Annotated in this window: 40 protein-coding genes, 1 other RNA gene and 1 pseudogene (1 of these 42 running past the window's edge); 18 read left to right on the top strand and 24 right to left on the bottom strand. The window is 68.1% G+C overall.

From position 1 onward, the window contains the following. Nucleotides 1-1,424 (top strand): annotated as a pseudogene (locus tag Q0326_RS14460) (acyl-CoA dehydrogenase C-terminal domain-containing protein); the annotation flags it as partial. 291 nt (nucleotides 1,425-1,715) lie between these two features. On the opposite strand, the gene Q0326_RS14455 reads toward Q0326_RS14460, so the two are convergent. The 5 genes from Q0326_RS14455 to hpnI are packed head-to-tail and all read right to left on the bottom strand — an operon-like array spanning nucleotide 1,716 to nucleotide 7,141. Then, entirely contained in the window at nucleotides 1,716-2,693 is a 978-nt protein-coding gene (locus Q0326_RS14455; RefSeq protein ID WP_298691705.1) for a lysylphosphatidylglycerol synthase domain-containing protein, read from the bottom strand. Further along, nucleotides 2,690-3,595 (bottom strand): ferritin-like domain-containing protein, encoded by a 906-nt coding sequence (locus Q0326_RS14450; RefSeq protein WP_298691703.1) that lies wholly within the window; start codon nucleotides 3,593-3,595, stop codon nucleotides 2,690-2,692. Before Q0326_RS14450 ends, Q0326_RS14455 begins: the two co-directional genes overlap by 4 nt. After that, nucleotides 3,592-4,443, bottom strand: coding sequence for a hopanoid biosynthesis-associated protein HpnK (hpnK, locus tag Q0326_RS14445; RefSeq protein ID WP_298691701.1), 852 nt, complete (start codon nucleotides 4,441-4,443; stop codon nucleotides 3,592-3,594). The genes Q0326_RS14450 and hpnK overlap by 4 nt, the downstream gene beginning before the upstream one ends. A 34-nt stretch (nucleotides 4,444-4,477) precedes the next feature. Beyond that, nucleotides 4,478-5,926: a hopanoid biosynthesis associated radical SAM protein HpnJ gene (hpnJ, locus tag Q0326_RS14440; RefSeq protein ID WP_298691699.1), complete on the bottom strand. Its 1,449-nt coding sequence runs from the start codon at nucleotides 5,924-5,926 to the stop codon at nucleotides 4,478-4,480. Continuing rightward, entirely contained in the window at nucleotides 5,927-7,141 is a 1,215-nt protein-coding gene (gene hpnI, locus Q0326_RS14435) for a bacteriohopanetetrol glucosamine biosynthesis glycosyltransferase HpnI (protein ID WP_298691697.1), read from the bottom strand. It abuts the gene before it with no gap. A gap of 78 nt (nucleotides 7,142-7,219) precedes the next feature. On the opposite strand from hpnI, the gene hpnA reads away from it, so the two are divergent. From hpnA to Q0326_RS14400, 7 genes are all read left to right on the top strand, one after another. Next, nucleotides 7,220-8,218 (top strand): hopanoid-associated sugar epimerase, encoded by a 999-nt coding sequence (gene hpnA, locus Q0326_RS14430; RefSeq protein ID WP_298691695.1) that lies wholly within the window; start codon nucleotides 7,220-7,222, stop codon nucleotides 8,216-8,218. After that, entirely contained in the window at nucleotides 8,215-9,345 is a 1,131-nt protein-coding gene (locus Q0326_RS14425) for a glycosyltransferase (protein WP_298691693.1), read from the top strand. The genes hpnA and Q0326_RS14425 overlap by 4 nt, the downstream gene beginning before the upstream one ends. Then, nucleotides 9,342-10,196, top strand: a complete 855-nt coding sequence (gene hpnC / locus Q0326_RS14420; RefSeq protein WP_298691691.1) for a squalene synthase HpnC — start codon at nucleotides 9,342-9,344, stop codon at nucleotides 10,194-10,196. The genes Q0326_RS14425 and hpnC overlap by 4 nt, the downstream gene beginning before the upstream one ends. After that, nucleotides 10,193-11,008 (top strand): presqualene diphosphate synthase HpnD, encoded by an 816-nt coding sequence (gene hpnD, locus Q0326_RS14415; RefSeq protein ID WP_298691689.1) that lies wholly within the window; start codon nucleotides 10,193-10,195, stop codon nucleotides 11,006-11,008. The genes hpnC and hpnD overlap by 4 nt, the downstream gene beginning before the upstream one ends. Continuing rightward, nucleotides 11,005-12,273 carry a hydroxysqualene dehydroxylase HpnE gene (hpnE, locus tag Q0326_RS14410; protein WP_298691687.1) on the top strand — a complete coding sequence of 423 codons (1,269 nt, stop codon included), beginning with the start codon at nucleotides 11,005-11,007 and terminating at the stop codon, nucleotides 12,271-12,273. Before hpnD ends, hpnE begins: the two co-directional genes overlap by 4 nt. Beyond that, on the top strand, nucleotides 12,263-14,212 hold the full coding sequence (gene shc / locus Q0326_RS14405) for a squalene--hopene cyclase (RefSeq protein ID WP_298691709.1): 1,950 nt from the start codon (nucleotides 12,263-12,265) through the stop codon (nucleotides 14,210-14,212). Before hpnE ends, shc begins: the two co-directional genes overlap by 11 nt. Nucleotides 14,213-14,330: 118 nt before the next feature. Then, nucleotides 14,331-15,086 (top strand): phosphorylase, encoded by a 756-nt coding sequence (locus tag Q0326_RS14400; protein WP_298691685.1) that lies wholly within the window; start codon nucleotides 14,331-14,333, stop codon nucleotides 15,084-15,086. Here the strand turns inward: Q0326_RS14400 and hpnH are convergent. Together hpnH and ispH are read right to left on the bottom strand one after the other, a co-directional pair. Beyond that, nucleotides 15,006-16,151 carry an adenosyl-hopene transferase HpnH gene (gene hpnH / locus Q0326_RS14395; protein WP_298691683.1) on the bottom strand — a complete coding sequence of 382 codons (1,146 nt, stop codon included), beginning with the start codon at nucleotides 16,149-16,151 and terminating at the stop codon, nucleotides 15,006-15,008. The genes Q0326_RS14400 and hpnH overlap by 81 nt on opposite strands. Before the next feature lie 10 nt (nucleotides 16,152-16,161). Continuing rightward, nucleotides 16,162-17,112 carry a 4-hydroxy-3-methylbut-2-enyl diphosphate reductase gene (gene ispH, locus Q0326_RS14390; protein WP_298691681.1) on the bottom strand — a complete coding sequence of 317 codons (951 nt, stop codon included), beginning with the start codon at nucleotides 17,110-17,112 and terminating at the stop codon, nucleotides 16,162-16,164. 143 nt (nucleotides 17,113-17,255) lie between these two features. Here ispH and Q0326_RS14385 point away from each other — a divergent pair, with 143 nt between their 5' ends. After that, nucleotides 17,256-17,834 carry an ABC transporter substrate-binding protein gene (locus tag Q0326_RS14385; protein ID WP_298691679.1) on the top strand — a complete coding sequence of 193 codons (579 nt, stop codon included), beginning with the start codon at nucleotides 17,256-17,258 and terminating at the stop codon, nucleotides 17,832-17,834. Nucleotides 17,835-17,846: 12 nt separating this feature from the next. On the opposite strand, the gene Q0326_RS14380 is transcribed toward Q0326_RS14385, so the two are convergent. The 3 genes from Q0326_RS14380 to Q0326_RS14370 all read right to left on the bottom strand — a co-directional run bounded on the left by Q0326_RS14380 (nucleotide 17,847) and on the right by Q0326_RS14370 (nucleotide 21,706). Further along, on the bottom strand, nucleotides 17,847-20,441 hold the full coding sequence (locus tag Q0326_RS14380) for an MMPL family transporter (protein ID WP_298691677.1): 2,595 nt from the start codon (nucleotides 20,439-20,441) through the stop codon (nucleotides 17,847-17,849). A gap of 11 nt (nucleotides 20,442-20,452) precedes the next feature. Further along, entirely contained in the window at nucleotides 20,453-20,893 is a 441-nt protein-coding gene (locus Q0326_RS14375; RefSeq protein ID WP_298691675.1) for a DUF2141 domain-containing protein, read from the bottom strand. Between the two features lie 108 nt (nucleotides 20,894-21,001). After that, a complete protein-coding gene (locus tag Q0326_RS14370) occupies nucleotides 21,002-21,706 on the bottom strand; it encodes a response regulator (protein ID WP_298691673.1) in 705 nt (234 codons plus the stop codon). Nucleotides 21,707-21,869: 163 nt separating this feature from the next. On the opposite strand from Q0326_RS14370, the gene Q0326_RS14365 reads away from it, so the two are divergent. The 3 genes from Q0326_RS14365 (at nucleotide 21,870) to Q0326_RS14355 (ending at nucleotide 25,458) form a co-directional block, all read left to right on the top strand. Continuing rightward, nucleotides 21,870-22,517 carry a response regulator transcription factor gene (locus Q0326_RS14365; RefSeq protein ID WP_298691671.1) on the top strand — a complete coding sequence of 216 codons (648 nt, stop codon included), beginning with the start codon at nucleotides 21,870-21,872 and terminating at the stop codon, nucleotides 22,515-22,517. 65 nt (nucleotides 22,518-22,582) lie between these two features. Further along, nucleotides 22,583-25,042: an ATP-binding protein gene (locus Q0326_RS14360; RefSeq protein WP_298691669.1), complete on the top strand. Its 2,460-nt coding sequence runs from the start codon at nucleotides 22,583-22,585 to the stop codon at nucleotides 25,040-25,042. Then, a complete protein-coding gene (locus Q0326_RS14355) occupies nucleotides 25,039-25,458 on the top strand; it encodes a response regulator (protein ID WP_298691667.1) in 420 nt (139 codons plus the stop codon). The genes Q0326_RS14360 and Q0326_RS14355 overlap by 4 nt, the downstream gene beginning before the upstream one ends. Here the strand turns inward: Q0326_RS14355 and Q0326_RS14350 are convergent. Further along, a complete protein-coding gene (locus tag Q0326_RS14350) occupies nucleotides 25,455-25,736 on the bottom strand; it encodes a chorismate mutase (protein ID WP_298691707.1) in 282 nt (93 codons plus the stop codon). The two genes, Q0326_RS14355 and Q0326_RS14350, sit on opposite strands and share 4 nt — an antisense overlap. Before the next feature lie 98 nt (nucleotides 25,737-25,834). On the opposite strand from Q0326_RS14350, the gene Q0326_RS14345 reads away from it, so the two are divergent. From Q0326_RS14345 to Q0326_RS14335, 3 genes are all read left to right on the top strand, one after another. Beyond that, on the top strand, nucleotides 25,835-26,860 hold the full coding sequence (locus tag Q0326_RS14345; protein ID WP_298691665.1) for a polyprenyl synthetase family protein: 1,026 nt from the start codon (nucleotides 25,835-25,837) through the stop codon (nucleotides 26,858-26,860). 156 nt (nucleotides 26,861-27,016) lie between these two features. Beyond that, a complete protein-coding gene (gene hrpB, locus Q0326_RS14340; RefSeq protein WP_298691664.1) occupies nucleotides 27,017-29,536 on the top strand; it encodes an ATP-dependent helicase HrpB in 2,520 nt (839 codons plus the stop codon). Between the two features lie 92 nt (nucleotides 29,537-29,628). After that, the gene (locus Q0326_RS14335) at nucleotides 29,629-29,934 is read left to right on the top strand and encodes an ETC complex I subunit (RefSeq protein WP_298691662.1); all 306 of its coding nucleotides are present in this window, start codon (nucleotides 29,629-29,631) and stop codon (nucleotides 29,932-29,934) included. 70 nt (nucleotides 29,935-30,004) lie between these two features. Here the strand turns inward: Q0326_RS14335 and Q0326_RS14330 are convergent, their stop codons facing one another. The 4 genes from Q0326_RS14330 to Q0326_RS14315 are packed head-to-tail and all read right to left on the bottom strand — an operon-like array spanning nucleotide 30,005 to nucleotide 32,733. Then, a complete protein-coding gene (locus Q0326_RS14330) occupies nucleotides 30,005-30,541 on the bottom strand; it encodes an NUDIX hydrolase (RefSeq protein WP_298691660.1) in 537 nt (178 codons plus the stop codon). Then, a complete protein-coding gene (locus Q0326_RS14325) occupies nucleotides 30,538-31,203 on the bottom strand; it encodes a hypothetical protein (protein WP_298691658.1) in 666 nt (221 codons plus the stop codon). The genes Q0326_RS14330 and Q0326_RS14325 overlap by 4 nt, the downstream gene beginning before the upstream one ends. A gap of 1 nt (nucleotide 31,204) precedes the next feature. Then, a complete protein-coding gene (locus Q0326_RS14320) occupies nucleotides 31,205-32,131 on the bottom strand; it encodes a TPM domain-containing protein (RefSeq protein WP_298691656.1) in 927 nt (308 codons plus the stop codon). A gap of 14 nt (nucleotides 32,132-32,145) precedes the next feature. After that, a complete protein-coding gene (locus tag Q0326_RS14315; protein ID WP_298691654.1) occupies nucleotides 32,146-32,733 on the bottom strand; it encodes a LemA family protein in 588 nt (195 codons plus the stop codon). Between the two features lie 124 nt (nucleotides 32,734-32,857). Between Q0326_RS14315 and mscL the strand changes: the two genes are divergently transcribed. The 3 genes from mscL (at nucleotide 32,858) to Q0326_RS14300 (ending at nucleotide 34,108) form a co-directional block, all read left to right on the top strand. Next, on the top strand, nucleotides 32,858-33,310 hold the full coding sequence (mscL, locus tag Q0326_RS14310) for a large conductance mechanosensitive channel protein MscL (protein ID WP_298691652.1): 453 nt from the start codon (nucleotides 32,858-32,860) through the stop codon (nucleotides 33,308-33,310). A gap of 11 nt (nucleotides 33,311-33,321) precedes the next feature. Beyond that, nucleotides 33,322-33,676, top strand: a transfer-messenger RNA (tmRNA) gene (gene ssrA, locus Q0326_RS14305). A 129-nt stretch (nucleotides 33,677-33,805) separates the two neighbouring features. After that, nucleotides 33,806-34,108, top strand: coding sequence for a hypothetical protein (locus Q0326_RS14300; RefSeq protein WP_298691650.1), 303 nt, complete (start codon nucleotides 33,806-33,808; stop codon nucleotides 34,106-34,108). Nucleotides 34,109-34,229: 121 nt separating this feature from the next. Here the strand turns inward: Q0326_RS14300 and pnp are convergent, their stop codons facing one another. The 9 genes from pnp to infB form a co-directional block, all read right to left on the bottom strand. Continuing rightward, nucleotides 34,230-36,575 carry a polyribonucleotide nucleotidyltransferase gene (pnp, locus tag Q0326_RS14295; protein ID WP_298691648.1) on the bottom strand — a complete coding sequence of 782 codons (2,346 nt, stop codon included), beginning with the start codon at nucleotides 36,573-36,575 and terminating at the stop codon, nucleotides 34,230-34,232. Between the two features lie 240 nt (nucleotides 36,576-36,815). Next, a complete protein-coding gene (rpsO, locus tag Q0326_RS14290) occupies nucleotides 36,816-37,085 on the bottom strand; it encodes a 30S ribosomal protein S15 (protein ID WP_298691646.1) in 270 nt (89 codons plus the stop codon). 16 nt (nucleotides 37,086-37,101) lie between these two features. Continuing rightward, entirely contained in the window at nucleotides 37,102-38,100 is a 999-nt protein-coding gene (gene truB / locus Q0326_RS14285) for a tRNA pseudouridine(55) synthase TruB (protein WP_298691644.1), read from the bottom strand. 39 nt (nucleotides 38,101-38,139) lie between these two features. Next, nucleotides 38,140-38,691 carry a GNAT family protein gene (locus Q0326_RS14280; protein ID WP_298691642.1) on the bottom strand — a complete coding sequence of 184 codons (552 nt, stop codon included), beginning with the start codon at nucleotides 38,689-38,691 and terminating at the stop codon, nucleotides 38,140-38,142. Further along, the gene (locus Q0326_RS14275; protein WP_298691640.1) at nucleotides 38,688-39,266 is read right to left on the bottom strand and encodes a thymidine kinase; all 579 of its coding nucleotides are present in this window, start codon (nucleotides 39,264-39,266) and stop codon (nucleotides 38,688-38,690) included. The genes Q0326_RS14280 and Q0326_RS14275 overlap by 4 nt, the downstream gene beginning before the upstream one ends. Beyond that, a complete protein-coding gene (locus tag Q0326_RS14270) occupies nucleotides 39,266-39,655 on the bottom strand; it encodes a type II toxin-antitoxin system VapC family toxin (protein WP_298691638.1) in 390 nt (129 codons plus the stop codon). The genes Q0326_RS14275 and Q0326_RS14270 overlap by 1 nt, the downstream gene beginning before the upstream one ends. Then, nucleotides 39,636-39,929, bottom strand: coding sequence for an AbrB/MazE/SpoVT family DNA-binding domain-containing protein (locus Q0326_RS14265; RefSeq protein WP_298691636.1), 294 nt, complete (start codon nucleotides 39,927-39,929; stop codon nucleotides 39,636-39,638). The genes Q0326_RS14270 and Q0326_RS14265 overlap by 20 nt, the downstream gene beginning before the upstream one ends. A gap of 31 nt (nucleotides 39,930-39,960) precedes the next feature. Further along, complete coding sequence (rbfA, locus tag Q0326_RS14260; protein ID WP_298691634.1) at nucleotides 39,961-40,353, bottom strand: 30S ribosome-binding factor RbfA; 393 nt, start codon at nucleotides 40,351-40,353, stop codon at nucleotides 39,961-39,963. A gap of 168 nt (nucleotides 40,354-40,521) precedes the next feature. Continuing rightward, nucleotides 40,522-41,226 carry part of the coding region annotated (gene infB, locus Q0326_RS14255) for a translation initiation factor IF-2 (protein ID WP_298691632.1) on the bottom strand (this coding region is incomplete at its 5' end). The annotated region continues 1,696 nt past the right edge of the window, so 705 of the 2,401 annotated nt are shown.

Here is a 41,226-nt window from a genome sequence, read left to right as displayed (position 1 = left end):
ATCCCGGCCTCACCCACGGCGCGACCACCGCGATCGAGGGTCATGCCTAGGACGAGCTGAAGCAGGCCTATCTGCCCAAGATGGCGTCGGGCGAATGGTCGGGGACGATGTGCCTCACCGAATCGCATTGCGGCACCGATCTCGGGCTGCTGCGCACTAAGGCCGATCCGCAGGCCGACGGCAGCTTCAAGCTCACCGGCTCGAAGATCTTCATCTCCGCCGGCGACCATGACCTCACCGACAATGTCGTCCACCTCGTGCTCGCGCGGATCGCCGATGCGCCGGCGGGGGTGAAGGGCATTAGCCTGTTCCTCGTCCCCAAATTCCTGCCCCATGACGACGGCAGCGTCGGCGCGCGCAATGGCGTCTCGGTCGCGGGCATCGAGCACAAAATGGGGCTCAAGGCCTCGGCGACCTGCCAGATCAATTTCGACGACGCCACCGGCTGGCTGGTCGGCCAGCCGCACAAGGGCATGGCCGCGATGTTCACGATGATGAACACCGAGCGCGTCTCGGTCGGCGTCCAGGGGCTCGGGATCAACGAGATCGCCTATCAGTCGGCGGTCGCCTATGCGAAGGAGCGGCTGCAGGGGCGCTCGCTGTCGGGCGCCAAGCGGCCCGATCTCGCCGCCGACCCGATCATCGTCCACCCCGACGTGCGCCGCATGCTGATGACGATGCGCGCCTATGCCGAGGGCTGCCGTGCGCTCGGCCAGTGGTGCGCGCGCGCGCTCGACGCCGAGAAGCATAGCGACGACCCCGAGGTGAAGCAGCGCGCGACCGACTTCGTCGCGCTGATGACGCCTGTCGTGAAGGCGCTGTTCACCGATCTCGGCTTCGATGCCGCCAATCTCGCGGTCCAGACCTATGGCGGGCACGGTTATATCCGCGAGCATGGCGTCGAGCAGTTCGCGCGCGATGCGCGGATCGCGATGATCTACGAGGGCACCAACGGGGTGCAGGCGCTCGACTTGGTCGGCCGCAAGCTGCCCGCCAACATGGGCCGCAACCTGCGCCCCTTCTTCCACGCGGTCTCGAACCTGCTCGAGGAGATGGCGGGCGTCGAGGACAAGGCGCTGAAGGCCTATGTCGGCGGGATGCAGCAGGCGTTCGGCGCGCTCCAGCTGTCGACCGCGACGATCGCGCAGAAGGGCATGAAGGACCCCGAGGAAGCGGGGGCCGCGGCGACCGATTACCTCCGCCTGATGGGGTTGGTCGGGATCGGCTATTGCTTCCTCAAGGCGTCGAAGATCGCTTATGCCAAGCTGGCCGAAGGCGCGGGCGACGACGAGGGCTTCTACAAGGCCAAGATCCTCACCGCCGGCTTCTTCTTCGACCGCATCCTGCCGCAGGCGACCGCGATGTTCCTCGCGATCAAGTCGGGCAAGCGCTCGCTGATGGCGCTCGACGAGGCGGCGTTCTGATTGACGGCCGTTCGGGCGCCCATCCCCGTTCGGCCTGAGCGCAGTCGAAGGCTACGCGCGGCGGTGGCTGCGCTTCGACTGCGCTCAGCGCGAACGGAATGGGACGGTAGCGGGCTTCACCCCCGGCAGCGCCGCGTCGCCCAGATGAGCACGCTGGCGCAGAAGCGCGAATAGCTGGGTGCGCCCAAGCGCGGCAGCCGATGTGGCGCGTTCGACATGATCATTTCCCCCCTGCGCGGTCCCCCGACCGCGTCCGCGGCCTATCGCGCAATCATGACGGGACGGTGAACATCAAACGGTTACGCGCCGTATACCAAGCTCGCGTGCCTGCCAGACCAGCAGCGCGGGCAGCCCGATCGCGACATCGCGCGCGCGCTTGATCAGCGACAGCGCGACGGCGGCCTCGGGGTCGAGCCCGATCAAGGGCCCGAGCAGCACATAGCCCGCCTCCTGCACGCCGATCGCCCCGGGGATCACGAACGCCGCGCCGCGCAGCGCGAAGATGAGGCTCTCGAGCGCGGCGATCCGCCACAGCGCAATCGGCGATCCGATCATCGCCAGCACCATCGCGGCCAAGGCTGCGGCATAGAGCCAGCCCGCAAGATTGAGCGCAAAGGACAAGGCGACCGCGCCCTTGCGCGCATAGATTCCGGCGAGTTCGGCATGCAGTCGGTCCATCGACAGCGCGCTGTCGGGCAGCAGCTTGGTGGCGAGCGTCCCCGCCAGTCGCAGCATCGGCCGCTGGAGCAGGATGAACGCCGCGGTCACCGCGATCGACACGCCGACCCCGATCCACGCCAGCGGGGCGACGCCATGCCGTCCTCCGTCGACGAGCAGCGATCCCAACGTCGCCACGCCGAACAGCGTGAACGCGACCTGCGAGGCCATTTCGGTGGTGAGATCGACCACCATCGCGGCATAGACGCGCGGCGCCGCCAGCCCCGCTGCGGTCAGCGTGCGGCCACCGACGACGAGCCCGCCGATCTGGCTGAACGGGAGCAGGTCGTTCGCGCCCTCGCGCACCATGCGCGCCCAGCCGAACAGCGGGAGCAGGCGCAGCGGCTCGCCAGGCATCGAGGCCCACCAGGCCGCGCCGAGGATCGCGGAGAGGAGTACGCTCGCCGCGCAGAAGGCGAGAAATCCGCCCACGCCAATGTGCAACGCAGCATCGGCGAGCGCGGAAAATCCCACCGATCCCATCGCCCACACCGCCGCTCCCAGGCCGAGCAGCGTAGCCAGCGCGATCGGCCAGCGCAGGCGGGCGGTCATGTCGCGACCGGCTCCGTCGACCGGGGCGGCTTGCCCGCGAAGCGCAGCGCCAGGCGAATCATCCCGGGCACGAAGCGCGGGCGCAGCAGCCGTTGATCGTAAGGCGCGAGCCGTCGGTCATTCTCGACGAGGCAGATGCGGGCGAGCTGCGGGAATGTCACTTCGACGCCCAGTTCCTTGGATCCGTTGAGCGTGAAGTTGTTCTCCTGCGCCTTGCTGCTGTCGCCCATTCCCTTGGCCATGTCGATCCGCTCCCAGACGAGCGCGCACCATACCGCAATCACCTTGGCCTCGAACAGCGGGCGCCGCCACCAGGGCATCGTCCGCCGCCACCAGGCGACCCAGTTGACGAAGAACAGGATGTGCCGCCCCTCCTCGCGCATCACCGGCTCGAACGTGTCGATCAGCGCAGGCGGGAAGAAACCGGTGTCCTTGGCAAGCTTGAACAGCCCGAATCCGAAGAAACTGTCGATACATTCCGAATAGCCCGCGCGCATGAACGCCCATTCGGCGTCCCGGGGGCGTCGGATCGCGGGCTCGGGCGCGAGCGCGATGTCATAGGCGGCGACGAGATCGGACAGCACGACCTTGTGCCGGCTCTCCTCGAACGCGTCCATCTCGACCGCGGCCTTGAGCAGCGGATCGGCGACGGTCTCGCCGAACAGGCGGACATAGAGGCCCGTGCGGCCCTCGGCGGCGACCGCCATGTCCCATACCGGCAGCGACACGATCCGCCGGCGGGTCTTCTCGTCGAGCGTGGGCCATTGGATCAGCGCGGGACGATAGGGATCGTGCGTGTCGAGCAGCATCCGGCAGAACAGCCGCAGATGCGCCTCGCTACCGTGCTTGATCGCCTCGCCGGGCGGAGGCGCGGGCGCCTCGATCTTCTCCATCATGCTCATGCCGCCACCTCCTTCGCGCCAAGATCCGCAAAATTTACTAAGCGGATACCGCGTTGCAAGATGTTGTCTTTGATGGATTCATCGGTCAGCGCCGCGAGTTCGGCGCGATAGGCGTAACCCGGCGCCGAGCCCGGATAGGCGTCCTCGGTGGCGGGATGGCAATAGAGTTCGGTGACGCCGTCGGGCAGGTGCGCGATCAGGCCGGCGACCCGCGCTCGGGTCATGTGGCCGCTCCAGGCGAGGCCGAGCACGCGATCGGGAACGACGAGCCCGGCCTCGCGGAAACGACGCGCAACCGCGCGCGCATAGGGCGCCGCAAGGCGACCGGCGAGCGTGCGCGGTACCGGCTCGAGCCTGGCGAGCAGGTCGACCGGCTCGACCGGCGCACGGGCGGCGGCCAGCCCGTAGCGGCGGCCGATCGTCAGGATCAGCGCGGCGATCGTCGGGTGGAGGTGGAAATGCTTGTGCGCGTTGACGTGATCGAGCGGCAGTCCGGTCGCATGGAAGGCGGCGAACTGCGCCTCGATCTCGGCGGCGAGCTGCGCGCGCACCGCCCGCCGGAAGAAGAAATTTACGCCGGCGAGCGCCATGTTGGTGCGGAATTGCCCGGTGGCGTCGACCAGATCGGGGATGCGCGCGGGGGGCAGCACCGGGCGCCCCTCGACGAGCACGAGATGCAGGCCCACCCCCAGGCTCGGCAGTCTTTTGGCGCGCTCGACCGCATCGCCGGCGGCGTCGCCCGCGACCATCAGGCTGGCGGCGGTGAGGATGCCGTGCGTATGCGCCTGCTCGACCGCCGCATTGACCGCGATCGAGGCGCCGAAATCATCGGCGGTGACGATCAACATCGCGCCTCCCCGCGACGGGGAGGTGTTGGCACGCTTACGCCGCCTTCTTGCGATTGTGCAGGAACGAGAAGAACTCGACGCCTTCGCGGAGACGGCGCTTCATCATGTCCCAGTCGCGCACCATCTCGCCTACCATCGCGCCCATCTTGCGGGGGCGGAAGTAGAAGCGTTTGTAAAATTCCTCGACCTTGTCGAAGATCACGCTCGCATGGAGATGCGGGTAGCTCAGCTGCGCGATCTGCGTACCGTCGTCGGTGAGCAGGTCGTTGCTGTCGTCGAACCAGCCATTCTCGACCGCCTGCTTGTACAGGAAGGTGCCCGGATAGGGCGCCGCGAGCGACACCTGGATGGTGTGCGGGTTGATCTCCTGCGCATATTTGATCGTCTCCTCGATCGTCTCCAGCGTTTCGCCGGGGAGGCCGAGGATGAAGGTGCCGTGGATCGTGAGACCCAGCGCGTGCGCGTCCTTGGTGAACTGGCGTGCGACGTCGACGCGCAGGCCCTTCTTGATGTTGTGCAGGATCTGCTGGTTGCCGCTTTCGTAGCCGACCAGCAGCACGCGACAGCCGCCTTCCTTCATCGCCTTCAGCACCGGCTGGGGCACGTTGGCCTTGGCGTTGCAGCCCCAGGTGACGGGGAAACCAGGCGTGCCGAAGCCGAGCTTCCGGAGCTCGCCCGACAGTTCGACAACGAAGGCGTGCGCATCGGCCAGCGTGTCGTCGTCGAAGAAGATCTCCTTGATCTCGGGCATTTCCTTGAGGATGTACTGGACCTCCTCGATCACCTTGCCGACGGTGCGGTGCCGATAGCGGTGGCCGCTGATCGTCTGCGGCCACAGGCAGAAGGTGCAGCGGCTCTTGCAGCCGCGCCCGGTGTAGAAGCTGACATAGGGGTGGCGCTGGTAGCCGCCATAATATTTGTTCAGGTCGAGGTCGCGCCGGTAGATCGGTGAGACCATCGGCAGGACGTCCATGTCCTCGATCTGCGCGCGGTCCCGGTTGCGCACGATCGTGCCGTCGGGGGCGCGATACGTGATGCCGTCGATTTCGGCGAGCGGGCGGCCCGCGGCCAGCTCGACGCAGGTGAAGTCATATTCCTCGCGGCAGACGAAATCGAGCGCGGTGGTGGCGGCGAGCGCTTTCTCGTCCTCGATCATCACCTTGGCACCGACCATGCCGACCAGCGCCGTGGGGTTGCGCTGCTTGACCAGCTCGGCGGTCTGCACGTCCTGACGAAAACTCGGCGTCGAGGTGTGGAGGATGATCAGGTCGCGATTGTCGACCTCATGCTTGATGTCGTCCCAGCTCTGATCGTGCGCGGGCGCGTCGATCAGGCGCGAGCCTTCGATCATCGCGGCGGGCTGCGCCAGCCAGGTCGGATACCAGAAGCTCTTCACCTCGCGCTTCATCTGGTAGCGCGCGCCGGCGCCGCCGTCATAGCCGTCGAACGAGGGGCCCTGCATGAAGAGCGTGCGAAGCGTCATCTAATGTATCTCCGGTTCGGCCGACATGCGGCCGTTGGGTGTCATATGAAGCCGGCTCCCGCGCCAATCAACCGAGCGCGTGAAGAAGGCCGACCAATAGAGGCCGAAAGACAACAGGTCGCGCGCGGGCAGCCACCACAAGGGCGCAGTCTGGCGACCGACCAGCGCATCGATCCGCGCCGCCAGCGCGAGCCGGGCGAGCAGCGCCACGCCGATCACCCAGCCGCCTGCGCCGCTCGCGACCGCGAGCAGCGACCAGGCGAAGGCGTGGGTCACCGCGCTGCCGGCATAGCCCGCGGGGTCGAGCATCCGCACCGTCGCGTTCCAGCGCAGCTCGTGGCGCCACAGCGCGGCGAGGCTCGATTCGCTGCAGCCATGGAGCACGATCGGCGGGGCGACCGCGACGGTGAGCCCGAACCCGCGCACCGCGGCGCCAATCGCGTGATCGTCCGCGAGCAGGTCAGCGAACGGCGTGAAGCCGCCGATCGACTCGAGCGTCTCGCGGCGCAGCGCGATCGTCGAACCCATGCAGGGGTGCGCCAAGCCGGTCGCGACGCCGATCATCACCGAGGGCAGAAACCCCCAGCTGACCCCCGCCGCCGCCATCCGCGACCAGCCGTTGGTCTCGCCGATCCCGGCATAGGGCAGGGTGACCGCGCCGACACCGGGACGGGCGAGCGCTTCGGTCACGAGCGTCGCATAATCGGGGCCGACGACCATGTCGCTGTCGCTGAGGATCAGGATGTCGCCGGCTGCGGCGGGTTCCATGTTGATGAGATTGGAGATCTTGCCGTTCGAGCCGTGCCGCACGCTGCTCCAGACTATAGCGGCATCGACGGCCCGCGCCGCCTCCAATGCCGGATCGGCCGGGTCGGCGACGCCGCACACCATGTCGATAGGCCCGGCATAGTCCTGCTCGAGGAAGCTCGCGAGCTTGGCCTCGAGCATCGGCTCAGGTCCGTGCAGCGGCTTGAGCATGGTGATCGATGGCCAATCGGCGTTCCCCGGCGAAAGCCGGGGCCCAGGCCCGACGCCGGCAGCAGGCGCCGCGCCATCTCCACGTACGGGCCTGGGCCCGCGCCTGCGCGGGGGCGTGGTGAGCGCCCGCTCCCGCAATGGCGTGCGCCATCGCCCGGCGAGCGCCACGGCGGCGAGCGTATAGGCGGTGCCGGTCATCGCGAGCAGCGTTAGGACGAACGAGAGAACGGCGAGCATGCCGGCTCCTTAACAGCGTGTCATGCGGCGCGCACTTCCTTCCCATTTGGCATCGGCGTGCTTAATAGCCTGTCCGGCATGGCAAATGGTGAAACGATCCTGGTGACCGGCGTGTCGGGCTTCGTCGGCGCGGCGGTCGCACGCGCGTTCGCGGCCGACGGCTGGCAGGTCCGCGGCCTTGCGCGCACGACGTCGCCTGCCACCAACCTCGAAGACTTCCCCGGCACGATCGTGCGCGGCGACATGCTCGACGCCGCCTCGATGCGCGCGGCGCTGGCCGGGTGCGACGCGCTCGCGCACGTCGCTGCCGACTATCGACTGTGGGCGCCCGACCCTGAGGACATCGTCCGGCACAATCGCGAGGGTACGCGCACCGTCATGGAGGCGGCGCTCGCTGCGGGCACGCGGCGTATCGTCTACACCAGCAGCGTCGCGACGATAGCGCCGCTGGCGGGCGGTGCGGCGGACGAGACCCGTCCGCTTACCGAAGCGACCGCGATCGGTGCCTACAAGCGCTCGAAGGTGGTCGCCGAGCGGCTGGTCGAGCAGATGGTGAAGGAGCGCGGCCTGCAGGCCGTCATCGTCAATCCCTCGACGCCGATCGGGCCGCGCGACGTCCGACCGACGCCGACCGGCCGCATCCTCGTCGAGGCCGCCAATGGCAAGATGCCCGCCTTCGTCGATACCGGGCTCAACCTCGTGCATGTCGACGACGTCGCGCGCGGCCATGTGCTGGCGCTGGCGAAGGGCGAGATCGGCCGTCAGTACATTCTCGGCGGTGAAGATGTCATGCTGGAGACCTTGCTCGGCGAGGTTGCGCGCCACGTCGGGCGCAAGCCGCCGACCGTATCGCTGCCCCGCGGGCCGCTGATGCCGCTCGCCTATGTGTCCGAGGCTTGGGCCAAACTTAAGGGTCGGGAGCCGATGCTGACGCGCGATGCGCTCCGCATGTCGCACTACCGCATGTTCTTCGCTTCGGATCGCGCCGCGACCGAACTCGGCTACGGCGCGCGGCCGTGGCAGCAGGCGGTCGGCGACGCGCTTGCCTGGTTCCGAGGCCAGGGGATGATCCGTTGATCGTCCTCGCGCTGCTCCCGCTGGCGATCTGGATCGGGCTGCTGCTGTTCCGCGACGGCTTCTGGCTGGCGCGTGACACGGACGGAGGCGTGGCGCCAACGCTCGCCGTCTGGCCCGCGGTGACCGCGATCGTGCCGGCCCGCGACGAGGCCGACGTGATCGGCCGCGCGATGGCGTCGCTGATCGCGCAGGATTATCCCGGCGCTTTCCGCATCATCCTCGTCGACGACGGCAGCCGCGACGGCACCGGGGCGATAGCCCGCCGCGCGGCCGGAGCGTCGGACCGGCTCACCGTGATCGACGGCGCCGCTCCGCCCGCCGGCTGGACGGGCAAGCTCTGGGCGATGCGGGGCGGTGTCGCGCAGGCGGGCGACGCACCGGCCTATCTCTGGTTCACCGACGCCGACATCGCGCATGCGCCGGACACGCTGCGTTCGCTGGTCGCGCGCTCCGAGCAGCGCGGGCTGGTGCTCGATTCGCTGATGGCCGAGCTGCGCTGCGACAGTGTTGCGGAAAAGGCGCTGATCCCCGCCTTCGTCTTCTTCTTCCAGATGCTCTATCCCTTCGCCCGCGTGAATCGACCCGGTGCCGAGATGGCAGCGGCGGCCGGCGGCTGCATGCTGGTGCGCCGCGACGCGCTCGCGCGTGCCGGCGGTCTTGCCGCGATCGCGGACGCGATCATCGACGATTGCGCGATGGGCGCGGCGATGAAGGCGCAGGGCCCGATCCGCCTGTCGCTGACGCGCCGTTCGGTGAGCCTCAGGCCCTATGGCGGCTGGTCCGAGATTATCGCGATGATCTCGCGCTCGGCTTATGCGCAGCTCGATTATGCCCCCTTGCTGCTGGCGGGTACGCTGGCCGGACTGGCGCTGCTCTACATCGTGCCGCCGGCGCTTGCCCTGTTCGGACACGGCGGCGCGCAGCTTGCCGGTGCCCTTGCCTGGCTCGCGATGGCGATCTGTTTCCAGCCGATGCTGCGCTTCTATCGCCGCTCGCCGCTATGGGGGGTTGCGCTCCCGGCGATCGGCGTGGTGTACGGCGCGGCGACGGCGCTGTCGGCATGGCAGCATGGTCGGGGGCGCGGCGGAATGTGGAAGGGGCGGGCGCAGGCTCGGATGCAGCGATGAGTGCCATCACGATCGCCGGAACCGCCGCCGACTTTGCCTCGGGCAAGGGCCATACCGACGAGAATTTCCCGGTCGCCTCGAGGCTGGTCGCGGCGCGCTATCGGGCGCCGATCATGGCCTTCTACAGCTTCGCGCGCCTCGCCGACGACATCGCCGACCATGTCACCGCGAGCGCCGACCAGAAGCTCGCGCGGCTCGAGGCGATGCGCGCCGGAATCGTCGGGACCAGCGATGCCGAACCGAGCGCCGTGGCGCTTCGCATCGTGATGGCGGAACGCAACCTCGATCCGGTCCATGCGCTCGATCTGCTCGAGGCGTTTCGGCGCGACTGCACCGTGAACCGCTATGCGCACTGGGACGATCTGATCGACTATTGCCGCTATTCGGCGATGCCGGTCGGGCGCTTCGTGCTCGACGTGCATGGCGAGGATCGCGCGCTGTGGCCAGCCAATGACGCGCTGTGCGCGGCGCTCCAGGTGATCAACCACCTTCAGGATTGCGCCAAGGATTATCGCGAGATCGACCGTGTCTACCTGCCGCAGGATCTGCTCGCTGCGACCGGTGCGCGGACCGAGGATCTTGCGCGACCCGGTGCGCCGCCCGCGCTGCGCCAGGTGATCGCGGCCTGCGCCGAGCGCTGCCAGCAATTGCTCGCCGAGGCGGCGCCCTTTGCGCGGGGTATAGCCGACCGCCGGCTCGGGATCGAGGTCGCGGTGATCCAGCGGCTCGCGGTCAGCCTCGCGACGCGGCTGCGGCGGCGCGATCCGCTCGCGGAGCGCGTCCATCATCGCAAAAGTGAGGCGCTGCTGCTTGCATCCGGTGCCGCGCTCGGTCGATTGGTCGCGCGGTGAGTCAGCCATCCGCCGCGGGCTCATCCTTTTACGCGGGCATGAAGGTGCTGCCCAAGCCCGAGCGGCACGCGATGTACGCCGTCTATGAATTCTGCCGCATCGTCGATGACATCGCAGACGACCAGCAGGGCGATCCCGCGACGCGCGCGGCGCAGCTCGATCAATGGCGGGGCGACCTCACTAGCCTCTATGCAGGCCGGTCACCGGGGGTTGCCGAATTCCTCGTCCCCCACATTCGGGCCTTCGGACTCGTCCAAGCCGACTTCGAGGCGGTGATCGACGGTATGGCGATGGACGTCGCAGGCGACATTCGCTGGCCGCCCGCCGCCACGCTCGATCTCTATTGCGACCGCGTTGCCAGTGCCGTCGGCCGGCTGTCGGTGCGGATCTTCGGAATGGAGGAGGCCGCAGGGCTGGATCTGGCGCACCATCTCGGCCGCGCGCTGCAACTGACCAACATATTGCGCGATATCGATGAGGATGCCGCAATCGGCCGCCTCTATTTGCCGCGCGAGGCGATCCAGGCGCAGGGCATCGCGATTGGCGACATCGCCAGCGTGGTGGGCGATCCGCGTATCGACGGTGCCGCGCGGATCGTGGCGGCTGAGGCGGACACGCATTTCCGGGCGGCGCAGAAAATCCTCGATGCTGGTCCCAAGGGCCATCTGATTGCGCCGCGGCTGATGGCGGCCGCCTATTCCGAGCTGCTGCGCCGGATGCGCAAGGCGGGCTGGCAGCCGCCGCGCGTCCGTGTGCGCCACAACCGGCTGGCGTTGGCCTGGACGCTGGTCAGGCTGCGGCTCGGCCGGTGACCGGCGGCAGGGGCCCGGCGCATGTCGTCGGGGCAGGATTGGCCGGGTTGTCGGCGGCGATCGCGCTCACCGAGGCCGGCTATCGGGTAACGCTCAGCGAGGCGGCGCGGCAGGCGGGCGGGCGCTGTCGATCCTATCACGATCCCAAGCTCGGGATGACGATCGACAATGGCAATCATCTCGTCCTGTCGGGCAACCGCGCGGTCCACGCCTATCTCGAGACGATCGGCGCGAGCGACCGACTGGCGGGATCGAGCGAGGCGCGCTTTCCCTATGTCGACGTGCGCGACGGCGCCCGCTGGGTGCTGCATCCCAACGCCGGGCCACTGCCCTGGTGGTTGTTCGCGAAGACGCGCCGCGTGCCGGGGACGACGCCGTCCGATTATCTCGGCTTGGCGCGGCTGCTGCGCGCGACCGCGGGGCGGACGATCGGCGATGTGATTCCGACGCGCGGGCCGCTGTGGGATCGGCTGCTCGACAATTTCTTCGTCTCGGCGTTGAACACGCCGGCTGCCGAAGGATCGGCGCAGCTCGCCGGTGCGATCGTGCGCGAGACGCTGGCGAAGGGTGGGCGCGCGTGTCGCCCGATGATCGCCGAGCCGACGCTCGCCGCCGCCTTCGTCGATCCCGCGCTGGCCTGGCTCGAGGCGCACGGCGCGACGATCCGCCTCGGGCGCCGATTGCGCGCGCTGGCGCTCAGCGACACGCGGATCGTATCGCTCGACTTCGCCGATGGTCGCGAGGAGATCGCGCCAGGCGTCCCCACGATCCTCGCGGTGCCCGCCTGGGTCGCCGTCGATCTCGTGCCCGATCTGGTCGTGCCTGATCAGCACCATGCGATCGTCAACGCGCATTTCCTGTCACCGCCGCCGGCTGGCGCCGCGCCGGTTACCGGCATCATCGGCGGCACGGCCGAATGGGTCTTCGCCTTTCCCGATCGCCGCTCGACCACCACCAGCGCCGCCGATGCGCTGCTGGCCGACGACCGCGAGGCGCTCGCGACACGGCTGTGGGCGGATGTCGTCGCGGTCCATGGCGGCCCGAAGACGTTGCCCGTCTGGCAGCTCGTCATCGAGAAGCGCGCGACCTTTGCGGCGACGCCCGAACAGGATCTGCGCAGGCCTTGCGCCAAAACGCGATGGGACGACCTGTTCCTGGCTGGCGACTGGACGAAAACCGGGCTACCCGCCACCATCGAAGGTGCGTTGCGGTCGGGGCGGGCGGCGGCGGCGTGCGCGTTGGAGGCAAAGCGTGTTGCGCGTTGAAGATCAGGCCGAGGGGTTTATCCCCGATCCACTCGAGGGAATCGATGTCGCGATCGCCCGCGCGCGCGTCGCGCTCGCCGATGCGCAGCGGCCCGATGGCCATTGGGTGTTCGAGCTCGAGGCCGATGCCACCATCCCGTCCGAATATATCCTGCTGAGGCAGTTTCTCGGCGAGCCCGACGATCTCGAGCTCGAGGCGGCGATCGGCCGGTATCTGCGCCGCATCCAGGCGGCGCATGGCGGCTGGCCGCTCTATCAGGATGGCGGCTTCGACATCTCGGCGACCGTGAAAGCCTATTTCGCGCTCAAGATGATCGGCGACGACATCGACGCGCCGCATATGGCCCGGGCGCGGGCGGAAATCCTCAAGCGCGGCGGCGCGGGCGCGGTCAATGTGTTCACGCGGATCCAGCTGGCGCTGTTCGGCTGCGGATCCTGGGCCGTGATACCCGAGATCCCGCCCGAGCTGATCCTCGCGCCGCGCTGGTTCCCGGTCCACCTCTCGAAAATGTCCTATTGGGCGCGCACCGTGATCGTGCCGCTGCTCGTGCTGTGCGCGCTGCGTCCGGTCGCGCGCAATCCGCGCGGGGTGCGCGTCGATGAGCTTTTCCTCTCCGGCAAACTACCGCTCAAGCGCGCGCTGCCAGGCAAATGGGCGTGGGAGAAGGGCTTCGCCGCGCTCGACGTCGTGCTCAAGCGCGGCCGCCGGCTGTGGCCGCGGCGTTGGCGGCGCCAGGCGATCCAGGCGTGCGTCGACTTCGTCGTCGAGCGGCTGAACGGCGAGGACGGGCTTGGCGCAATCTATCCGGCGATGGCCAACAGCGTGATGATGTTCGATGCGCTCGGCTACGCCCCCGAGCATTCCCACCGGGCGATCGCGCGGAGCTCGGTCGAGAAGCTGCTGGTGCGGCGCGAGGACGGCGAGGTCTATTGCCAGCCCTGCGTCTCGCCGGTGTGGGATACCGCGCTCGCCGCGCATGCGATGCTCGAGGCGGGCGACGAGGACTCGGCCACGCGCGGGCTCGACTGGCTGACACCGCGCCAGATCCTCGACGTCAAGGGCGATTGGGCGGTGCAGCGTCCCGATGTCCGCCCCGGCGGCTGGGCGTTCCAATATGGCAACGACCATTATCCCGACCTCGACGACACCGCGGTGGTGGTGATGGCGATGGACCGCGCACGGCCGAAGCTTGGGCCCCGTTTCGATGCGGGGATCGACCGCGGCGTCGAATGGACCGCGGGCCTGCAGAGCAAGGACGGCGGCTATGCCGCGTTCGATGCCGACAACATGGCCTTTTACCTCAACGACATCCCGTTCGCCGATCATGGCGCGCTGCTCGATCCGCCGACCGCCGACGTTACCGCGCGCGTCGTCTCGATGCTCGCGCAGCTCGGCGAGGCTGCCGACAGCCCGCGCATGGCGGAGGCGATCGAGTGGCTGCGCCGTGACCAGCATGCCGAAGGCAGCTGGTGGGGCCGCTGGGGGGTGAATTACATCTACGGCACTTGGTCGGTGCTGTGCGCGCTCAACGTCGCCGGCGTGGATCCGGCCTCGGCGATGGTGCGCCGCGCGGTGCGCTGGCTGGTGCAGATCCAGAATGCCGACGGCGGCTGGGGCGAGAGCGCCGACAGCTATGCGCTCGATCGGCGCGGGCACGAGCCGGCGTCGTCGACGGCCTCGCAGACCGCCTGGGCGCTGCTCGGGCTGATGGCGGCGGGCGAGGTCGATCATCCGGTCGTTGCGCGCGGCGTCGCGTGGCTCGAGCGCCATCAGGCGGACGACGGGCTGTGGGGGCAGGAGCATTATACCGGCGGTGGCTTCCCGCGCGTCTTCTACCTGCGCTACCACGGCTACCCCAAATATTTCCCGCTGTGGGCGCTCGCCCGCTACCGCAACCTCAAGCGCGGCAACGTGCGGCGCGTCGCGTTCGGGATGTGAGGATGAACGTCCCTCATCCGTTCGCACCAAGCGCAGTCGAAGTGCGTGACCCAAACGCGGCGCCTGCCGCATGTCTCTCTTCGCTGAGGACGAACGGTAGCGGTGTGGCAGTCGCCGCATGATCCTCGTCGCGACGGGCATGAAGCGCGAGGCCAAGGCGCTTGCGCGGGATGGCGTCACCGTCATCGTCGCCGGCACCGATCATGATCGCTTTGAAGCGGAACTCGAGGCGGGCGTGGCCGCCGGTGCCACGGCGATCCTGAGCGTTGGGCTGGCGGGCGCGCTCGCGCCGCGGCTGGCGGTCGGCGACTGGGTGGTCGGCACGCTCTCGCCGACCGCCATGGAGCGGCGCGAATGGAGCGTCGGCGCGAGCAGGCCGCGCGACGTCCGACCGGTGACCGAACCGACCGCGCGCAAGGATGCGTCGACGGGCTGGATCAGCCGCATCGCGGCGCTGCTGCCCGGCGCCGTGGTCGGCCGCATCCATGCCGACGGCACGATGATCGTCACCGCCGCGCAGAAGGAGTCGCTGCACTTTTCGACGCGCGCGCTGGCCTGCGACATGGAGAGCCACATCGCCGCGCGCGTCGCACAGCGGCATGCGTTGCCCTTTGCCGTGGCGCGCGTGGTGTCGGACGCCGCCGACCGATCGATGCCCCGCGCCGTCCAGGTCGCGATGGCGCCCGACGGCGGGATTAGGATCGGCGCGCTACTGCTCGCGATCCTGATCCGGCCGTGGCAGATTCCCGCGCTGGTCGGCGTCGGGATGGACGCCGGCCGCGCGATGAAGCGGCTAAGTCGTGGCTACGACGTGCTTTGCCGAGCCGGGTTTGGTCTTGGCGATCAGCGCGAGCTCCCGCTCGACATGGGTTGAGAACACGTCCTCGGCAGGGCGCGCCTTGCTGATGTCGATGTCCTCGGCCATCGGGCCCGTCGTGCGGATGCCCTTGCGACCAACGTTCATGAATTTGAGCGGATGGCGGATGCCGTCGGCCGCGGCCGTACCCTCGAATCCGCAATGCACCATGCAGTCCGAGCATTTCTCGTACTTGCCGACGCCATATTCGTCCCACTCGGTGCCTTCCATCAGCTCCGAGAAGGTCTCCACATAGCCTTCGCCGACAAGGTAGCAGGGCTTCTGCCAGCCGAAGACGGTGCGCAGCGGCATCGACCAGGGCGTGCATTCGTAGCTCTGGTTGCCCGCGAGGAAATCGAGGAACAGCGGCGAGTTGGTGAAGGTCCAGGCCTTGCCGTTGTCGCCACGCGAGAAGACGTCGCGGAAGAAGGTCTTGGTCTTGGTGCGGCTGAGGAAATGCTCCTTGTCCGACGCGCGCTCATAGGCATAGCCGGGCGAGATTGTGATCTCGACGTCGAGCCGCTTCATCTCGTCGAAGAACGCCGCCAGCCGGGCCGGATCGGCGCCGTCGAACACGGTGCAATTGACCTGGACGCGGAAACCCTTGGCCTTGGCCAGCTCGATCGCCTCGACCGCGACGGTATAGGTGCCGGTCTGGTCGACGGCATGGTCGTGCATCGCCTGGTCGCCATCGAGATGGATCGACCAGGTGAAATATTTGTGCGGCTTGTAGTCGTCGATCTTCTTCTTGAGCAGCAACGCATTGGTGCACAGGATGACGAACTTCTTCTTCGCGAGATAACCCTGGACGATCTTGGGCATCTCGCGGTGGAGCAGCGGTTCGCCGCCCGCGATCGAGACGGCCGGCGCGCCGCATTCGTCGATCGCGTCCATGCACTGCTGGTACGACAGACGCTGGTTGAGGATCGGATCGGGATAGTCGATCTTGCCGCAGCCGGGGCAGGCGAGGTTGCAGCGCAGCAGCGGCTCGAGCATCAGCACCATCGGATATTTGCGACCGCGCAGCTCCTGGCCGACGGTATAGGCGCCGATCCGTGCGACGACGGCGAGGGGTAGGGTCATGCTGGGGTCCTCAGGCTACGCGGGCACGCGGCTGCAGCCGCGCAAGCGCGGGCGGCAGGCGGAATTGCACATTTTCCTCGAGTCCGTCGAGGGGCGAGACGGTGGCGGGGGTGATCCGCTCGATCGCGGCGATCACGCTCTGGACGAGTTCCTCGGGCGCCGAGGCGCCGGCGGTGAGCCCGATCGTCTCGATGCCGTCGAGCCAGGCGGGATCGAGCTCCGAGCCGTCGGCGACGAGGAAGGCGGGCTTGCCCATCTCCTCGCCGATCTCGCGCAGCCGGTTGGAATTGGAGCTGTTGGTCGAACCGACGACGATCAGCATGTCGGCCTGCTCGCACAGCGCGCGCACGGCCGACTGGCGATTCTGCGTGGCATAGCAGATGTCCGACGTGTCGGGGCCGGTGACGTCCGAAAAGCGCGCCTTGAGCGCCGCGATGATCGCGCGCGTGTCGTCGACCGACAGAGTCGTCTGCGTGATATAGGCGATCGGGCGATCGAGCGGCAGGGCGAGCGTTGCCACCTCCTGCGGCGAGCCGACGAGATGGACCTCGCCGTCGATCTGGCCGAGCGTGCCCTCGACCTCGGGATGGCCGGCATGGCCGATCAGCACCAGCGTCCGCCCGGTCGCCACATAGCGGCGCCCCTGCGCGTGCACCTTGCTGACCAGCGGACAGGTGGCGTCGATCACCGGCAGGCCCTTGGCCTCGGCGTCTAGCTGCACCGCGCGGCTGACGCCGTGCGCGGAAAAAATCGTGACGGCGCCCGCGGGCACCTCGCTCAACTCCTCGACGAACACCGCGCCCTTGGCCTTGAGCGTATCGACGACATGGCGATTATGGACGATCTCGTGACGGACGTAGACGGGCTCACCAGTGCGGTCGAGCGCCTGATCGACGATGTCGATCGCGCGGATGACGCCCGCGCAGAAACCACGGGGTTGAGCTAGCAATACCTTGACCATCAATGTCTCCCGAGGCGCGCGCCCCACATAGTCGTTCCGTCACGGATGCGAAAGAGAGCCGCAACCCTTGAGCGCACGGCGGTGTTCAGCAGGGGTTATTGCGCCACACCCCATGGCGTTCGCCTGACCGGAGGATGACGACGTTGACACTTCGAACCCACAGTCTTGCCGCCCTGCTTGTCGCGCTTGCGGCACCTGCCGCCGTGCAGGCGCAGGCGGGCGACCCCGCGGTGGCGCGGATCGGCAGCTATGACGACGGCGTGATCGCGATCATGAAGGCCAAGCTCGGCGCATCGGCGCGGACGGATCGCTTCGAGCCGCTGGTGAAAAGCTATTACGACATGCCGGGCATCGCGGCGCTGGTCGTCGGCCCTGCGTGGAGCAGCGCCTCGGCAAGCGACAAGGCGGCGGCGATCGCTGCGCTGACGCGCCATTCGGCCGTGTCGCTGGCGCGCAACTTCAAGGAATTTTCGGGCGAACGCTTCGCCGTCGCGCCGCAGCCGATCGCACATGGCGCGGAGAAGGTCGTCAAGGTGACGATCAATAGCGACACGCTGTTCTACCGGATGCGGCAGGCCGGCGGGACGTGGAAGGTCGTCGACGTGATCTCGGGCGGGGTGAGCAACCTCGCGCTCCAGCGCGCGGATCTGGCGAGCACGGTGCAGAGCGGCGGGATCGCCGCGCTGGTCAAGAAGCTGGCGCAGCTCGACACGGTGAAGTGACGCGCTCCCCTCCTATGCGGGAGGGGAGTCCTTGCGCTGCGGCCCGAGCAGCGCCGGCTCGAAGATCAGCGCGCAGACCAGCGTCCAGGCGAGCGAGATCATCAGGATCTTGCCCATGCTCGCGGTGCCGGGATGGCGCGACAGCCACAGCGAGCCGAACGCCGACCCCGTCGCCAGCGCGGAAAAGAACACGGCGCGCGCCAGCGGCGACTGAAGCAGGTCGGTCGCGCCCCGACGCCACGCCATCACGAAATAGATGTGGAAGGCGACGCCGACGCCGAAGAGCAGCGGAAAGGCGATGATGTTGGCGAAGTTGATCGGCTGCCCGATCAGCACGCACGTCCCGAGCGTGAGAAAGCCCGACAGCACGACGGGCGCCAGGGTGAACGCCACCTCGCGCACATTGCGTAACACCAGCAGCAGCAGCAGGCTGACCGCCGCGAGCGCCAGGATGCCCGCCTCGACGAAGGCCATGGCGACGGTGTGCGCCGCGGATTGCTCGGAGACCGCGGGGCCGATTGCCTGCGGCGCCACCTTTTGTACCGCGGCGACGAAGCGGGCCAGCGCGGCGTCGCTGCGATCGGTGCCGGCGGCGGTGAGCTGAACCTTGGCGCTGCCGTCGGGGGCGATCCAGTCCTGGCGCAGGTCGGACGGCAGTGTCGCCACCGACGTGGGTTGCGCGGCGAGCGCGGCGCGCATCTGGTCGAGCATGGTCTCGAGTGGTGGCACGAGCATCGCGGTCGCCGCCTGACGCTCGTGTACGGAGCCTCCGCTCAGTCGATCGAACGCCGCCGCCAGGCGGCGCGCGTCGACGCTCGCGCGATCCGATCCGGTTGCCGCACCGCGCAGGCTTTTGGCCGTGGCGTGCAGTGCAGCAATCGTCTCGGCATCGCTCGCCGCGGCGGCCGGCGCGAACGGATTGAGGGTAAAATCGAGCAAGGCCTGCGCGTTGGCGATCATCGCGAGCTTGGGCGCCTGGTCGTCTGGGACGAGACTTGCCGCGGTCAGCGCCTGGCCAACCTCGGGAAGTCGGGCGAGCCGTGCGGCGAGCGCCTGTCCCGCGCCGAGATTGGGCGCCAATATGTCGATCGTATTCGGGTCGCGGGTCGGGTCTTGCATCAGATCCGCGAGCGTCGCCATCGCTTCGCCCTTGGCATTGCGCAGATGGAGCGGATTGAAGTCGAAGCGCACCAGCGCCAGGCTGGCGACGCCGAGGACCATCGCGACCCCGAAGGCGGCCAGGACGAGGCCACGCCGACGGATTAGGAAGGCATCGGCGGCGGCGAGGCGCGGATTGCCGAGCTCAGCCTGCGGCCGTCCGCCGCCGACCAGCATCAGCAGCGCCGGCAGCAGCGTCACCGCGAGCAGCAACGCGATGACCATGCCCAACCCGGCGATGACGCCAAGCTGCGCGATCCCGACATAGTCGGTCGGCAGGAAGGCGAGGAAGCCCAGGCAGACCGCGCCGGCCGCTAGCAGCAAGGGTGCGCCCAGCGCGGCGGCCGCGGCGGCCATCGCCTCTGCGGGCGTTGCGTGAACGAGCCGCTCGGCCTGAAAGCGGACGCCGATCTGGATCCCGAAATCGACGCCGAGGCCCACGAACAACGGGATGAACGCAACCGAAATCAGGTTGAATTGGCCGACCGCCGCCAGTCCGACCGCGGCGGTGATGACCAAGCCGGCGATCGTGGTGCCGAGGATCGCTGCGACGATCCGCCATGACCGCACCGCCAGCCGCAGCGTCACCAGCATCGCGAGCAGCATCGTCCCGCCGACCAGCCAGGCATGATCGGCGAGGCTCGCGAACTCCTCGTCCGACAGCGGTACCGAGCCGGTGATGCCGAAATGGACGCCGTGCGCTGCGTCGAGTTGGAGCGCCGCGGCATCGGCGCGCACCGCGTCGGTCGCAGGAACGCCGGGCATCAATGCCCCGAAATCGAGGATCGGGGTGGCGAGCACCAGCCGGCGCTTGGGCGCCGCCGTCGCCGCTGTCTCGCCTCCGAACAACGCTTGCCAGGAGAAGAAGCTCGGCTTGCCCGCCGCCTGCCGGTCGAGTGCGTCGGCAAGCGCGGCCATGGGCCTATCAATGCGCGCAAGCGGCGCGTCGCCTCTTGCGACTCCGGTCAGCATCGTGTCGAGCGCGCCGGCGATCCCGCGCAGCGATGGATCGGCGGCGAGCGGCCCGAGGAACGGCTGCGCGGCGATCATCTGTCCGGTCGCGGCGCGAACGTCATCCTCGCTGCCGAACAACAGGCCTTCGCGCGCGAAATAGTCGCCGCCATCGGGGCGGGTGACGTGGCGGAAGTGACGCGGATCGGCGCGCATCTTGGCGGCAAGGCCGGCGGCGGCGCGCTCGGCGAGTTCAGGCGTGGCGCCGTCGATCACAACAAGGATCGTATCGCCATTCTGCGGGAAGGCGCGGTCCATGCGATGTTCGGCCATCCGCCAGGGCACGCTCGGCGATATCAGCGCGCTCGCATCGGTCGTCATCGAGAAATGCGCGCCGGCATAGACCAGCGCCAGGGCGGTCAGCAGCAGCGCGGTCGAGACGGTCGCATAGGGTCGGCGGCAAGCAAGCGCGACCAGGCGGACGAGCGGATGCGACATGCGGACGACGCCTAGAGGAAGCTAGTGCGCAACTTCAGCGCGATGCGCTGAGGCGCAGTGCCATGGACGAACATGGCGGCATCCCATCGCGGCGGCGCCATGTGGATCGGCGCATCATTCGAGAAGCCGACCGGCTCCTTGGGAATGCCGAACAGGCCACGATCGATCTTGCCGTTGCTGTTGCGGTCGTGGAACACCTGCGCGGCATAGCGGCCAGGCGGCACGTTGGCGATCACGACGACCGTCGTGCCGAGCTTGGCGGGCACCGTCGTGAAATAGGGGCAGTCGCTGGTCAGGAACTGCGCCTGGGGGCAGATGTCGACATGGACGCCGCCTTGGGTGCTGGTGACGTTGCCGACCTCGACCTCCACCGGCGCTCCGGTCGGGGCGGAAGCGGCGAGGAGCAGCGGCAGGAACATCGGAAGGGCACAGGCCGCCGGTCGCATCGTCATCGCCGCGCCTCACCACAGATCGATCCGTCTGTCGAGGCACGGCGCCAATTTCGCCTCGCGGCGACAGCGTCTAAATTTTTGAACGACCAAGTATTGTTAGACCAAAGTCTAATATTCGTCGATCGATCGCCGGTCGCCATCGGCGCGGGGCGCACCGATTCCGGCCGCCGCGATCTGGGCCAGCGCCTGTCGCGCGCTGGTCCGCGCCTCGGCATAAGCGGAGGCATCTCCCTCCGACACCGCAAGCCAGGGGCGATGGACGTCGGGAAATCCCAGCGTGCCGGCGACGCCCGCCAGCTTGTGCGCGTGCGCGATGTCGCCGGCATTATCCTCACACGCCAGCGTCTGTTCGAGCTGCGCGCGGAAGCGGTCGATCAGACCTGCGATTTCTGCGATACCGAATGTTGCCGCGAGCCGGCGGACCGGGGCTGGCAGGTCGGTCGGCCACCAGCGCAAAGCCGCTTCGCGCAGCGTTTCCGCGGTAAAGGGCTTGGTGACGAGCCCGTCCATGCCGGCGGCGCGGATGCCGGCCTGCAGATCGGCGCCCCGCTGTGCCGTGAAGGCGAGGATCGGCGCGCTGGCGCTGGCGCCCGGCCCGTTGCGGATGGCGCAGCTCGCCTCGAAACCGGTCATGCCCGGCATCTGGATATCGATCAGGACGAGGGCATAGCGCCGGCATGCCGCGATCCCGACACCCGTCTCGCCGTCGTCAGCATGGTCCACGCGCCATCCGCCGGCGGTCAGTACGGCGTCGGCAAGGGTATGATGAGCCGGCTCATCGTCTATAAGAAGAAGGAAAGGATCATCCGCCATCGGGTGCCAAACTGTGCTAAGGAAGCGCGAGCGAATATTCAATAGCCCCGTCGAATAGGAAATGAGCAATTGAATATGATCAATGTTTCTGCAAACCCTATGTCATAGAGCAGACAACAGGTCGAAGCGAGGATAGCTTCGCCTTTGTCCGGGAGGCGTATCGTTGTCTGGGTCGAGATTGCTGCTGGCGGACGATCACCCGCTGATTCGGGAAGGCCTTGCGCTTGCCGCGCGCGTGGCCATGCCCGAGCTGACCATCGATAGCGTCGGCACGATCGCCGACGCCGAGGCTGCGATCAGTCGTCACCGCGGCTATCGCCTCGCGCTGCTCGACCTGGTTTTGCCTGATGCGCACGGCTTTTCGGGCTTCCTGCGCTTGCAGCATCTGCTTGGCACGGTGCCGATCGTGATCGTCTCGGCGCGCCAGCAGCCGGAGCTGATCGAGGCGGCGCGTGTGCTGGGCGCGGCGGGCTACCTCTCCAAGACGCAGCCGCTCGACGAAACGCTCGCGTCGCTGCGCACCGTTCTCGCCGGGGGAACCGTATTCCCGACGATCCGGCAGACCAGCAATGCGGATGTCGGCGCGGCGCGTGCGCGCATCGCCGACCTGTCGAGTGCGCAGCTGCGCGTGCTGATGGCGCTCGCCGACGGGCGGCTCAACAAACAGATCGCGGGCGAACTGGGCGTCACCGAGGCGACGATCAAGGCGCATCTCACCGCGATCTTCCGTAAGCTTGGGGTCAACAATCGGACGCAGGCGATCCTTGCCATGCAGCCGCTGCTCGGGGAGCCGGCGGCCGACGGTCCATGATGTCGGATATGCCGATGATGGGCGGTTTGCTCCCGTCGCCGCGATCGGTCCCACGTCCGCCGTCGATGATCGCCTATCTGCTCGCCGCGATCCTCGGCACGCTGGCGGTTACCCTTCTGCCGCTCTGGATCGGCCAGCAGGTCCACGAGGCGGGGGATCGCCGGCAACTCGTGCGCGAAGCCTACGAGCGACGGATGAACACCAACGAGCTGATGATGGCGATCACCGAGGCCGAGTCGGCGCAACGCGGCTATGTGATCACGGCCGACGTGCGGTTTCTCGGCGAATTCGATGCCGCTCGACGCCGCGCCAATAGCGATCTGATCCGGGCGAGCGGCACCGATACGACGATCGGGGATCACGGTCGTCGCCTCGCGGTACTTCGGCGGCTCATCGACGATCGGTTCGGCGAGATGGCGACGGTCATCGGCCTGCGCCGACACCAAGGGCTGGACGCGGCGGTGGCGCGGATCGCCGAAGGGCGGGGCGTGGGGCTGATGTCCTCCACGCGTGACGAGGTCGCCCGGCTCGACCAAGACGAGGCCGAACTCGTGCGCGGGCGGATCGCGGTGCTGCAGGCCCGCTATGTCGCCTTCAGACAGGCGCTGATCGGCCTGATGCTGTTGGTCGGCTTGCTGCTGTTCACGGGACTGTGGGCGCTGTGGCGTGCGCGTGCGCATCGCTTCGCGCTCGAGCGCAACGCGCACGACACCTCGATGCGGCTGCTTGCCTTGTTCGCGGGGAATGCGGACGCGACGCTGATGATCGATGGCAGGGGCCGTATCGAGGCGGCGAACGCGGCCGCCAAGCAGTTGCTGGGCTACGGCCCCGGGGAACTTGCCGGTCGCGACATCGCCGATTTGTTCGATGGCCAGAATGACACGGACTTTCCCGCGTGCATCGAACTCGTCGACGACAAGGTGCCCAAACCCTATTGGCCCGACCGTTCGGTAAGGCACTATGCGGGCCACGCCGTGGCCGTCGACATCGCGCTCGGCGTGATGAACCTGCCGGATGGCCAGCACGTGCTGATGATGATGCGGGACATCGCCGAACGCAAATCGGTCGAGCGGCTCAAGGACGATTTCCTCGCCACGATCAGCCACGAGCTGCGCACCCCGTTGACGTCGGTGGTCGGCGCGCTCGGGCTGCTGCGCAAGGCGTCGGCGGATACGCTGCCCGATTCGGCGAGCCGCCTGATCGAGATCGCCGAGAACAACTCGCGCCGCCTGATCCGGCTGGTCAACGATCTGCTCGACATCGAGAAAATCGGGTCGGGACGGATGCGGTTCGAGCGGGCGCCGCTCGATCTGGTCGCTGTGGCCGACGCCGCGATCGATGGCGTCCGCGGCGTCGCAGACGCGCGCATGGTCCGGATCGAGCGGATCGCGCAGCACCCGCCGCTGATCGTGCAAGGCGATCACGACCGGCTGCTCCAGGTCCTCGCCAACCTGCTTTCCAACGCGGTTCGCGTCTCGCCGGCCGGTGGACTGGTGTCGGTCGAGGTCGCGCAGCGCGATGCCCAGGTGGTGGTCACCGTCGACGACGCGGGGCCGGGCATCCCCGAAGAATTCAACGGCCGCATCTTCGAGCGATTCGCGCAGGCGTCCAACGGTGCCGACGGGGGGTCGGGTTTGGGCCTGGCGATTTCGCGCGACATCGTGACCGCCCATGACGGGCGCATCTCGTTCGGCCGCTCGCCCGCCGGCGGTGCGCGGTTCAGCTTCACGCTGCCGCTGTCACGGTTCGACGAGCCGCTCCGCGGCAGCCAGCCCTGCATCCTGGTCTGCGAACCCGATCCGGTCGTCGCCCGTCGGCTCAGCGCCATGCTCGAGGCGGAAGATTGCGCGGCCGATTGCGTCGCGACCGATCACGCGGTGCAATCCGCCGTGGTGTCCGGGCGCTATGATGCGTTGCTGATCGACGTCGCACTGCCCGAGGCGGGCGGGTTAGAGACGCTGCGCGCGTTGCGCACCCGGGCCGAGACCCGGCTATTGCCCGTGATCCTTGTGGCGGATGCGGCGTTCGCAAAGATCGCCGATAGCGACGATCCACTGCTCGAACCGGTCGATTGGATTGCCAAGCCGGTCGATCAGGCGCGGCTGATCGCGTCGGTACGGCGGGCGATGGCGCATTCGATCGAGTCGCGGCCGACGCTTCTGCACGTTGACGACGACCTCGACATTCTTGAGGTTACGGCCGGCGTGCTCGCCGAACACGGTCGAGTCGTCCACGCGACCAGCATCGCGTCCGCACGCGCGGTGCTGGCCAGACAGACGCCCGATGTCGTCATCCTCGACCTGCATCTGTCGGACGGTTCGGGATCGGCCTTGTTGCCCGACCTGCTGCGGACCGACGGCCGTCCGATACCGACCATCCTCTATTCGGCGCTCGATGTGCCCGCCGACCTTGAGCGAAAGGTGGACGCGGTGCTGATCAAATCGCGCCGCTCGCTCGACAGCCTTGCGGGGGCGATCCAGCGGATCCTCGCCAGCCAGCCGCAGGACGCGGCGGTGGTGTCATGATCCGGATTCGATCGACCCGACCGCTCGCGATCCTCTGCGTCGACGACGATCCCGACATCCGGACGATCGCCGCGATGGCGCTGCGGCTCGATTCGGCGATCGCGGTGCGCGCGGTCGGGTCGGGCGCCGAGGCGCTCGCTATGCTCCGCGCCGCCGCGGACGGCTGGCGACCCAATGTGATCCTGCTCGACGTGATGATGCCGGAGATGGACGGACCGGCGACGCTCGCCGCGATCCGCGCGCTCGATGGCTATGCCGACGTCCCGATCGTCTTCATGACCGCGCGCGCGCGCAAGCCCGATCTCGAAGGCTATGCGGCACTCGGTATCGACGGCGTGATCGTCAAGCCGTTCGACCCGCTGCATCTGGCCGACGACGTCCGTGCGCTGATCGAAGACCGCGCCGCGCCGATCTAGCTGGTCCGGACCCGCTCGTGGTGGCGGATGACCTCGTCGATGATGAAGCGCAGGAATTTCTCGGAGAAGTCGGGGTCAAGATGCGCCGCCTCGGCGAGACCCCGCAGCCGCGCGATCTGCTCGTCTTCGCGACCGGGATCGGCGGCCGGCAGCTTCGCCTCCGCCTTGTAGCGGCCGACCGCCTGCGTCACCTTGAAGCGTTCGGCGAGCAGGAAGACCAGCGCGGCGTCGATATTGTCGATGCTCTCGCGAAAGCGTTGCAGCGTCTCGTCGGCCATCATGCGTGCGCTCCCCTCGGTAAGCCGCCCTCTTCGCGGGCGCGGGCGCGTCATGCAAGCCTTGCCTTTGCTGCGCCCACCCGCCAGAGGTTCGCGCCATGACAGCCACCGTGCATCCCTTCCGCACTGCCGTCCCCGGCGAGCCCGCGCCGTCGCTGGATCCGCTGCTCGCGCTTACCGCGGCCGACATGAACCAGGTCAACGCGGTCATCCTCGAGCGGATGAAGAGCGAGGTGCCGCTGATCCCCGAACTCGCGGGGCACCTGATCGCGGGCGGCGGCAAGCGGATGCGGCCGATGCTGACACTCGCCTGCGCACGGCTGCTCGGGTATGGCGGCACGCGCCACCACAAGCTGGCCGCGATCGTCGAGTTCATTCACACCTCGACTCTGCTCCACGACGACGTCGTCGACGGATCGGGGATGCGCCGCGGCAAGCGCACCGCCAACATCATCTGGGGCAACCCTGCCAGCGTGCTGGTTGGAGACTTCCTGTTCTCGCGCTCGTTCGAGCTGATGGTCGAGGACGGATCCTTGCGCGTGCTGCGCATCCTCTCGGGCGCGTCCGCGATCATCGCCGAGGGCGAGGTCAACCAGCTCACCGCGCAGCGCCGGATCGAGACCGACGAGGACCGCTACCTCGCGATCATCGGCGCCAAGACCGCGGCCCTGTTCGCTGCCGCCTGCCGCATCGCGGCCGTCGTCGCCGAGCGTGACGAGGGCGATGAGGACGCGCTCGACGCCTATGGCCGCAATCTCGGCATCGCCTTCCAGTTGGTCGACGACGCGATCGACTATGCGTCCGATGGGGCCACCATGGGCAAGGACGCCGGCGACGATTTCCGCGATGGAAAGGTGACGTTGCCCGTGATCCTCGCCTATGCGCGCGGCGACGCCGAACAGCGCCGCTTCTGGAAGGACGCGATCGAGGGCCGCCGCGTGTCGGACGCGGACCTGGCCCATGCTATCGATCTGCTGGCCGGCTGCGGCGCCGTCGCCGACACGCTCGCGCGGGCGCGCCATTATGGCCAGCGCGCGGTCGCAGCCCTGGGGCGCTTTCCTGACGGGCGTGCGAAGAGCGCGCTGATCGAGGCCGCCGAATTCGCCGTGTCGCGGGCCTACTGAGCCAAACCGTCCGCTGATTTTCCGTCATCCCGAAGGTGGTTCGGGATTCAGACCTGCCGGGTTGCGCCTCGCGGAGCAGCGTGCCTGTATTCCGACTCGCCAGGATGGCGGCGCCGGCGGTGGACAGCCCGCGCCAGCCGCGCCTAAGCCCCGCCGGTGAGCGCGCTTCCCATCCATGCCGTCCTTCCGGACCTGCTCGCAGCGCTGCGAACCGGATCCGGCGCGGTGCTGGTCGCGCCGCCGGGTGCGGGCAAGACGACCGCAATTGCCCCTGCGCTGCTCGCGGAGGCGTGGTGTCAGGGCGAAATCCTGCTGCTCTCGCCGCGTCGGCTGGCGGCGCGCGCGGCGGCGGAGCGAATGGCGGCGGTGGCGGGCGAACCGGTCGGCCAGACCTTCGGCTATGCGACGCGGCTCGACAGCAAGCGGTCGGCGGCGACCCGCGTCACGGTGTTGACCGAGGGCATCTTCCGCAACCGCATCCAGGCCGATCCCGAACTCGCAGGCATATCGGCGGTGCTGTTCGACGAGGTCCATGAGCGTAGTCTCGACAGCGATTTCGGTCTCGCGCTTGCACTCGATGCGCAGGCTGCGCTGCGCCCCGATCTGCGGCTGGTGGCGATGTCGGCGACGCTGGACGGGGCGCGTTTCGCGACGCTGCTGGGCGAGGGGACGCCGCTGATCGAAAGTGCGGGGCGCGGCTATCCGATCGCGCTGCACCATCTCGGTCGCGAGGCCGGCGGTCGTATCGAGGATGCGGTGGCGGCGGCGTGCCGGCGCGCGCTCGCCGAGCAATCCGAGGGCGGTGTGCTGGCTTTTCTCCCGGGCGTCGCCGAGATCGAGCGTACCGCCGAACGGCTCGACCGACTGCCCCCGGACGTCGACCTGCACCGGCTTCACGGCAGCCTCGATCCCGCCGAACAACGCGCCGCGATCGCCACCGCACCCGCAGGCCGCCGCAAGCTGGTGCTCGCCACCGCGATCGCCGAGACCAGCCTGACGCTCGACGGGGTGCGTATCGTCGTCGACTCGGGACTCGCACGCCGCGCCCGCTATGATCGCGCCGCAGGCGTGACCCGGCTGTCGACCGAGCGGGTCAGCCAGGCGGCGGCAACGCAGCGGGCGGGCCGAGCCGGACGGCAGGCGCCGGGGGTGGTCTACCGGCTATGGGAGGCGGCGGCGACCGCCGGTCTGCCGCGCTTCGATCCGCCCGAAATCCTCGAGGCGGACCTGTCGGCGCTGCTGCTCGACTGTGCGCTGTGGGGCGTGACCGATCCCGGGACGCTGCGCTGGCTCGATCCGCCGCCGGTCGCCGCCGTCGCCGAGGCGCGGATGCGTCTGGCGGCATTGGGCGCGATCGACCGCGATGGCCGGCCGACCGCGCATGGCCATGCGATCGCGGCGCTGCCGCTGCCCCCGCGCCTGGGGCACATGTTGGTTGCGGCGCCCGACAAGCGGATCGCGGCGGAGGTCGCTGTCTTGCTGTCGGAACGCGGGCTGGGCGGCGATACGAACGATCTCGCGCAGCGCCTCCAGCGTTGGCGCGGTGAACGCGGTCGACGTGCGGAGGCCGCACGCGGGCTGGCACGACGCTGGTCCTCGCTGCTCGCCGGCGATCGCCGGAGCCCAGGAGCCAGCGCCTCACGCGCAGCAGTTGACGAAACGCCGGCTGCGTGGGCTGGCCTGCGTCGCGGATCCGAAGGCGACGATGTCGCGCTCTGCATCGCGCTCGCCTATCCCGATCGGATCGCACGGCGTCGCGACGCCTCGGGCGAGACCTGGGCCAGTGTCGGAGGCCGCGGCTACAAGCTCGATCCCGCATCACCGCTGGCCCGCGAGGACTGGCTGGCCGTCGCCGAGACGCAAGGGATCGCTGCCGGTGCGCGCATCCTCGCCGCCGCCGCGATCGATCGGGCAACGATCGAGCAACTCTATGGCGCCCGCATCCTCGAGCTACGCGAGGTCCGCTTCGATCCCGCGACGGGGGGCGTGGCGGCGACCCGCGAGAAGCGGCTTGGCGCCTTGCGGCTAGGGGGCGGACCGGATGACAAGCCCGATCCGGCAGCAGTCACAGCGGCGCTCATCGAGGGTGTCCGGAGCGGCGGCATCGACATCCTGCCCTGGCCCGAGGGCGGCGCACGCCTGCGCGAGCGCGCCCGTTTCGCGCGGGCGTTCGACCCGACGCTCCCCGATCTCTCGGACGACGCGCTGCACGCGTCGCTCGACGAATGGCTGGTGCCGCTGGTCGAAGGCCGGCGCCGGCTCGATGCGATCCCGGCCGCCGATCTGGCGGGCGCACTCGAGACGATGCTCGGCTGGGACGGGCGCCGCGCGGTCGACCGCCTCGCACCCGATCGGCTGGCGACGCCTGCCGGCAGTTCGCATCCGATCGATTATGCCGCCGAGGCGGGCCCGACGGTCGAATTGCGTCCGCAGGCGCTGTTCGGGCTCGGCATCCACCCCAGCGTCGGCGACGGCCGCATGCCGCTGGTGTTGTCGCTGACCTCGCCTGCCGGTCGTCCGATCCAGACCACGCGCGATCTGCCGGGCTTCTGGGCCGGAAGCTGGGCGGCGGTCGCCAAGGAGATGCGGGGCCGCTATCCGCGTCATCCCTGGCCCGACGACCCCGCGCGGGCCGATCCCACGCTCCGCACCAAGAATGCGGCGCGACGCGGCTGAACCCCAGCGCCCCTGGCGTCCCTGCCAACGCCCTTGACGCGCGACGCCGCGCTGCGGCATCGCGTCGGCATCGCATATCGAGGAACGACGAAATGGCCGCGCGACTCTACCAGCGGATCAAGAGCACGATGCAGTCCGGCCGCGCCAAGGTCGGCGAGTGGACGCTCGAATATGAGCCCGCGCACGCCAAGACCCCCGATCCGCTGACCGGCTGGGCGGGGTCCGGCGATACGCGCGAACAGTTGCGGCTGACCTTCCCGAGCCTCGAGGCCGCGCAGGCCTATTGCGAGCAGAATGGTCTCGCCTTCACGGTGGTGCCGCTCAACGAGCGTTCGCTCAAGCTGCAGACCTATGCCGAGAACTTTGCGGTCGGCCCGATCGTACCCGCGGGCGATTGAGCGCGGCGGCTTCGCACGACGCGCACGCCCTAGAGAGATGCGCCGCGGCAACCACCTAGCGCCTGCCGGCCTAGCGGCCTGCCAAAATTCCTGCGCCGAGCAGCAGCAGTAGCTTAACGTCGGCGACCGTGCCCGCCGCGCGCCGTATCTCGAGGAAATCCGCCACTTCGGCCAGCGGCACGCGGTGCACGATGATATTCTCGTCGTCCACCCCGCCGCCGTCGGAGACCTTGGTCAGCCCGCTCGCGCGCATCAGTGTGAACGTCTCGGTGACCATTCCCGGCGAGGAGGCGAATTCGCCGATCGGGTCGATCCGCGCGGCGCGGTAGCCGGTCTCTTCTTCCAGTTCGCGCGCGGCGGCATCGGCGATCGCCTCGCCTTCCGTCTCGTCGCCGACGAGCCCGGCGGGCAGTTCCAGGCAGGACCGCCCGAGCGGCACGCGATATTGCTCGACGAGAATGACATGGCCGTCGTCGACCGCGACGATCACCGCGGCGCGCACGCCGCGCGTCCGCCCGACATATTCCCATTTGCCCCGCGTCTTGGTGACGATGAACTTGCCCGTCCAGCGCGTCTCTTCGGGCGTGTCGAGATCGGTAGCGCTCATAGCAAGATCGGCCTGTCCGGGAGTTCGTTGGTATCGTCGGCCGAGCGCGGGAAATGCTCGGCAAGCACCTGGCCGATGCGCTCGACCGCGGCCACCATGCCGTCGCCTGCGCGACCCTGGCGCACGGCTTCTATCAGCACCGCCATCGCCTCGCCCCACGTTTCGGGCACGACCTTCGCCGCGATCGATTCGTCTGCGACGATTTCCGCGCGCCGCTCGGCAAGCGAGAGGTACAGCAACACGCCGGTTTTGGCGCGCGTGCGGTTCTCGGCGGAGAGCCGGAAGAGCAGGATCGCGCGCCTCCGCACGCGCCGCGCGCGCGTCGCGCCAGGCGTCAGCGCGAGACGCACCGGCCGCAGCCCGAACAGATAGCGCGCGACCAGGAAGGTCGCGGCGAGCCCGAACAGCAGGATCGAGAGAAGTTCGCCCGCGGTCCACGCCGTCCAGCCGCCGACCGCACGGTCCAGCGTATAGACGAACAGGGCCGGTGCCGCCGCGACTAGTGCGAGCGCGAAGAACATCGCGAGCACCACCCAGTGCAGCACGACATCGTGATAGGAATCGGATTCGGGTGCGATGATGGTGACGATCTCGCCATCGCTTAGCGCCTCGGCGCGCGTTACCGCTTCGCCGACGCGGAAGCGGTCCTGCTCGCTCAGCATGTCACCATCCCCCCGACGCGCCGCCGCCGCCGAACGACCCGCCGCCGCCGCCGGTGAAGCCGCCGCCGCCCCAGCCGCCGTCGCTCCCTCCACTGCCGCCACCGGAACCGCCACCGAAGCTGCTACCGCCCGATCCACCACCGCCCCAGCCGCCGCTGCCCAGGCCCCACAGAAAGACCGGCCACGCGCTGCCGCCATAGGCGGTGCCGTGCCCCCGCCGGCGGATCAGTCCGCCGACGAACACCCAGCCGATCACGATCACCCAGAAAATCAGTGCGATCGGTACGCCGCCGCTCTGCGCGCGCTTGTGCTGCGCATCATAGGCCGCGATCGCTGCCTTTGCCTTGGCTTGCGCCTCATCGTCGGGCAGCGAGAGCTGGTCGATGATCGCCTGCGCCCCGGCATCGATCCCGCCGGCCATGTCTCCGGCCTTGAACGCGGGCGTGATCTTCGAATTGATGATGACGCTGGAATAGGCGTCGGTCAGCGCGCCCTCGACGCCCTGGCCGGTCTCGATGCCGATTTTGTGCTCGGCCGGCGCGATCAGCAGGATCGTGCCATTGTTGGCGCCCTTGAGCCCGACTCCCCAAGCGCGGCCAAGCTTGTAGCCATAGTCTTGAATGTCGTCGCCACCGAGGCTGGGGACCGTCGCGACGACGAGCTGTCGGCCTTGGCCCTGCGCGGCCGACTGTTTCTGGAAGGCCTCGAGCTTGGCTTCCAGCGTTGCCTTGCGATCTGGCGGCAGCACATTGGCGGCGTCGGTGACAAGCCCCGTGAAGGGCGGAAAGCTCTGCGCGAGGACAGGTGTCGGGAGCAGCGCCAGAATTGCCAGCAATGCGCCTGCGATGATCCTGGCCCAATAGTTCGGGCGCCACGTCCGCCGTTCCTGAACGCCTGCCTCTGCCAGAGCTTGGATGGTGATCGGCATCACCGCCGCGATCGTCAGAACGCGACCTTGGGGGCATCCTGTGCATCGGGCGCGGTCGCGGTGAAGGGGGTGATCGGCTTGGCGCCGTAGATCACCTTCGCGGTGATCATGTCGGGAAAGGTGCGGATCATCGTGTTATATTGCTGGACCGCGGCGTTATAGTCGCTGCGCGAGACCGCGATGCGGTTCTCGGTGCCTTCGAGCTGCGACTGCAGCGCGAGGAAATTCTGGTCCGCCTTGAGATCGGGATAGGCTTCCTTGACTGCCAGCAGGCGGCCGAGCGAGGCGCCGAGCTGGCTCTGCGCCTGCTGATATCGCTGCATCTTGGCCGGATCCTTGAGGTCGTCGCCCGAGATCGTGATCGACGTCGCCTTGGCGCGCGCCTGGACGACGCCTTCGAGCGTCGACTGCTCGTGCGTCGCATAGCCCTTCACGGTCGCCACCAGATTGGGGATCAGGTCGGCACGGCGCTGATACTGGTTTTCGACGTCCGCCCATTTGGCCTTGGCATTCTCTTCCGACGCCGGGATCTGGTTCACGCCGCAGGCCGAGAGCGAGACGGCGGCGAGCGGGGCAAAGAGCGCTAGGCGGCGGACGGTCATGTGTTGCTCCGTGAGGCGTTTCGCTTGCCTAATACACTTCGCGTTGCGGAGCGGCAACGGGCTTGCCGTGCCCGAAACATACGTTAACCCTGTCGGCACGAAGCAGATCGGAAAAGGAAGCGCGATGCTCAAGGAGTTCAAGGCGTTCGTGATGCGCGGTAACGTGCTCGATCTTGCGGTCGCGGTGATTATCGGCGCGGCGTTCAGCAAGATCGTTACCTCGCTGACCGAGGACGTGTTGATGCCGATCATCGGCCGGATCTTCGGCGGGCTCGATTTCTCGGGCTATTTTCTGATCCTCGCGCGCGACAAGGTGCCCGCAGCCCTGGTCGGGTCGACCGACTATGCGGCGCTGAAGAAGGCCGGCGTGCCGCTGCTCGGCTATGGCGCGTTCATCACCCAGCTCGTCAACTTCCTGATCGTCGCCTTCATCATCTTCCTCATCCTGCGGCTGGTGAACAAGGCGATGGCGCTGACCGCACGGCAGCAGGCGGAGAGCGCGGCCACGCCCGCTCCCGATTCCGCCGAGGTGATCCTGTTGCGCGAAATCCGGGATTCGCTGCGTACGCGGCCCTGACGGTCGCGACGACGGTTGCGACTCCGGTCACTGCAGCCTATATCCGCCTTGCCGTCCTTCGGGTCGGCTATGGTGATAAATGATATCGGGTGAGGCGCAGCGGACCCGGGGGCAGTACCCGGCGACTCCACCACAAGCCCCCAAGACCCACCGGGTCGACATGGGTTTCTGACGGGGTCGAACTAGGATCGACGTGTGTACGAGCGCGATGTTTTTGCCCGGCCTGATTGAGCCGTAAAACCGATCAAAACCACAAGTGCTAACGATAACGAGGCACTCGCGATTGCCGCGTAATCAAGGCCTAACGGCTTAGATTACAAGGCTTGAACGCGGTTCGGGCCGAACCGGGCAACAGAATCGGACACCGGCGGTACGGGGGGCACCGAGCAACAGAAGCTCCCCACTTTCCTCTCGATCGGTTGCGCGCGTGCTTTTCGTTGCGTCGCTTTGGGCTTGCGGCCAAGGTCCCGGCGTTTGCGGCGAGGAGCCTTTCCAATGCGTATGATCGCCCTGTCCAGCTGTCTCGTCGCGCTGGCGCTCGTCGGATGCGGCCCGCGCACCGCGGCCGACAAGGTCGGCGGCTATTTCGACAACAAGGCCGACGCGATGGACGCGCTCGCCGAGCAGCAACCGACGCCGCTCGCTAAACAAATCTACCACAATCGCGCCAAGGCATTGCGCGAGGAGGGCCGCGACCGCGAGAAGGGTCTGCGCGCCTCGAACGTAGGTAGCGAAGTGCCGCGCATGTCGAACGTCGAGGCGAATCTCGGCGTCGCGGAAGGCAATGCCGCGCAATAAGCGGAGCGGCATCCAGTAGATGCGCTCCGGTGTAGGCAGGAGCGGCGGCGGCCTCGTCTCGCCCAAACGAAAAAGGGGCCCGCGAACGGACCCCTTCCCCTATCGATCGTGATCGAGACGATCAGTCGTCGTCGCGGCTCAGGAAGGCCGGCGCGAACTCGGGCGCGGGGCCGTCGCTGTTGCCACCCTCGGAACGCTCGCGGCGCGGGCCACGATCGCCACCCTCGCGCGGCGCACCGTCGCGACGCGGGCCACCACCCTCGCGGCGGGGACCGCGATCGCGGTCGCCACCGCCGCCTTCACGGCGCGGGCCGCGGTCGCTGCGGGGGGGACGGTCGGCACCGGCCTCGCGCGGCGGACGGGTGTCCTCCAGCTCGGCACCGGTCTCCTGGTCGACGACGCGCATCGACAGGCGCACCTTGCCGCGCGGATCGATCTCGAGGACCTTGACCTTCACCTCCTGGCCCTCAGACACGACGTCCTTGGGGCTGGCGACGCGCTCGTTCTTCATCTCGGAGACGTGGACGAGACCGTCCTTGCCGCCCATGAAGTTCACGAACGCCCCGAAATCGACGATGTTGACGACCTTGCCGTCATAGATCTTGCCGACTTCGGCTTCCATCGTGATGCCCTGGATCCACTTGCGCGCGGCCTCGATCTGCGCCGGATCGGACGACGAGATCTTGACCGTGCCATCGTCGTCGATGTCGACCTTGGCGCCGGTGGTGGCGACGATCTCGCGGATCACCTTGCCGCCGGTGCCGATGATGTCGCGGATCTTGTCCTTGGGGACCGACATCGTCTCGATGCGCGGCGCGTGCGCGCTGAGTTCGGTGCGCGTGCTGTCGAGCGCCTTGGCCATTTCGCCGAGGATGTGCGCGCGGCCTTCGTTCGCCTGCGCGAGCGCGACCTTCATGATCTCCTCGGTGATGCCGGCGATCTTGATGTCCATCTGCAGGCTGGTGATGCCCTCGGACGTGCCCGCGACCTTGAAGTCCATGTCGCCGAGATGATCCTCGTCGCCGAGGATGTCGGAGAGGACCGCAAAGTCCTTGCCCTCGAGGATCAGGCCCATCGCGATGCCCGAGACCGGGCGCTTGATCGGCACGCCGGCGTCCATCAGCGCGAGCGACCCGCCGCAGACCGTCGCCATCGACGAGGAGCCGTTGCTCTCGGTGATGTCGGAGGTCAGGCGGATCGTGTAGGGGAACTCCTCCTTGGTGGGGAGCACGCCGTGCAGCGCGCGCCACGCCAGCTTGCCATGGCCGATCTCGCGACGGCCCGGCGCGCCGAAGCGGCCGACTTCACCGACCGAATAGGGCGGGAAGTTGTAGTGCAGCATGAAATGCTCGTAGCGCAGGCCGGTCAGGCCATCGATCATCTGCTCGCTTTCCTTGGTGCCCAAGGTGCAGGTCGCGATCGTCTGCGTCTCGCCGCGGGTGAACAGCGCCGAGCCGTGCGCGCGCGGCAGGAAGTGCGCGGTCGCCTCGATCGGGCGCACCGTCTTCGTGTCGCGACCGTCGATGCGGCGGCCTTCCTTGAGGATCGCGGTGCGGACGATGTCGGCCTCGAGCTTCTTGACGAGCTTGGAGGCGACCATCTGCTCCTGGGGCGAGCGATCGGCCATGGCGACCTTCGCCTTGGCGCGCGCGGCCCCCAGCGCGGTCTGGCGCTGCTGCTTGTCGGTCAGCTTGTAGGCGGCGTCGATGTCCTTGCCGACGAGCTTCTTGAGCTCGGCCTTGGTCTTGGTCGTGTCGTCGCCGGCTTTCAGCTCCCACGGATCCTTGGCGGCCTTCTCGGCGAGCTTGATGATCCCCTCGATGACCTTCTGCGACGCCTTGTGCGCGAACATCACCGCGCCGAGCATGACCTCTTCGGACAGCTCCTTGGCTTCGGATTCGACCATCATCACCGCGTCGTGCGTGGCGGCGGCGACGAGATCGAGCTCGCCGGCGGCAACCTGCGCGTCGGTCGGGTTGAGGATATACTCGCCATCGGCATAGCCGACGCGCGCGGCGCCGATCGGGCCCATGAAGGGGAGGCCCGAGATGGTGAGCGCAGCCGAGGCGGCGATCAGTGCCAGAATGTCGGGCTCGTTCTCGCCGTCATAGGAGAGGACGTGGCAGATGCAGTTGATCTCGTTGTAGAAGCCCTCGGGGAAGAGGGGGCGGATCGGGCGGTCGATGAGGCGGGAGACGAGCGTCTCCTTCTCGGTGGCGCCGCGCTCGCGCTTGAAGAAGCCGCCGGGAATGCGGCCGGAGGAGAAATATTTCTCCTGATAGTGAACGGTGAGCGGGAAGAAGTCCTGCCCTTCCTTGACCGACTTGGCGGCGGTGACCGCGCACAGCACGACGGTCTCGCCGAGCGTCGCGATGACGGCGCCGTCGGCCTGGCGGGCGACGCGGCCGGTCTCGAGGGTCAGCGTGGCGCCGCCGAACTCGATGTCCACTTTCTTGATATCGAACATTTTGCTTCCTTCACTCCGCCGACCCGATGCCGGCGGGGCCTATCTGCGGGCTAACCGGCCCGCGTCGGTGTGGAGCAGTTTCTGCTCCCGCCAGCGTGCCGGATTGCGCGCTGACTAATCTCTAAACGTCACCCCGGACTTGATCCGGGGTCCAGAGCCAGAGGCGTGACGTTTGCCGCCCTGGATCCCGGGTCGAGCCCGGGATGACAAAAGGGGCGCCCTTGCGGGGCGCCCCTGGTGTTACTTGCGAAGGCCGAGCTTGACGATCAGGTCGGCATACCGCTGCACGTCCTTGCGCTTGAGATAGTCGAGCAGCGAACGCCGCTTGTTGACCATCATCAGCAGGCCGCGGCGCGAATGATTGTCCTTCGCATGCGTCTTGAAATGCTCGGTGAGGTTGCGGATCCGCTCGGTCAGGATCGAGACCTGGATCTCGGGCGAACCGGTGTCCTCGGCGCCGCGGGCATGGTCCTTGATGACCGCGGTCTTGCGCTCTGCAGTAATCGACATCGGGTTACTCCTATCTCTAAAGGTTGAAACCGCGCACCACTTTGAGCTCTATCCCGTCGGATAAGACGAGCGCGACCGGAACAGACGAGTCGGTCGCAAGATAGGAGCCCGGTGTTGCAGCGATCCCGATCACCGGGCGACCCTGACGGAGCGCCTGTGCCTGATCGGGGGTGACGGGTAGGGCCGGGATGTCGTCCAGCCCCGCCGTCAGCGGCAAGAGTGCCTGTTCAAGCGCGCGCCCTTGCCCCAGATCGGCCAGGGTGTCCAGTGAAATCGCGGGTTCGAGCGTGAACGGCCCGGCCTTGGTGCGGCGAAGCATGGTGACGTGGCCGACGGTGTCGAGCGCGACCGCGATGTCGCGCGCGAGGCTGCGGATGTAGGTGCCCTTGGAGACGGTGGCGAGGAGGGTGGCCTCCTGCAACGCCATTTCTCCGTCGTCCCGGCGAAGGCCGGGACCCATAGACGGCAGCGCATCGCCAGCGGCCGCATCGTGTCCATGGGTCCCGACTTCCGTCGGGACGACGGTGAGGGCATGGATGGTGACGCTGCGCGACGCCAGCACCACCTCTTCGCCCGCCCGCGCCAGATCATAGGCGCGCCGCCCATCCACTTTGAGCGCCGAGTACGCCGGCGGCACCTGCTCAATCGGGCCGGTAAACTGCGCCAGCACCGCCTCAAGCGTCGCCGCCGTCGGGCGCTTCTCAGACGTCGCGATCACGGCACCTTCGAGATCGAGCGTATCGGTCTGCTCGCCGAATCCGATCGTGAACGCATAGGCCTTGTCGGCATCGAGCATCCGCCCCGACAGCTTGGTCGCCTCGCCGAGCGCAATCGGCAGCACGCCCGAGGCGAGCGGATCGAGCGTCCCGCCATGGCCGACCTTGACCTTGGCATAGCCGCCCGCGCGCAGCGCCCGCTTGACCGCCGAGACGATGTCGGTCGAGCCCGGCCCCACCGGCTTGTCGATGACCAGCCAGCCGTGGAGCGCGGGGCCGTTTCTGTCGGGAGTTGCCATGGGCGGGGCGCTAGGGGCGGGGCGACGCCACGGCAAGTCTCAACGCGCCGGGGGCCACTCGTCGCGCAGGATCGAAAAGAGCGCGGTATCGCGGACATGGCCTGTCCACGTCACCCGATCGCGACGCAACTGCCCCTCGCGGACCGCGCCGAGCTTGGCGACGGCGGCAAGGCTGCGCGCGTTGCGGGCATCGACCTTGAATTCGATCCGCGCAAACCCGCAGCCGAAGGCGCGGTCGATCATCAGTCGCTTGACGCGGGTGTTGAGGCCGGTGCCGCGGACCGCCGGCATAATGTAGCTGCTGCCGATCTCGAGCCGACGATGTTGAGGCGCGATATTGAGGAAGCCGCTCATGCCGACGAGCGCGTCACCGTGCCGGATCGCCACCATCGTTCGCGCCGGGTCGGCAAGAATCGTGGTCATGTTGCGATCGAACGCGTCGTCGAGAAAGCTGATAGGATAGATATCCCAGATATCTCGATCGGCCGCGCAGGCGTAGCGCAGCGCCTCGCGATCCGCCTCGACGAGCGGCTCGAGCCGCACGTCGCCGTCGACCAGCGGTGCGGCCAACGGTGCCCGGTCCGCCGTCATCGCGCGACCTGCTCCATATAATGCCGGCGGCACAGCGCGACATAGCGATCGTTGCCGCCGATCTCGGTCTGCGCGCCGTCGGTGACGGCGTGGCCGTATTCGTCGACTCGCAGGTTCATCGTCGCCTTGCGCCCGCAGGCGCAGATCGTCTTGATCTCCTGCAGCGTGTCGGCGAGCCCGAGCAGAGTCGCGGAGCCCTCGAACAATTCGGCGCGGAAGTCGGTGCGCAGCCCGTAGCAAAGCACGGGCACGTCGAGCCGGTCGCACACGGCGGCGAGCTGGAACACCTGGGCCTTGCTGAGAAACTGCGCCTCGTCGACCAGCACGCAGCCGATCCGCCCGTCCTCCAGCGCCTCGGCGACCAGCGCGAACAGATCGGTGTCCGCCTCGAACGCGATCGCCTCCGTCTGCAGGCCGATCCGTGAGCGGATCGAGCCCGGCGCATCGCGGTCGTCGATCGCGGCGGTGAACAGCAGCGTGCGCAGCCCGCGCTCGGCATAGTTGAAGCTCGATTGCAGCAGCTGCGTCGATTTGCCCGCGTTCATCGAGGCATAGTAGAAATAGAGCTTGGCCATCAGCCGAGCGTCTCGATCGGCACCGGGCTGTCGGGACCGGCGAGGCGGACGAGTGCACGATCGAAGGTGACGAACGCCGGCATGTCGCGCGCTGCGACGAGGCGGATGACGTCGGCGATGTCGGCCCCGGCTTCGAAGCGGGCGAGCGCCCAATTGATATGGGGTGCCGCCTCGATGACGACCCCAGAGATCGACATCACCGTGCGTAGCGCTGCCACCACGGCGTCGCGCGGTTGGCGGTAGCGCGACCCGAGCAGCCATGCCGTTTCCATCAGCACAGAGAGCGGGACGAATGCGCCGCCCGTCAACACGCTCACGGCAAGGCGATACTGCTCGGCATCGTCACGCAGCAGAAACCGCGCGAGGATGTTAGTGTCGACTGCGTTCATCGCGGCGGATGGCGCTCTTCGCCCATTCTTCGTCGATGGTCGCGTTCATCTCCTCGATCGAGACAGGCGGCCCGTCATATTTGATGATCTCGCGGAGGCGGGCGACGGCCTCCTCCATCGTCAATGTCGGCCTCGTCTGTGCCGGCCGCAACACGATCGCGCCGGCGCTTTCGCTGACGTCGAGTTTCTGACCAGGCCTGAGTCCCAGCCGGTCGCGAACGTCCTTGGGGATGACGACCTGACCCTTGGCGGATAGGGTGGTGCGCGCGCTCATCTCGGTAAGATGCGTCTTACCCGGAAAACTGTCAATCGTCGGTCAGGTCCTGCGCGACCTTGGGGTCGCGCAGCAGCCTGTCGATATGGCTGCCCTCGTCGAAGCTCTCGTCGGCGCGGAATTTGAGCTTAGCGGCATATTTGAGCTGCACCCGTCCAGCGACCGCGCGCTGCAGATAGGCGGTGTTGGTGCGCAGCGCCTTGAGCACCGCCTCCTCATTCTCGCCGAGCAGCGACTTGATGAAGACGACCGCATGTTTGAGATCGGGCGACATCCGCACCTCGGTGACCGACACGGTATGCTTGGCGAGCGTCTCGTCGTGGACGTCGCCGCGGGTCAGCACCTCGGAGAGAATGTGGCGTACCTGTTCACCCACGCGGAGCAGGCGGACGGTCTTGCCTTCGGCGGATTCGGTCTGGCGCATATCTGCTCCTTCCCCTCTCCCTGCGGGAAAGGGAGGGGTCCACCGTCCGCGAGGACGGTGGGCGGGTGAGGGCATCCGGCCTGCGCGTCAGGCCCTCACCCAACTCCGACTAGACGGCGATGCCGCCAAGTCTGCGTATCCTCTCCCCGAAGGGAGAGGGCTTGGGGATTACAGCGTCCGTTCGCGCATCTCGACTTCGAACGTCTCGAGGAAGTCGCCCGGCTTGATGTCGGTGTGACTCTCGAAGGTGACGCCGCATTCGAGCCCCGCGCGGACCTCCGCGACATCGTCCTTGAAGCGCCTGAGCGAGGCGATCGCGCCATTGTAGACGATGACGTCCTCGCGGGTGATGCGCGCGCGCAGTGCCTTGCGGATGAAGCCCTCGGTGACGAGCAGACCCGCCGCCTTGCCATGCTTGCCAGCCGAGAAGACCTCGCGGACCTCGGCGCGGCCGACAACATGCTCGATCGCCTCCGGCCCGAGCTGCCCCGCCATCGCGGCGCGGATCTCGTCGAGCAGCGCATAGATCACGTCGTAATATTTGAGCGCGACGCCATCGCGGGTGGCGAACTGACGCGCCTTGGCGTTGGCGCGGACGTTGAAGCCGATGATCGGCGCCTTCGAGGCCGCCGCCAGGCTGACGTCGCTCTCGGTGATCCCGCCGACACCCGAGTGCAGGATGCGCACCTGGATGAGATCGGTCGAGATCTTGTTGAGCGAGCCGACGATCGCCTCGACGGAGCCCTGCGTGTCCGCCTTGACGACCACCGGGAACTGCTGCGCCTGCTTCTCGCGCAGCGCCGAGAACATCGTCTCGAGGCTGGCAGGGGCAAACGTCGTGCGCTTGGTCTGGATCACGCCGGCACGATAGGC

It is taken from the genome of uncultured Sphingomonas sp., assembly GCF_937859915.1.
Taxonomy (GTDB): Bacteria; Pseudomonadota; Alphaproteobacteria; order Sphingomonadales; family Sphingomonadaceae; genus Solisphingomonas.
Note: the sequence above shows the minus strand (reverse complement) of the source record. Positions and strands in the feature narration are given on the sequence as shown.

What these genes read in the sequence shown, in the direction of transcription:
- Q0326_RS14455 (WP_298691705.1), bottom strand. Translation starts at nt 2,693, where the DNA reads ATGACCGCCCGCCTGCGCTGGCCGATCGCGCTGGCTACGCTGCTCGGC.
- Q0326_RS14450 (WP_298691703.1), bottom strand. Translation starts at nt 3,595, where the DNA reads ATGAGCATGATGGAGAAGATCGAGGCGCCCGCGCCTCCGCCCGGCGAG.
- hpnK (WP_298691701.1), bottom strand. Translation starts at nt 4,443, where the DNA reads ATGTTGATCGTCACCGCCGATGATTTCGGCGCCTCGATCGCGGTCAAT.
- hpnJ (WP_298691699.1), bottom strand. Translation starts at nt 5,926, where the DNA reads ATGACGCTTCGCACGCTCTTCATGCAGGGCCCCTCGTTCGACGGCTAT.
- hpnI (WP_298691697.1), bottom strand. Translation starts at nt 7,141, where the DNA reads ATGCTCGCCGTTCTCTCGTTCGTCCTAACGCTGCTCGCGATGACCGGC.
- hpnA (WP_298691695.1), top strand. Translation starts at nt 7,220, where the DNA reads ATGGCAAATGGTGAAACGATCCTGGTGACCGGCGTGTCGGGCTTCGTC.
- hpnC (WP_298691691.1), top strand. Translation starts at nt 9,342, where the DNA reads ATGAGTGCCATCACGATCGCCGGAACCGCCGCCGACTTTGCCTCGGGC.
- Q0326_RS14400 (WP_298691685.1), top strand. Translation starts at nt 14,331, where the DNA reads ATGATCCTCGTCGCGACGGGCATGAAGCGCGAGGCCAAGGCGCTTGCG.
- hpnH (WP_298691683.1), bottom strand. Translation starts at nt 16,151, where the DNA reads ATGACCCTACCCCTCGCCGTCGTCGCACGGATCGGCGCCTATACCGTC.
- ispH (WP_298691681.1), bottom strand. Translation starts at nt 17,112, where the DNA reads ATGGTCAAGGTATTGCTAGCTCAACCCCGTGGTTTCTGCGCGGGCGTC.
- Q0326_RS14380 (WP_298691677.1), bottom strand. Translation starts at nt 20,441, where the DNA reads ATGTCGCATCCGCTCGTCCGCCTGGTCGCGCTTGCTTGCCGCCGACCC.
- Q0326_RS14375 (WP_298691675.1), bottom strand. Translation starts at nt 20,893, where the DNA reads ATGACGATGCGACCGGCGGCCTGTGCCCTTCCGATGTTCCTGCCGCTG.
- Q0326_RS14370 (WP_298691673.1), bottom strand. Translation starts at nt 21,706, where the DNA reads ATGGCGGATGATCCTTTCCTTCTTCTTATAGACGATGAGCCGGCTCAT.
- Q0326_RS14360 (WP_298691669.1), top strand. Translation starts at nt 22,583, where the DNA reads ATGATCGCCTATCTGCTCGCCGCGATCCTCGGCACGCTGGCGGTTACC.
- Q0326_RS14355 (WP_298691667.1), top strand. Translation starts at nt 25,039, where the DNA reads ATGATCCGGATTCGATCGACCCGACCGCTCGCGATCCTCTGCGTCGAC.
- Q0326_RS14350 (WP_298691707.1), bottom strand. Translation starts at nt 25,736, where the DNA reads ATGGCCGACGAGACGCTGCAACGCTTTCGCGAGAGCATCGACAATATC.
- Q0326_RS14345 (WP_298691665.1), top strand. Translation starts at nt 25,835, where the DNA reads ATGACAGCCACCGTGCATCCCTTCCGCACTGCCGTCCCCGGCGAGCCC.
- Q0326_RS14335 (WP_298691662.1), top strand. Translation starts at nt 29,629, where the DNA reads ATGGCCGCGCGACTCTACCAGCGGATCAAGAGCACGATGCAGTCCGGC.
- Q0326_RS14330 (WP_298691660.1), bottom strand. Translation starts at nt 30,541, where the DNA reads ATGAGCGCTACCGATCTCGACACGCCCGAAGAGACGCGCTGGACGGGC.
- Q0326_RS14325 (WP_298691658.1), bottom strand. Translation starts at nt 31,203, where the DNA reads ATGCTGAGCGAGCAGGACCGCTTCCGCGTCGGCGAAGCGGTAACGCGC.
- Q0326_RS14320 (WP_298691656.1), bottom strand. Translation starts at nt 32,131, where the DNA reads ATGCCGATCACCATCCAAGCTCTGGCAGAGGCAGGCGTTCAGGAACGG.
- Q0326_RS14315 (WP_298691654.1), bottom strand. Translation starts at nt 32,733, where the DNA reads ATGACCGTCCGCCGCCTAGCGCTCTTTGCCCCGCTCGCCGCCGTCTCG.
- mscL (WP_298691652.1), top strand. Translation starts at nt 32,858, where the DNA reads ATGCTCAAGGAGTTCAAGGCGTTCGTGATGCGCGGTAACGTGCTCGAT.
- Q0326_RS14300 (WP_298691650.1), top strand. Translation starts at nt 33,806, where the DNA reads ATGCGTATGATCGCCCTGTCCAGCTGTCTCGTCGCGCTGGCGCTCGTC.
- pnp (WP_298691648.1), bottom strand. Translation starts at nt 36,575, where the DNA reads ATGTTCGATATCAAGAAAGTGGACATCGAGTTCGGCGGCGCCACGCTG.
- rpsO (WP_298691646.1), bottom strand. Translation starts at nt 37,085, where the DNA reads ATGTCGATTACTGCAGAGCGCAAGACCGCGGTCATCAAGGACCATGCC.
- truB (WP_298691644.1), bottom strand. Translation starts at nt 38,100, where the DNA reads ATGGCAACTCCCGACAGAAACGGCCCCGCGCTCCACGGCTGGCTGGTC.
- Q0326_RS14280 (WP_298691642.1), bottom strand. Translation starts at nt 38,691, where the DNA reads ATGACGGCGGACCGGGCACCGTTGGCCGCACCGCTGGTCGACGGCGAC.
- Q0326_RS14275 (WP_298691640.1), bottom strand. Translation starts at nt 39,266, where the DNA reads ATGGCCAAGCTCTATTTCTACTATGCCTCGATGAACGCGGGCAAATCG.
- Q0326_RS14270 (WP_298691638.1), bottom strand. Translation starts at nt 39,655, where the DNA reads ATGAACGCAGTCGACACTAACATCCTCGCGCGGTTTCTGCTGCGTGAC.
- Q0326_RS14265 (WP_298691636.1), bottom strand. Translation starts at nt 39,929, where the DNA reads ATGAGCGCGCGCACCACCCTATCCGCCAAGGGTCAGGTCGTCATCCCC.
- rbfA (WP_298691634.1), bottom strand. Translation starts at nt 40,353, where the DNA reads ATGCGCCAGACCGAATCCGCCGAAGGCAAGACCGTCCGCCTGCTCCGC.